General features: G+C 66.2%; 63 protein-coding genes, 1 tRNA gene and 1 pseudogene (1 of these 65 only partly in view). 30 read left to right on the top strand and 35 right to left on the bottom strand.

Annotation, left to right across the window (positions count from 1 at the left end):
* Window positions 1–759 (bottom strand): hypothetical protein (locus tag CRO01_RS14015; RefSeq protein ID WP_097009796.1); only part of this gene is annotated, 759 nt, incomplete at its 3' end.
* Window positions 760–1120: 361 nt separating this feature from the next.
* Here CRO01_RS14015 and CRO01_RS14020 point away from each other — a divergent pair.
* Window positions 1121–1378 (top strand): hypothetical protein, encoded by a 258-nt coding sequence (locus CRO01_RS14020; RefSeq protein ID WP_218839211.1) that lies wholly within the window; start codon window positions 1121–1123, stop codon window positions 1376–1378.
* A 57-nt stretch (window positions 1379–1435) separates the two neighbouring features.
* Here the strand turns inward: CRO01_RS14020 and CRO01_RS14025 are convergent, their stop codons facing one another.
* Window positions 1436–2131: a MogA/MoaB family molybdenum cofactor biosynthesis protein gene (locus CRO01_RS14025; protein WP_097009797.1), complete on the bottom strand. Its 696-nt coding sequence runs from the start codon at window positions 2129–2131 to the stop codon at window positions 1436–1438.
* A gap of 129 nt (window positions 2132–2260) precedes the next feature.
* Between CRO01_RS14025 and CRO01_RS14030 the strand changes: the two genes are divergently transcribed.
* Together CRO01_RS14030 and CRO01_RS14035 are read left to right on the top strand one after the other, a co-directional pair.
* A complete protein-coding gene (locus CRO01_RS14030) occupies window positions 2261–3301 on the top strand; it encodes a zinc-binding dehydrogenase (RefSeq protein WP_097009798.1) in 1041 nt (346 codons plus the stop codon).
* Window positions 3291–3665 carry a hypothetical protein gene (locus CRO01_RS14035; protein WP_097009799.1) on the top strand — a complete coding sequence of 125 codons (375 nt, stop codon included), beginning with the start codon at window positions 3291–3293 and terminating at the stop codon, window positions 3663–3665. Before CRO01_RS14030 ends, CRO01_RS14035 begins: the two co-directional genes overlap by 11 nt.
* 16 nt (window positions 3666–3681) lie before the next feature.
* On the opposite strand, the gene CRO01_RS14040 is transcribed toward CRO01_RS14035, so the two are convergent.
* The 3 genes from CRO01_RS14040 to CRO01_RS14050 form a co-directional block, all read right to left on the bottom strand.
* Window positions 3682–4038 carry a DUF7853 family protein gene (locus CRO01_RS14040; RefSeq protein ID WP_097009800.1) on the bottom strand — a complete coding sequence of 119 codons (357 nt, stop codon included), beginning with the start codon at window positions 4036–4038 and terminating at the stop codon, window positions 3682–3684.
* Window positions 4039–4183: 145 nt separating this feature from the next.
* The gene (locus CRO01_RS14045; RefSeq protein ID WP_097009801.1) at window positions 4184–4744 is read right to left on the bottom strand and encodes an NUDIX hydrolase; all 561 of its coding nucleotides are present in this window, start codon (window positions 4742–4744) and stop codon (window positions 4184–4186) included.
* Between the two features lie 62 nt (window positions 4745–4806).
* Window positions 4807–5052 carry a hypothetical protein gene (locus tag CRO01_RS14050; protein WP_097009802.1) on the bottom strand — a complete coding sequence of 82 codons (246 nt, stop codon included), beginning with the start codon at window positions 5050–5052 and terminating at the stop codon, window positions 4807–4809.
* A gap of 2 nt (window positions 5053–5054) precedes the next feature.
* On the opposite strand from CRO01_RS14050, the gene CRO01_RS14055 reads away from it, so the two are divergent.
* Window positions 5055–5393 carry a hypothetical protein gene (locus tag CRO01_RS14055; protein ID WP_097009803.1) on the top strand — a complete coding sequence of 113 codons (339 nt, stop codon included), beginning with the start codon at window positions 5055–5057 and terminating at the stop codon, window positions 5391–5393.
* A gap of 30 nt (window positions 5394–5423) precedes the next feature.
* Here the strand turns inward: CRO01_RS14055 and CRO01_RS14060 are convergent, their stop codons facing one another.
* Both CRO01_RS14060 and CRO01_RS14065 read right to left on the bottom strand, forming a co-directional pair.
* A complete protein-coding gene (locus CRO01_RS14060; RefSeq protein WP_097009804.1) occupies window positions 5424–5897 on the bottom strand; it encodes a DUF5812 family protein in 474 nt (157 codons plus the stop codon).
* 46 nt (window positions 5898–5943) lie between these two features.
* On the bottom strand, window positions 5944–6504 hold the full coding sequence (locus CRO01_RS14065; RefSeq protein WP_097009805.1) for a hypothetical protein: 561 nt from the start codon (window positions 6502–6504) through the stop codon (window positions 5944–5946).
* Window positions 6505–6641: 137 nt separating this feature from the next.
* On the opposite strand from CRO01_RS14065, the gene CRO01_RS14070 reads away from it, so the two are divergent.
* The 4 genes from CRO01_RS14070 (at window position 6642) to CRO01_RS14085 (ending at window position 10387) form a co-directional block, all read left to right on the top strand.
* The gene (locus CRO01_RS14070) at window positions 6642–7937 is read left to right on the top strand and encodes a glucose-6-phosphate isomerase (RefSeq protein WP_097009806.1); all 1296 of its coding nucleotides are present in this window, start codon (window positions 6642–6644) and stop codon (window positions 7935–7937) included.
* 123 nt (window positions 7938–8060) lie between these two features.
* Window positions 8061–9182 carry a CPBP family intramembrane glutamic endopeptidase gene (locus tag CRO01_RS14075; protein ID WP_097009807.1) on the top strand — a complete coding sequence of 374 codons (1122 nt, stop codon included), beginning with the start codon at window positions 8061–8063 and terminating at the stop codon, window positions 9180–9182.
* A gap of 84 nt (window positions 9183–9266) precedes the next feature.
* Complete coding sequence (locus CRO01_RS14080) at window positions 9267–9491, top strand: hypothetical protein (RefSeq protein WP_097009808.1); 225 nt, start codon at window positions 9267–9269, stop codon at window positions 9489–9491.
* A gap of 86 nt (window positions 9492–9577) precedes the next feature.
* Entirely contained in the window at window positions 9578–10387 is an 810-nt protein-coding gene (locus tag CRO01_RS14085) for a hypothetical protein (RefSeq protein WP_097009809.1), read from the top strand.
* A 20-nt stretch (window positions 10388–10407) separates the two neighbouring features.
* Here CRO01_RS14085 and sufU read toward each other — a convergent pair whose 3' ends face one another.
* Together sufU and CRO01_RS14095 are read right to left on the bottom strand one after the other, a co-directional pair.
* The gene (gene sufU / locus CRO01_RS14090; RefSeq protein WP_097009810.1) at window positions 10408–10848 is read right to left on the bottom strand and encodes a Fe-S cluster assembly sulfur transfer protein SufU; all 441 of its coding nucleotides are present in this window, start codon (window positions 10846–10848) and stop codon (window positions 10408–10410) included.
* 110 nt (window positions 10849–10958) lie between these two features.
* The gene (locus CRO01_RS14095; RefSeq protein WP_097009811.1) at window positions 10959–11939 is read right to left on the bottom strand and encodes a PrsW family intramembrane metalloprotease; all 981 of its coding nucleotides are present in this window, start codon (window positions 11937–11939) and stop codon (window positions 10959–10961) included.
* Between the two features lie 140 nt (window positions 11940–12079).
* On the opposite strand from CRO01_RS14095, the gene CRO01_RS14100 reads away from it, so the two are divergent.
* Window positions 12080–13747, top strand: coding sequence for a long-chain fatty acid--CoA ligase (locus CRO01_RS14100; RefSeq protein ID WP_097009812.1), 1668 nt, complete (start codon window positions 12080–12082; stop codon window positions 13745–13747).
* An 82-nt stretch (window positions 13748–13829) separates the two neighbouring features.
* Here the strand turns inward: CRO01_RS14100 and CRO01_RS14105 are convergent, their stop codons facing one another.
* Entirely contained in the window at window positions 13830–14198 is a 369-nt protein-coding gene (locus tag CRO01_RS14105; protein WP_375097348.1) for a TRAM domain-containing protein, read from the bottom strand.
* Window positions 14199–14388: 190 nt separating this feature from the next.
* Between CRO01_RS14105 and CRO01_RS14110 the strand changes: the two genes are divergently transcribed.
* The gene (locus CRO01_RS14110) at window positions 14389–14655 is read left to right on the top strand and encodes a YgaP family membrane protein (RefSeq protein WP_097009813.1); all 267 of its coding nucleotides are present in this window, start codon (window positions 14389–14391) and stop codon (window positions 14653–14655) included.
* 145 nt (window positions 14656–14800) lie between these two features.
* Here the strand turns inward: CRO01_RS14110 and CRO01_RS14115 are convergent, their stop codons facing one another.
* The 5 genes from CRO01_RS14115 to CRO01_RS14135 form a co-directional block, all read right to left on the bottom strand.
* Window positions 14801–16051, bottom strand: a complete 1251-nt coding sequence (locus tag CRO01_RS14115) for an aminotransferase class V-fold PLP-dependent enzyme (RefSeq protein ID WP_097009814.1) — start codon at window positions 16049–16051, stop codon at window positions 14801–14803.
* A 77-nt stretch (window positions 16052–16128) separates the two neighbouring features.
* On the bottom strand, window positions 16129–16941 hold the full coding sequence (locus tag CRO01_RS14120) for a sensor domain-containing protein (protein ID WP_097009815.1): 813 nt from the start codon (window positions 16939–16941) through the stop codon (window positions 16129–16131).
* A gap of 121 nt (window positions 16942–17062) precedes the next feature.
* A complete protein-coding gene (locus CRO01_RS14125) occupies window positions 17063–17380 on the bottom strand; it encodes a DUF7521 family protein (protein WP_097009816.1) in 318 nt (105 codons plus the stop codon).
* 55 nt (window positions 17381–17435) lie between these two features.
* Window positions 17436–17753 carry a hypothetical protein gene (locus tag CRO01_RS14130; RefSeq protein WP_097009817.1) on the bottom strand — a complete coding sequence of 106 codons (318 nt, stop codon included), beginning with the start codon at window positions 17751–17753 and terminating at the stop codon, window positions 17436–17438.
* 5 nt (window positions 17754–17758) lie between these two features.
* The gene (locus CRO01_RS14135) at window positions 17759–18100 is read right to left on the bottom strand and encodes an ArsR/SmtB family transcription factor (protein WP_097009818.1); all 342 of its coding nucleotides are present in this window, start codon (window positions 18098–18100) and stop codon (window positions 17759–17761) included.
* A gap of 102 nt (window positions 18101–18202) precedes the next feature.
* Between CRO01_RS14135 and CRO01_RS14140 the strand changes: the two genes are divergently transcribed.
* Genes CRO01_RS14140 through CRO01_RS14150 form a run of 3 tightly spaced genes read left to right on the top strand, consistent with a single transcriptional unit; the run spans window position 18203 to window position 20360 of the window.
* A complete protein-coding gene (locus CRO01_RS14140; protein WP_097009819.1) occupies window positions 18203–19159 on the top strand; it encodes an ABC transporter ATP-binding protein in 957 nt (318 codons plus the stop codon).
* Window positions 19156–20052 (top strand): ABC transporter permease subunit, encoded by an 897-nt coding sequence (locus tag CRO01_RS14145; protein WP_097009820.1) that lies wholly within the window; start codon window positions 19156–19158, stop codon window positions 20050–20052. Before CRO01_RS14140 ends, CRO01_RS14145 begins: the two co-directional genes overlap by 4 nt.
* 53 nt (window positions 20053–20105) lie before the next feature.
* Window positions 20106–20360 carry a hypothetical protein gene (locus tag CRO01_RS14150; protein WP_097009821.1) on the top strand — a complete coding sequence of 85 codons (255 nt, stop codon included), beginning with the start codon at window positions 20106–20108 and terminating at the stop codon, window positions 20358–20360.
* Window positions 20361–20367: 7 nt separating this feature from the next.
* Here the strand turns inward: CRO01_RS14150 and CRO01_RS14155 are convergent, their stop codons facing one another.
* On the bottom strand, window positions 20368–20661 hold the full coding sequence (locus tag CRO01_RS14155; RefSeq protein WP_097009822.1) for a DUF424 domain-containing protein: 294 nt from the start codon (window positions 20659–20661) through the stop codon (window positions 20368–20370).
* Window positions 20661–21398, bottom strand: a pseudogene (locus tag CRO01_RS14160) (tetratricopeptide repeat protein); the annotation flags it as partial. The pseudogene CRO01_RS14160 and the gene CRO01_RS14155, both read right to left, overlap by 1 nt.
* A 343-nt stretch (window positions 21399–21741) precedes the next feature.
* On the opposite strand from CRO01_RS14160, the gene thpR reads away from it, so the two are divergent.
* The gene (gene thpR / locus CRO01_RS14165) at window positions 21742–22302 is read left to right on the top strand and encodes an RNA 2',3'-cyclic phosphodiesterase (protein ID WP_097009824.1); all 561 of its coding nucleotides are present in this window, start codon (window positions 21742–21744) and stop codon (window positions 22300–22302) included.
* Window positions 22303–22315: 13 nt separating this feature from the next.
* Here thpR and CRO01_RS14170 read toward each other — a convergent pair whose 3' ends face one another.
* Window positions 22316–22984 carry a DUF6517 family protein gene (locus CRO01_RS14170; protein WP_097009825.1) on the bottom strand — a complete coding sequence of 223 codons (669 nt, stop codon included), beginning with the start codon at window positions 22982–22984 and terminating at the stop codon, window positions 22316–22318.
* A gap of 150 nt (window positions 22985–23134) precedes the next feature.
* Here CRO01_RS14170 and CRO01_RS14175 point away from each other — a divergent pair, with 150 nt between their 5' ends.
* Window positions 23135–24130 carry a radical SAM protein gene (locus tag CRO01_RS14175; RefSeq protein ID WP_097009826.1) on the top strand — a complete coding sequence of 332 codons (996 nt, stop codon included), beginning with the start codon at window positions 23135–23137 and terminating at the stop codon, window positions 24128–24130.
* Window positions 24131–24371: 241 nt separating this feature from the next.
* Here CRO01_RS14175 and CRO01_RS14180 read toward each other — a convergent pair whose 3' ends face one another.
* The 4 genes from CRO01_RS14180 to CRO01_RS14195 form a co-directional block, all read right to left on the bottom strand.
* A complete protein-coding gene (locus CRO01_RS14180; protein ID WP_097009827.1) occupies window positions 24372–24977 on the bottom strand; it encodes a DUF7411 family protein in 606 nt (201 codons plus the stop codon).
* Window position 24978: 1 nt separating this feature from the next.
* Entirely contained in the window at window positions 24979–25329 is a 351-nt protein-coding gene (locus tag CRO01_RS14185) for a DNA-binding protein (protein ID WP_097009828.1), read from the bottom strand.
* Window positions 25330–25467: 138 nt separating this feature from the next.
* Window positions 25468–25923, bottom strand: coding sequence for a 30S ribosomal protein S19e (locus CRO01_RS14190; RefSeq protein ID WP_097009829.1), 456 nt, complete (start codon window positions 25921–25923; stop codon window positions 25468–25470).
* A 77-nt stretch (window positions 25924–26000) separates the two neighbouring features.
* The gene (locus CRO01_RS14195; RefSeq protein WP_097009830.1) at window positions 26001–26978 is read right to left on the bottom strand and encodes an oxidoreductase; all 978 of its coding nucleotides are present in this window, start codon (window positions 26976–26978) and stop codon (window positions 26001–26003) included.
* Window positions 26979–27083: 105 nt separating this feature from the next.
* Between CRO01_RS14195 and thiL the strand changes: the two genes are divergently transcribed.
* On the top strand, window positions 27084–27962 hold the full coding sequence (thiL, locus tag CRO01_RS14200) for a thiamine-phosphate kinase (protein ID WP_097009831.1): 879 nt from the start codon (window positions 27084–27086) through the stop codon (window positions 27960–27962).
* Between the two features lie 14 nt (window positions 27963–27976).
* On the opposite strand, the gene CRO01_RS14205 is transcribed toward thiL, so the two are convergent.
* The 3 genes from CRO01_RS14205 to CRO01_RS14215 all read right to left on the bottom strand — a co-directional run bounded on the left by CRO01_RS14205 (window position 27977) and on the right by CRO01_RS14215 (window position 30044).
* Window positions 27977–28399 carry a hypothetical protein gene (locus CRO01_RS14205; protein WP_097009832.1) on the bottom strand — a complete coding sequence of 141 codons (423 nt, stop codon included), beginning with the start codon at window positions 28397–28399 and terminating at the stop codon, window positions 27977–27979.
* Window positions 28400–28469: 70 nt separating this feature from the next.
* On the bottom strand, window positions 28470–29579 hold the full coding sequence (locus CRO01_RS14210) for a site-2 protease family protein (protein WP_097009833.1): 1110 nt from the start codon (window positions 29577–29579) through the stop codon (window positions 28470–28472).
* A 204-nt stretch (window positions 29580–29783) separates the two neighbouring features.
* Window positions 29784–30044, bottom strand: coding sequence for a DUF7123 family protein (locus CRO01_RS14215; RefSeq protein ID WP_097009932.1), 261 nt, complete (start codon window positions 30042–30044; stop codon window positions 29784–29786).
* Between the two features lie 406 nt (window positions 30045–30450).
* Here CRO01_RS14215 and pyrH point away from each other — a divergent pair, with 406 nt between their 5' ends.
* From pyrH to CRO01_RS14235, 4 genes are all read left to right on the top strand, one after another.
* Complete coding sequence (gene pyrH / locus CRO01_RS14220) at window positions 30451–31176, top strand: UMP kinase (protein ID WP_097009834.1); 726 nt, start codon at window positions 30451–30453, stop codon at window positions 31174–31176.
* Entirely contained in the window at window positions 31173–32867 is a 1695-nt protein-coding gene (gene lysS / locus CRO01_RS14225) for a lysine--tRNA ligase (RefSeq protein ID WP_097009835.1), read from the top strand. Before pyrH ends, lysS begins: the two co-directional genes overlap by 4 nt.
* A gap of 58 nt (window positions 32868–32925) precedes the next feature.
* Window positions 32926–33861: an ArsA family ATPase gene (locus tag CRO01_RS14230; RefSeq protein WP_097009836.1), complete on the top strand. Its 936-nt coding sequence runs from the start codon at window positions 32926–32928 to the stop codon at window positions 33859–33861.
* A 108-nt stretch (window positions 33862–33969) separates the two neighbouring features.
* Entirely contained in the window at window positions 33970–35760 is a 1791-nt protein-coding gene (locus CRO01_RS14235) for a site-2 protease family protein (RefSeq protein ID WP_097009837.1), read from the top strand.
* 37 nt (window positions 35761–35797) lie between these two features.
* On the opposite strand, the gene CRO01_RS14240 is transcribed toward CRO01_RS14235, so the two are convergent.
* From CRO01_RS14240 to CRO01_RS14255, 4 genes are all read right to left on the bottom strand, one after another.
* Window positions 35798–36214 (bottom strand): DUF7124 domain-containing protein, encoded by a 417-nt coding sequence (locus CRO01_RS14240; RefSeq protein ID WP_097009838.1) that lies wholly within the window; start codon window positions 36212–36214, stop codon window positions 35798–35800.
* Window positions 36215–36307: 93 nt separating this feature from the next.
* The gene (locus tag CRO01_RS14245) at window positions 36308–37588 is read right to left on the bottom strand and encodes an inorganic phosphate transporter (RefSeq protein WP_097009839.1); all 1281 of its coding nucleotides are present in this window, start codon (window positions 37586–37588) and stop codon (window positions 36308–36310) included.
* Entirely contained in the window at window positions 37585–38496 is a 912-nt protein-coding gene (locus CRO01_RS14250; RefSeq protein ID WP_097009840.1) for a universal stress protein, read from the bottom strand. The genes CRO01_RS14245 and CRO01_RS14250 overlap by 4 nt, the downstream gene beginning before the upstream one ends.
* Before the next feature lie 65 nt (window positions 38497–38561).
* Window positions 38562–39806, bottom strand: a complete 1245-nt coding sequence (locus tag CRO01_RS14255; RefSeq protein WP_097009841.1) for an NAD(P)/FAD-dependent oxidoreductase — start codon at window positions 39804–39806, stop codon at window positions 38562–38564.
* A gap of 269 nt (window positions 39807–40075) precedes the next feature.
* On the opposite strand from CRO01_RS14255, the gene CRO01_RS14260 reads away from it, so the two are divergent.
* Window positions 40076–40672, top strand: coding sequence for a DUF6149 family protein (locus CRO01_RS14260; protein ID WP_097009842.1), 597 nt, complete (start codon window positions 40076–40078; stop codon window positions 40670–40672).
* 70 nt (window positions 40673–40742) lie between these two features.
* Here the strand turns inward: CRO01_RS14260 and CRO01_RS14265 are convergent, their stop codons facing one another.
* Both CRO01_RS14265 and CRO01_RS14270 read right to left on the bottom strand, forming a co-directional pair.
* Window positions 40743–42179 (bottom strand): sensor histidine kinase, encoded by a 1437-nt coding sequence (locus CRO01_RS14265; protein ID WP_143824965.1) that lies wholly within the window; start codon window positions 42177–42179, stop codon window positions 40743–40745.
* A gap of 109 nt (window positions 42180–42288) precedes the next feature.
* Window positions 42289–43752, bottom strand: a complete 1464-nt coding sequence (locus CRO01_RS14270) for an FAD-dependent oxidoreductase (protein WP_179747501.1) — start codon at window positions 43750–43752, stop codon at window positions 42289–42291.
* Between the two features lie 84 nt (window positions 43753–43836).
* Between CRO01_RS14270 and CRO01_RS14275 the strand changes: the two genes are divergently transcribed.
* The 3 genes from CRO01_RS14275 to CRO01_RS14285 all read left to right on the top strand — a co-directional run bounded on the left by CRO01_RS14275 (window position 43837) and on the right by CRO01_RS14285 (window position 45577).
* Window positions 43837–44712, top strand: a complete 876-nt coding sequence (locus CRO01_RS14275; protein ID WP_097009845.1) for a homoserine kinase — start codon at window positions 43837–43839, stop codon at window positions 44710–44712.
* 129 nt (window positions 44713–44841) lie between these two features.
* Entirely contained in the window at window positions 44842–45210 is a 369-nt protein-coding gene (locus CRO01_RS14280) for a hypothetical protein (RefSeq protein WP_097009846.1), read from the top strand.
* A 61-nt stretch (window positions 45211–45271) separates the two neighbouring features.
* Window positions 45272–45577, top strand: coding sequence for a lycopene cyclase domain-containing protein (locus CRO01_RS14285; protein WP_097009847.1), 306 nt, complete (start codon window positions 45272–45274; stop codon window positions 45575–45577).
* A gap of 6 nt (window positions 45578–45583) precedes the next feature.
* On the opposite strand, the gene CRO01_RS14290 is transcribed toward CRO01_RS14285, so the two are convergent.
* Window positions 45584–45847 (bottom strand): HalOD1 output domain-containing protein, encoded by a 264-nt coding sequence (locus CRO01_RS14290; protein WP_097009848.1) that lies wholly within the window; start codon window positions 45845–45847, stop codon window positions 45584–45586.
* Window positions 45848–45953: 106 nt separating this feature from the next.
* On the bottom strand, window positions 45954–46103 hold the full coding sequence (locus CRO01_RS16725; RefSeq protein ID WP_179747502.1) for a hypothetical protein: 150 nt from the start codon (window positions 46101–46103) through the stop codon (window positions 45954–45956).
* 302 nt (window positions 46104–46405) lie between these two features.
* Here CRO01_RS16725 and CRO01_RS14295 point away from each other — a divergent pair, with 302 nt between their 5' ends.
* Window positions 46406–46903, top strand: coding sequence for a hypothetical protein (locus tag CRO01_RS14295; RefSeq protein ID WP_097009849.1), 498 nt, complete (start codon window positions 46406–46408; stop codon window positions 46901–46903).
* A 124-nt stretch (window positions 46904–47027) separates the two neighbouring features.
* Here the strand turns inward: CRO01_RS14295 and CRO01_RS14300 are convergent.
* Window positions 47028–47102, bottom strand: a tRNA-Val gene (locus tag CRO01_RS14300).
* A 164-nt stretch (window positions 47103–47266) separates the two neighbouring features.
* On the opposite strand from CRO01_RS14300, the gene trpD reads away from it, so the two are divergent.
* From trpD to trpG, 4 genes are read left to right on the top strand one after another with little or no spacing between them, the layout of a single operon-like run.
* A complete protein-coding gene (trpD, locus tag CRO01_RS14305; protein ID WP_097009850.1) occupies window positions 47267–48265 on the top strand; it encodes an anthranilate phosphoribosyltransferase in 999 nt (332 codons plus the stop codon).
* On the top strand, window positions 48262–48999 hold the full coding sequence (locus tag CRO01_RS14310; protein WP_097009851.1) for a phosphoribosylanthranilate isomerase: 738 nt from the start codon (window positions 48262–48264) through the stop codon (window positions 48997–48999). The genes trpD and CRO01_RS14310 overlap by 4 nt, the downstream gene beginning before the upstream one ends.
* Window positions 48996–50687, top strand: a complete 1692-nt coding sequence (gene trpE, locus CRO01_RS14315; RefSeq protein WP_097009852.1) for an anthranilate synthase component I — start codon at window positions 48996–48998, stop codon at window positions 50685–50687. The genes CRO01_RS14310 and trpE overlap by 4 nt, the downstream gene beginning before the upstream one ends.
* Complete coding sequence (trpG, locus tag CRO01_RS14320; protein WP_097009853.1) at window positions 50684–51382, top strand: anthranilate synthase component II; 699 nt, start codon at window positions 50684–50686, stop codon at window positions 51380–51382. Before trpE ends, trpG begins: the two co-directional genes overlap by 4 nt.
* A gap of 173 nt (window positions 51383–51555) precedes the next feature.
* On the opposite strand, the gene CRO01_RS14325 is transcribed toward trpG, so the two are convergent.
* Window positions 51556–51774: a hypothetical protein gene (locus tag CRO01_RS14325; RefSeq protein WP_097009854.1), complete on the bottom strand. Its 219-nt coding sequence runs from the start codon at window positions 51772–51774 to the stop codon at window positions 51556–51558.
* A 412-nt stretch (window positions 51775–52186) separates the two neighbouring features.
* Here CRO01_RS14325 and CRO01_RS14330 point away from each other — a divergent pair, with 412 nt between their 5' ends.
* Window positions 52187–52530, top strand: the start of a protein-coding gene (locus CRO01_RS14330; RefSeq protein WP_097009855.1) for an adenosylcobalamin-dependent ribonucleoside-diphosphate reductase. It continues 2782 nt past the right edge of the window; only the first 344 of its 3126 coding nucleotides appear in the window; its start codon is at window positions 52187–52189; its stop codon lies off the right edge, out of view.

Raw genomic sequence — 52530 nt, forward strand, 5'->3', positions numbered from 1 at the left:
GTCACCGAGACTCTCGGGGGTCCATCGGCTTCCGTTCCACTCGAAGACGGTGGCGTTCCCGCCGCTGACGGTCACGTCGTCGCGGCCGTCGCTGTCGAGCCCGTAGAACGTCACGTCGGCGTCCTCGATGCCGATCGGCTCCCACGTGACGCCGTCGGTCGTCTCGAACGCGCGCCCGTTCGTGTCGATCGCGTGGGCCGAGCGCGGGCCGAACGTCTCGATTGCTGGGAGGGCGGACCCGCTCCCGGGCGTCACGTAGTCCCACGTTCCCTCCTCGCCGTTGGCGAAGCTGTAGTAGATCTTGCCCGAGTCGCCGGCGACGTACACTTCGGCGTCGCCGGCGTCTCCGACCACGGCGACGTCGTTGAAGTTGTTCGTAACGTCCATCGGCGCCGAACGATCCTCTAGGCTGCCCGTCTCGACGTCGTACTCGCCGATCGCGCCGCTGGCGCCGACGAACCAGAGACGCCGGCCGTCGTCGGTCGCGGCCGCGCCGTAGAGGTTGTTCCCGTTGCCGGTGGGGCCGCCGTCGAGCAGCTTGCGCCAGCCCTCGTCTATCCGGCGGAGCACGACGCCGCCGCCGCCCACCGCGTGGGCGCCGCGTGCGGTGTACTGCACGTCGTGGAGGGTGCCGTCGACAGGGGTCTCCGCGACCGTCCACTCCTCGGCGGTCGCTGCTCCCGAGCCCACTGCAACGGTCGTCGCGGCGAGCGATGCGCCGACTGCTTTCAGTACCGAACGTCGCGTGTGCTCTGTCATGGCGCAGTCGAGGCTTCCCGTGCTTGCCATGTAAGGCCCGGCGACGCTTGACGCCGTTTATCACGCTTCAAAACCGTCGAAAACCCGGTCGAACGGCCGAATTTCTACGGCTCCAAAACCGCCGATTTCACGCCGGTTTTGAACGGGTTTCTCCGGGCGTCACAGCCCGCCCCGGTCGTGGTTCGCTCATACGCTCAGTGGTCGACAGTGCGGCCCGCATTCGATCCCGGCTTGAGCGCCCGAAACCGGCGAAACAGCGGCTTTCGGCGAGCACGAACGATCGTAAATCCGCTTAAATCGGGCTGATTCGCCCCCACGATCACGACGGTTCAATACCGTTCCGTCCCGACGTGTGATCGCAATGCTCCAAACCAAGCTCCTCACGCTGGTCGCGGTGACGGTACTGCTCGCGAGCGGCGTCGCGGGCGCGGCGCCCGCCGCCCCCTCCCCGAACGACGGACCGCCGGTCGACGTGCCCGACATCGGTCCGCCGTCGGACCTCCCCGACGTGGTTCCGGACTTCGTCGGTGACATCCACGACTCCGTCACCGAGCACGTCGAGAACGGCGTCGACAAGCTGGGCGAGCGGATCAGCGACCTGACGCCCGGCGAGAGCTAACGCGCGCTGTTTTCGGTTCACTTCCGTTCTTCCCCGTACGACTGCCGCCGAGCAGGCCTATCTGGGATGCTTGTCGGGATCGCCGTCGTGAGCTAGTTCGACGAGATGCGCGGCCTCCTCGGCGACGATGCGGTCGACGCCGAGGCGCGCGATGGACTCGACGCCCGGCAGACAGAACACCGGGACGGTCGTGACGATGCCGGCGGTCGCGCGCGTGGCGACGACTCGCGTGGCGACCTCGTCGTAGGCCAGCAGGCGAAGCAGTTCGCCGAACCCGTCGAGCTCCTTGTCGAACAGCGGCTCGGCCGCCTCGATCGCCACGTCGTCGGGCGTGATGCCGGTGGCGCCTACGGTGACGACGACGTGGACATCCGAGCGGTCGGCCAGTCGGTCGATCGCCGCTTGGACGTTGTCGTACTTTGCCTCGACCAGCTCGCGCGTGACGATCTCGGTCCCGACCGCCTCTAGCTCCTCGACGGCGGCGTCGCCCGGCGGGTCGTCCGAGAGCGACCGCTCCGAGGATATCGTCAGGACGGCCGCGCCGAGATCGTCCGGGTCGGGGGCGGCCGGCACGTCGGCATCGCGGGTCTCCGGACTGTCGGCGTCGCCGCGCTCGCCTTCTTCTGATTCGGGCGACTCGACGTCTTCATCGCCACTGCTCGATGCCGCGTCGTCGGCGTCGTTCGACGCCGATTCGTCATCGTCGTCGGACCGCAGATCCCGTCGGGTGTCGCGCTGCTGGAAGTCGACCATGGGCGGGCTTTCGGACGAGGGTTTGAAACGCTTTCCGGCGTCTCGGAAGTCGGCGTCACCGGCACAGCGAAACCGGCGATGCCCGCCCCCTCGCGTACCGTTTTGACTATGCTTGGTGATGACTCTCGCATGGACGCAGTCAAATTCACCGGCCACGGCGGCACCGATGTCATCGAGTACGGCGAGTTCCCCGACCCCGAAATCGGCGCCGACGACGTGCTCGTCGACGTGAAAGCCGGCGCGCTCAACCACCTCGACGTCTGGACGCGCAAGGGCCTCCCCGGCGTCGATCTGGAGATGCCCCATATCCCGGGCAGCGACGGCGCCGGCGTCGTCGAGGCGGTCGGCGAGCACGTCTCACGATTCGAACCGGGCGACCGCGTCGCACTGGCGTCGGGCCGGTACTGCGGCGAGTGCGAGTACTGCCGCCACGGCGAGGAATCTCAGTGCGTGAACTACCACATCATCGGCGAGCACGTCCGCGGCGTCCACTCCGAACTCGCGGCGATTCCCGAGGAGAACCTCGTCAGCGTTCCCGAGGGCGTCGACTGGGCGACGGCGGCGGCCGCGCCGCTGGTCTTCCAGACCGCGTGGCGCATGCTGATGACTCGCGCTGACATCGAGCCCGGCGAGACGGTGCTCGTACTGGGCGCCAGCGGCGGCGTCGGTCACGCCGCGGTCCAGATCGCCGACTACGCCGGCGCGACGGTGTACGCGACGGGTGGCTCCGACGAGAAGTGCGCGTACGCCGAGGAGATCGGCGCCGAAGCGGCGATCAACTACGAAAAAGACGACTTCGCCGCCGAAATCCGCGATCTCACCGGCAAGCGCGGGGTCGACGTCGTCGTCGACCACGTCGGCGCCGACACGTGGACCGACTCGCTTGCGAGCCTCGCCAAGGGTGGACGGCTGGTCACCTGCGGCGCGACGACCGGTCACGCGCCAGAGACGAACATCAACCGGATCTTCTGGAACCAGCTCAGCGTGCTCGGCTCGACGATGGCGACGCCGGGCGAGATCGACGACGCACTCGAACGGGTTTGGGACGGCACCTTCGAGGTCCGGATCCGCGAGGAGTTGGCGATGAGCGAGACGGTCCGCGCCCACGAACTGCTGGAGAACCGTGAGGGCTTTGGCAAGGTAGTCGTAAGACCCGATAGTGAGCTCTGAGACCGATGGCGCGGGCGACGCCGGATCGTCGAGCGACACCTACACCCACGACCCGGCGGCGTTCGAGGCCAACGGCGAGCGACGCTCCCCGGAACGTTCGAGCGGGCACGGCCCGCGAGAAGCGGACGAGCGGGTCGACGGCGAGTCGCCCGACGGCGTCGTCCACCCCGCCGACGCGGACCGCGAGTTCGACTGGCGAGGCTGGCTGCTCGTCGGCGTCATCTTCTTTGCCTTCGTCATCGCGCCGATCGTCACCTACCTGCGCCCGCCGCAGTTGCCCTACTTCCCGGCGCTGATCGCGTTCCCGCTGCTGCCGGCGCTCGCGCTCGGCATCGTTGCGGTCTGGGCGACGACGCGGCCGTAAAAATTGGTCACTGCGGTCACTGCAGCGCGGCCGGCGGTTCGACGAACGTCTCGTCGAGTCGGCGGCTCAGCGTCACCGCAGTCGCGACTTCGTCCTCGGGCGTCTCAGGTTGCTCGGCGTACTCCGAGAGGGCGCGGCGAAGCCGCCACGCCTCATAGCAGGTGAACGGGCGGTCGGTGCCGGTTGTCGACGTGTCGCCGTACACCGGCCGGTCCTCGAGCTTCTCGATCGCGTTCATCGCCCACCACGGTGGCGACTCGCCGTCCTCGCGGTGGGATTCGACCTGCTGCAGCATGACGTGGTGGACGACCCACTGCTCTTGGCGGCTCATCTCGATCGGGGTCGTATCACGCCGTCGTGCGGTTGTGCTCATGATCTCTCGCGGGGCCGTTCACCTGCCCCTACGTACTGCTTGGTGGTGGTCACGTATAAATCCTTGCCAGATGTTAACACGCCATGCACGAGCGCAAGCGACGCCACTCACGGGGGCAACGAGCGCTAAAAGTGGCGTCGTGGCGCTACTCGAAGTCCCGCCGCATCGCAATCTCGAACCACGGGCACAGGCGCAGTTGCCGGTACCACTCGGGATGCTCGTGGAGGCGCTCGTAGGGGACCCACATCAGCCCGGCGACCTCCTCCTCGTCGGGGTCGAGCGAGGTGTCGTCGAGCGTGACCTTGAGCACCGCACAGACTTCGTGTTCGATGCCGGCGTTTTCGTAGTAGCGGCGGTACTCGAATCGGTCGGTCACGCGCAGGTCGTCGTACTGATCGGGCGTGATGCCGAGCTCCTCTTCGAGACGCTGGCGGGTGGCTTCCTCTTGGCTCTGGCCCTCGACGGGGTGGGAGGCGACGGTGCCGTCCCAGTGGGTGTCCCAGAGGCGCTTGTTGGGGGCGCGCTGTGCCAGCAGAATGTTGCCGTCGCCGTCGAACACCAGCGACGTGAACGCGCGGTGGCGGATGCCGTCGCCCGTGTGGGCGTCCAGTCGGTTGACCAGCCCCTCGGGGTTGTCGTCGGCGTCGACCGCGATCACGTCCTGCTTGGCGTTCTCGTGTGTTTCGTCGGCGTTCTGCGTGCTCATTAGGGCTATAATCTCCGAGGTGGTTGAAACCCCCTTCGGTTCCGCGTAACCCGCCGTCGCCGTCACGCCGTCGGTTCGGGATCGTACCCCTCACCGACGAACAGCGAGAGGCGCCCGGGATCGACCGCGATGTCCAGCGACGGCGTCGAGACGATCTCGCCGTCGAGGCTGAACGCGATCAGTTCACCGCCGAGTGCGTCGATCTCTCGCGTCTCGCCGCGCTCTGTTCTCCCCCATGTCCGGTCGTTCGACGAGCAGCCCAAAAGGCGTCGGGCGTCGTCGATTTTTCCATCGAGCGCGTAAGACACACATGGGCACTGAATCACGGACCGATGCCGCGACGCGGGTCGTCGTCTCCTATCCGGCAGATCTCAGCGACTGGGGCCGTCGGCAGGTCGAGCGTTCGTCGTTCCGGGCGTTTCTCCGGCGCACCCGCGAGACTGCCACCGAGGGCGATCTCTGGGAGGAGTTCGTCGGCGTGGGCTGCTGTGGCGACTCGCTCGACGTTCCCCTGCGGGTCGAACACGTCGAGGGGGGTCCCGCGATCGACGCCGCCACCGAGTTCGACTTCGAAGTGCGCGAGGCGTGTGGCATTCAGGGCAGTTGGCGCGTTCAGAGCGCCGGCGGCCCCTCGGCGGCGAAAAAGTAGGCGGGTGATCGTTCGTCGACGTCGTCCTGTTCAATCAGGCAGGTAGCGCACGTTCAGGACGCCGTCGTCTTCCTCCCGCCGGACCTCGACGCGGACGGCCCCGAGTCTGGCGGCGCGCTCGATTGTCCCCTCGTCGTCGAGCACGTCGGCGGCGGCGTCCTCGGTCGTCTCGGGCGGCACCGACAGCACGTGTACCTCGCCCTCGCCGGCGCGCTCGACGCGCTCTACGTCGCCGACCTCCTGTTCGGCGGCGATCTCCATCGCTTGGGTCGTCGGCGACAGGTCCGTATCGACCAGTTCGATCTCCCGCCGTTCCGCGACCTCGACGACCTCCCACGCGACCTCCATCGGGGGCTGAGGTCGGATCGTCGCCTCCAGAACGTCCTGCTCGGCCACGTCCGGGTTCGATGCCATCGTGTGAACTTGGCCGTCGCTCACGTCTCGAAACACCGCCGAGCCCTCGTCGGCGTGGGTGACGAGGAAGGTTCCGGTCTTCTCGCTCATACCCACTCGTAGGGCGCGGCGCACACTTCGGGCTTTCGAGCCCCGCCTACCGACTGAACCGCTGGACGAGTGCGATCACCAGCGCGCCCAGAATGGGTGCGAGCACGCTCGACAGCGCCGGTAGCCCGTAGAGCACGTCGATCACTGGTGCGAGCGCGCCCGTCGGCTCGGTCTGGAACTCGGTCGGCGCAGAGATGACCAGCGCGAGGTAGATCGACAGCACGTACAGGTATCCAGCCACCCCGAGCGCGGCGTCGCTCCGCCCGGTCGCCGTCCCCCGGCGGTGGTTTCGCGCGGCGTAGACCACCGGTGCGAACAGCGGCACGAGCAGGCCGAGCACGATCACGGGTAACACCCCGCGGCTGATCTTGTTGAGCGCGGAGTGGCCGATCGTCTGCGCGATCCAGACCGGTAGCGCCAGAATCACCGTTATCACCAGCAGCAGGCCGATCAAGGCGCTGACCCACACGTACGACCGGAGCAGCCGCGAATCGCTTTCGCGGCGCGCCCGGCCCAGCGCCCGACGCAGGGCGCTGTAGGATGTCGGTCGGCTGTCCTCGCTCGCGGCGTCGCTGTCGGTGCCGTGGGTGGCGCCGCCGTCGGTCATTCTGCGTCACTTAGGGCGGACCGGGGTTAAACGCCGCGGTGTCCGGCGTTCGACGCCATCAGCGACAGGCAACCCCGCGGTTCAGCAGTCACCCGCCGCCCCGCGGGTTTTTGCCCCGGCGCGCTCAGGTGTCGGGTATGTACGTTGATCTGGGCAACGCGCTGTCGTCAGTAGCATCACCGGGCGTTTCGCGGGAATCGCTGGATCGTCTCGACGAGGACGTAGCAGTAGCCCACGAACGCATCGAACGGGGCCGCGCGAACGCCGAACACGGCTACGCCGCGTTGAACCTGCCCGGGACGGCCGATCCCGACGCGATCAAAGCGACCGTCGAACCGGTGGCGGACGCCGAGGCGCTGGTGATCGTCGGTATCGGCGGATCGGCGCTGGGCGCGGCAACGCTCGCCGACGCACTTGACAGCGAGGTCGACACGTACGTTCTGGATAACGTCGACCCCGAGCACACGACCGCCCTGCTCGACGACCTGCCGCTGTCCGAGACCGCGATCAACGTCGTCTCGCGGTCTGGGACGACCGCCGAGACGCTGGCGAACTTCCTCGTGGTTCGGGAGGCGTTCGAGACCGCGGGCGTCGACTGGACCGAGCGCACGGTTGTGACAACTGGTGAGGCGGGACCGCTGCGGGACTTGGCGCAAAAGCACGACCTGCCCGTGCTGAAGGTACCTGACGGTGTCCCCGGGCGATTTTCGGTCTTGTCGACGGTGGGTCTCGCTGCGGCGGCGATCCGCGGCGACGACCTCGACGCCCTGCTGCAAGGCGGCCGGGACGTGGCCGAGAGCCTCTCCGGATCGCTGTTCGAGGCGCCGGCCTACGCCTACGGTGCGACGACGTACGCGCTCGATACTCGGGGTGCCTCGGTCAACGCGATGATGCCCTACGCCGAGGGATTAGAGACCTACGCGGAGTGGTACGCCCAGTTGTGGGCCGAGAGCTTGGGCAAGGACGGACTGGGCCAGACGCCGGTGCGCGCGCTGGGGGCGACCGACCAGCACTCTCAACTGCAACTCTACCGAGCGGGACCGCGCAACACGATGGCGACGTTCGTCCGCCCGCGCGAGCGCATTGATCGGGCAATTCCGGCGACCGACGTTGACGGGCTGTCGTATCTCGGCGACGCCACACTCGGGGAGCTACTGGACGCCGAATTCGAGGCGACGGAGGCCAGCCTCGCGGCGGCGGGGCGTCCCAACGTCCGGATCGAAATCGAGCGCGTCGACGAGCGCGGGCTGGGCCAACTGCTGTACGGACTCGAAGCGGCCTGCGTGCTGGCGGGTGAACTCCACGGCGTCGACACGTTCGTCCAGCCCGCCGTCGAGTGGGGTAAAAACGCCGCTCGCGGACTGTTGGGCGCCGAGGGTAAGTTCGAGGAAGCCCGCGCAGTCGAGGAGAAGACGCGCTTGCGCGTGGAGTGATACGTCGGCGCCAGTGTCAGCCGGCAATCGGCGTCGGCGACAGCCGGTCGGCATCTGTACGCCCTCAGCACCTCGCCGAACCAGAACGCTGGTTCTTTGGTGGCGACCGCTCTCCATTTCGGTATGAGCCAACGGTACGCTCCCGGCGTCGGCGTCGTGCTGGCCGGGGTCGCACTCGCCGCCTCCCTCCAGCCGTGGCCCGATGCTGGCACGCTGCTGTCGGCCGTCCCCATCGCCGGCGGTGCCGCGAGTCTGACGCCGATCGCGGGAGTGCTGTCGGCCGTCGCGCTCGCCGCCTTTCTCGCCAGTCGGCACGGCGCCCTCGACCGTGCTCGCGGAAACGTCGCCGCGGGCGTCCCGAGCGTCGGCGTCGCGCTGTACGCTGCCGTCGTCGCCGTCGGTGCGCTCGACGCCGGCGACGCGGTTGGTCTGTGGGTCCTCCTCGCCATGGCTGCCGGCGCTGGTGCGGGCCTCGCGGCGCTCGTCGACGGCCTCGAACTCCCCGTCAGCGGCGTCCTCGATCGCCTCCAGTTGACGGTTTCCGGTGCGATTCTGGGGGTCCTTGGACTGCTCGCGCTCTCGCTGTGGAACACGCTGCTCGTGTCGCTTTTTACTGCCGTCGCGGGGTCGCCCGGACCGACGGCGCGTATCCTGATCAGTACGTCTGCGACCGGTCTCGGCGGGGTGACGATCGTCCTCGGCTATCTCAACAGCACCGACCGCGGGCTCGATTTTATCGATGCCGGATGGCTCGACACCCGAGATGTCGTCTACGGCGTCGGGGGGTTCGTTGTCCTGTTGCTCGTGTTGCTGGTCAGTTCCGAACTGATCGAACTGTTCGGGCTCTCCTCGGCCGAACACAGCATCGTCCAGACGGCCCGGGCCAACGACCCTCGGGTTCTCCTGTGGCTGCTCGTCCCCTCGGTGTTGCTGGTCGGTCCCGGCGAGGAACTACTGTACCGGAACGTGATCCAGAAGTCGCTGTACGATTCCTTCTCCCGTACTGGCGCGGTGCTTGTTACGAGCGTCCTGTTCGCGCTTGTGCATTTTCCCGCCTACGCGACCAGCGGCGTCCTCGATGCGATCGGTAGCCTGCTGTTGATCCTCCCGCTGTCGATCGTACTCGGGGTTGTCTTTGCACGCACCGAGAACGTGGTCGTCCCGGCGCTGATCCACGGCGCGTTCAACGCGTTCCAGTACGCCGCCTTGTACGTGGCGCTCACCAGCGGCATCGAACTGGTCTGACTCCCCGCAACTATCCTGAAACGGCCCCGAGCAAAACCCCCACATACGCTTATGCGTCGTACCGTCGACACTCTCACGCGAACCATGCAACAGCCCGGAGTCACGCCCGCTGGCGCCCTCACGGAACTGGAGTCGCCCCGCGCCAAACTGGTGTATCTCTACCTCTCGATGTCGGGGTGGAGTACGGTCTCGGACATCCAGCACGCCCTCGGGTTACAGAAGATCGCTCTCCTCAGCATCCTCGACACGCTCGATCGCAACGAGTTCGTCGAGCGAAGCGGCGACGCCGTCCGCTGCCGACCGACCTAACCGCCGGCGTCGCGTGCTCTCTCGACACGGCGCACGCTATCACGCGTCCCGACTACTTCTTATTTCGCCGTCACGAACGGGAGGTCATGAGAGAGCGGCAGCGGTTCCACGGCGACGCGTCGGTACTGCACCGCAACGCCGTCAGGACGCCGCTGCCCGACGCCGATGCCGAGCGGCTGTTCCACCGGAACATGCTGTCGGTCGCGGAGGGCCGCGAGCGCAAGGCCGAACTGCTGGTCGATCCGGACGTGTCGCTGCTCGACGCCTACGAACGGGAGCTAGAGCGCGTCGCGGAGAGCTTCGAGCGTCGCCTCCGCCAGTTCGCCGGCGAGGGCTACGAGGAAATCGCGCTGGCAACACAGCGCGGCGAGCGCGACGATCGGATCGGCCGGCTCACCTCCTATTACTTCGAGGGGCTCTGGCGCATCCAGCAGCGCACGACGATCTCGGAGATGTTGTTTTTCCCGATCATTCTTCGGTACCCCGACAGCTTCACGATGAACGTCCGCTTTGCCAGTGGCTACGCGACCACTGAGTCGGTGCTCTACGAGTCGCCCGCCCACTCGACCGAACAACTCGACGACGAGCACGCCGAGACGTACTACGAGGAAAGCGCCTACTCACAGCGTAAAGCGGCTGCATACCTCCGGGAGACCGCCCAGATCATCCGCGATGAGTTCCCCGACCCCGACGAGTCCGATGTCGAAGACCGATACGGCGGCATCGTTTCGGCCGGCGGACGCCGCGGATCGACGTTCTCGGCGATGCTCAAACGCGTCGAACCCGATCCCGGTCGCTTCTCGTCGCCCGCCGACGAGACGATGCTCGTGTCGGCCGGCCCGGAGGCCCGGCGGACTGCGGACGAACTGCTCGACGACGACGCCGTGTTCCTCTGAGCGCGAGAACGAAACGGCGACTACTCCTCTGTCGAGGTCTGCTCGTCTTCGGTCGAGGTCTTGTCGAGGTCTTTCTCGCCTTCGTAAATCTCGTAGCCGTCCTGTGCGACCTTCTCGGCGAGCACGGCACATTTGACCCGCATCGGGCTGATGTCGACGCCGAGCATCTCGGTCACGTCGTCCCGGTCCATCTCCATCAGCGTCTCGACGGATTTCCCCTGCAGTTCCGACGAGAGCATGCTCGCGCTGGCTTGGCTGATCGCACAGCCGTCGCCCTGAAACGCGACGCGCTCGATCTCGCCGGCGTCCTCGTCGATCTCGACGTCCATCCGAATCTCGTCGCCACACATCGGGTTCTCGCCGACGTGCGTGTAGGTGGGATCCTCGAGTTCCCCGTAGTTACGAGGGTTCTTGTAGTGGTCGAGAATCTGCTGTCGATACATATCCGAGCCCATTCCCATAGTGGTTCGAGGTAGGCGCGTTCGGCGGAAAAGCGTTCCGACGCCGGCGTTTGGACGCTACACGAGCATTCGAATCCAACCGTGGCCGTGGTGGTAGCTCCGGTCGTCACTCACTCCTGTGCGATGTCCTCGGCGGGTTGGGGACTCTGCTCGTCGCTCGTGCGCTCGTAAGCCGACCGATAGCGAGCGAGTTTTCGGTAAAGCAGGTAGCCAAAGAAGCCGTCGTACACGAGGATGAGGACGAGCAGCCCCGTGAACGGCAAGCCGAGCGCGCTGACGAGCGTGTTGTAGGTCGCGTGGATCAGCGCCGCCGTCAGGATTCCTTTGACGACGATCGGCCCGGCGTCGTCGGGGTTGAACTTCGCCAGCCCGAGGTAGTAGCCCGCGAATCCGGAGTAGATGACGTGGCCCGGACCGACGAACGCGCGCTGGGTGGCGGTTTCGGCAGCCATCTCCAACTGCTGGCCGACGCCGGCGGCGCTCGCTGCGGTCAGGAACTCGCGGGTGATATACAGCGTGTTCTCGATCGTCGCGAAGCCGAGGCCGGCGACGGCGCCGTACACCGCGCCGTCGGTGACGGTTTGGAACGCGTCGCCCCGGTAGGCGTACAGCCGGACCGCCAGCAGTTTGACGATCTCCTCGATCGGCCCGACGACGAGGAAAAAGTACAGCACGATGCCGACGACGGGCACCATCGCAAACGGCACCCGGAGGACCGTGTTGACGACCGCGGCGAAACTGGCGAACAGCACGGCCAGCAGGAACGTCACCGCGAGGGGCCCCAGTGGCTCTTTGACCGTCGGATCGGCCTGCCATAGAAAGGCCGCGAGCGCGAGTGCGGGTACCGCCGACAGCAACGTCAGCAGGCCCAGCGACGGCGTCCGGAAGATGACGTATCCGCTGGCGGCGAGTTGGGTCACGAGCAACAGGAGTGCGAGCCCGATGACGAGGTAGATCGAAACGAGGCGCACCCCGTGATAGATCGCGACGGCGGTGCGATCGAGCAGGCTCCGGGACTCCCATGTGGCGATGTCGTAGAGGTCCTGTTCTCCGTCGGCGCGTTCTTGCAACGGATCTCGTCGGTCTCCCATCAGTACGCGCTCTTTGTGATGGACTACCGTGGTTCTTGTGCCTCCATTCTGCTTCGCCGGTCGCCATCGACCGTTCGGGGAACGTGGCCGATCTCGCTTGCTCACGAAAGATCATTAGTGTTGGCTGTGAACTGGAACCTATGCCCGGAGGAAGCGACCAGACGCTCCGACCGTTCCTGTGGCGTGCCAGTAAACTGTATCCCGACCGCGAGATCGTCTCGCGGACGCACGAGGGCGTCGAACGGTACACGTACGACGAGTACGCCGACCGAGTCGCCGCGCTCGCGTCGGCGCTCGACGACGCCGGCATCGAGGAGGGCGATCGGGTAGGGACCGTCTGCTGGAACCACCACCGTCACTTCGAGGCGTACTTCGCCATCCCCAGCGTCGGCGCCCAGCTGCACACGATCAACCCGCTGTTGCCCGAGCATCACCTCCAGTACATCGTCGAGAACGCGCAGGATCGCGTCCTCCTCGTCGACCCCTCGCTACTGGAGGCGATCGAGGCCGCCTACGACCCCGAGGCGTTCGAGAGCGTCGAGCAGTTCGTCGTGATGGGATCCTCGGTACCGGACACCTCGCTCGAACCGGTCGTCGCCTACGAGGAGTTCGTCGACGGCGACGCCGAATTCGACGAGTACGATTGGCCCGACGTTCCCGAGTCCCAGCCGGCAGGACTGTGTTACACCTCCGGGACCACGGGCGATCCCAAGGGCGTCGAGTACACCCAGCAGATGCTGTGGTCCCACACGATGGCGACGCTGCCACAGGCGGGCCTAGACATCGGCGCCGACGATGTCGTGATGCCGGTGGTCCCGATGTTCCACGTCAACGCGTGGGGGATGCCGTTTTCCTCGACCGCCGCGGGCGCCAAGCACGTCTATCCCGGTCCCTCCCCCGATCCAGCCGATCTCGCACAGCTGATCGAGGAAGAAGGGGTGACCCTTACCGCGGGCGTCCCGACGGTTTGGCTCGGCTTGCTGGAGTATCTCGAAGAGAACGAGGTCGATCTCAGTAGCTTAGAGCAGATCGTCATCGGCGGTAGCGCGGCGCCCGAGTCCGTGATCCGGCGGTTCGACGAGGAGTACGACGTGGACGTGGTCCACGCGTGGGGCATGACCGAGACGGCGCCGATCGGGACGGTCGCCCACCTCAAACCGAAGATGGACGCGTGGGACGCCGAAGACAAGTACGCAAAGCGCGCCAAGCAGGGGCTGCTCGTCCCCGGACTGGAGTTCAAGGTCGTCGACGACGACGGCGAAGAGGTGCCGTGGAACGGCGAGGACTTCGGCGAGTTGTTGATCAAGGGGCCGTGGGTCACCACGGAATACTTCAAACGCCCCGAGGCCACCGAAGCCGAGTTCGACGACGAGGAGTATCTCAGAACTGGCGACGTGGTCACCGTCGACGAGGACGGCTACGTCCACATCGTCGACCGCGCCAAGGACGTCATCAAGAGCGGCGGGGAGTGGATCTCCTCGCTCGAACTCGAAAACGCGCTGATGGGCAACGAACACGTCGCCGAGGCGACCGTGATCGGCGTCCCACACGAGCGCTGGCAGGAGCGGCCGGTCGCGTTCGTCGTCCCCGCCGAAGACGCGGACGAGGACGACCTCGCGGACGGCCTCGCGTCGATGATCGAGGATGAGTACCCGCGCTGGTGGGCGCCCGACGAGTTCGTGTTCATCGACGCCGTGCCAAAGACTGCGACCGGCAAGTTCGACAAGAAGACGCTCCGAGAGGAGTACGCTGACGAATCGCTGGTCGAAGGACAGGCGCCCGACGACGCCGCACCCGAGCAGGACTGAGCAGTCTCCACAGCGGCGTCCCGCGGTGGCCGTGTCAGAATCGTTCGCGGCCGTCGTCACAGGGCCGTTCGCGGTGGCCGTCTCAGAGCCGTTCGAGTAGCTTCGCGCTCGCGGACGTTCCGTCCCGGTTAAACGAGAGCACTTTCGCCCGAAGCATATCGGCCGGTTCGACGTCGTCGGGTACGTCCGTGACGAACACGACGAAGCCCTCGACTTTCACGAGCGCGTCGGTGCGCCCGCTGTGGTGTTCGGTCAACTCCTCGACGCCGACCTCGATCACCTCGCCTTTGTCGACCGGTGGCTCTCGCTCTTGTGCGGCCTCGTGTGCGCGCTTTGAGGCCGCTGCGGTCGATCTGAGCGACCGGACGCGCCAAGCCAGCGCGGCGACGAGCAGCGCCACGACGACGAGTCCGGCGCCGAGCAGGTAGTTCATCTCCACTGGGAGGTTCATGCCAACTGGGTGCAGTTCGGGCACCAAAAATCCGATTGCTTTGGCGTCGGCACCGGCCGATTCGATGCACCGGTTCCGGTACTGGTGCCACTTTTGACCGCTTTTCGTGTGTCTTGGTAGCTATTGACGCAATCGTTAAGCACTCAGCACGCCTCTGTACAGTCGCGCAGCGGCGCGCGGTGACGAACCGATGGAAAAGAACGTCGGCGGATTCGACAGGACGTGGCGGCTGGTCGTCGGCCCGGTATTAGTACTGGCTGCGGTCGCCGCCTTCGGTGGCCTCGTCTCTCTGAGCACACCCGTCGCCGTGATCGCACTGGTCGCGGGCGTCGTATTCCTCGCCACGGGGGTCTTACAGACGTGCTTCCTCAACCGGCTGCTCGGACTCGACACGTACCACGACGCGGGCGAGGAATCGGACGCCTCCGGCGGGATGTCCGAAGAGAGACCGCAGTAACCGTCTTTTGTGACACCTTTCGCGGTCGAAGGCGTCTTGCCGAGATACTTCTACGAGAAGAGCCCCTAGCGTCACCGAAGCGACTGCGTCGCTTCGAGCCCTGCCTCGGCTTCGTCTCGGCAGGACGTCCCTCCGCGAGAGAACTCTACGAGAAGAGTTCTCTCGCGTCGTCGATGGCGTCGACAAGCACGTCGATCTCCTCGCGGGTGTTGTAGACGTAGAAGGATGCCCGCGCGGAGGCGGCGACGCCGAGCTTGTCGTGGAGCGGCTGGGTGCAGTGATCGCCCGCCCGGATCGCCACCGCCGAGTCGTTCATGATCGAGGCCAGATCGTGGGCGTGGACGCTGTCGAGATTAAAGGAGACGAGCCCACCCCGGTCCGGCCCCGGCTCGGGACCGTAGATCTCGATGTCGTCGAACTCCGAGAGCCGGTCGTAGGCGTACTCGGCCAGCTGTTCCTCGTGCGTTCGGATGTTGTCCATACCCAACTCGTCGAGGTAGTCCGCGGCTTCCGCCATCGCAATCCCCTCGGCGATCAGGGGCGTGCCGGCCTCGTACTTCCAGGGCAGTTCGTTCCACGTCGCGTCCTCGTAGGTGACCTTCGTGATCATGTCGCCGCCGTAGAGGAACGGCTCCATGTCTTCGAGGATCTCTTTCTTGCCGTAGAGGCCACCGATGCCGGTGGGACCGGCCATCTTGTGGCCCGAGAAGGCATAGAAGTCGGCGTCGATCGCCTCGACGTCGACCGGGCGCGTCGGGACGGCTTGGGCGCCGTCGACGAAGATGTAGGCGCCGGCGTCGTGGGCCAGTTCCGCGAGGTCGGCGACCGGGTTGACGGTGCCGAGCGTGTTCGAGACGTGGACCGCGCTGACCATCTCGGTGTCCTCGTCGATCAGTTCGGCGGCGTGGTCCATGTCCAGTCGGCCGTCGTCGTCGACGCGGATGTACTCCACGTCGGCGCCGGTGCGCTTGGCGATCTGCTGCCACGTGACCAGCGAGGCGTGGTGTTCCATCTCCGTGAGCACGACCCGGTCGCCGGAGCCGAGTTCGTTCAGGCCCCACGCGTAGGCGACGAGGTTGATGCTCTCGGTCGTGTTTTTCGTGAAGACCATCTCCTCGCGCCCGCCCGAGGCGCCGATGAACTCGGCCATGCGGTCGTGGGCTTCCTCGTAGGCGATCGAGGCCTCCTGACTGAGGTGGTGGATGCCGCGGTGGACGTTGGCGTTGTACCCGCGGTAGTAGTCGCCGAACACGTCGATGACCTGCTCGGGTGTCTGGGTCGTCGCCGCGTTGTCCAGATAGACGACCTGCACGTCGTCGCCGACGCGTCGCTGGAGGATCGGGAAGTCCTCGCGGATGCGCTCGACATCGAGCGCCCCGGACTGTGTCGTTTCCATTGCTAGAACGGTGGGGCCGAAGGCAAAACACTTCTTCGGTCCGGCAGCGATGCCGCCCCGCAACCAGCGCGTCGGCGTCAGTCAGCGCGCTCGTCGCCGCCGTTCCGGCGCCGCAGTTCGGCCAGCACCGACGGCCGCGTCCGTCGGAGCATCAGTTCGGAGTAGCGCGCACAGACCCACGCGATCGCGTTGAACAGGTGCAACACGACCAGCGCGACCGGCACGCCGACCGCCGAGACCACAAGCGCGCCCCACACAGAGCCCGCCAGCGTCGAGATCACCTCGCCGGCCCGAAGCGTCGCCTCGAACGGCATCGTGAGACCGACCGTCCAGCCGTCGTGCTGATAGAGTAAGTCCGGTATCTCGATGTGGACCGGGCGGCCGAAGTGGATCCCGACCTGCTCGTTCTGGTAGTGCAGCGGCGCCAGCAGCAGCGTCAGCGAGAACGAGACGCCGGTGACCAACGCGACGAACGCGCCGATGCCGAGCACGAACTTGCTGAACAGAAAGACGAGTCCTTTCCACGTGCCCGCCGACAGCACCAGCCCCGACAGCCAGTCGACCGGCCCTTCCGCGGGTTCCAGATCGTCGGCCGGAACGTCGGCGTCCAGCAGCGCTTCGGCGAGCGTTCGCTCGACTGCCGCGAGCTGGGTCGAGAGGTACACGACCCCCAACAGGATCGGGATGCCGACCAACAGGATAGCGAGGCTGGCGCCGACCGAGAGCCCGACGACCAGAAACACGAAGTACGCCAGCCCGAGCGGAAACGCGAACGCGAGATACGCTAGATTCGTGTACGTCTGTGCTCGTAGCGGGACGCCGAAGAACCATCGAGCTACCCGTCGGCTTCCGTCGACGACGCCGCCTGCGGTCCGGGTCTGTTCGCTCATCGTCGCTTCCTCCTCGGCCCCGACGTGACGCCACCGCGGGGAACCGTTTCGTGCGTTCGTTTGGGATATTGCATGATAAGTGTTGGTGTGCTAATCTGTTTGGTACTCGTGGGATGCAGCGTCATCCGTCCGCTCCCCCCAGCGAGTGTGCGATCGACGCCAGCCCGAGCAGGTTGCAGGCGGTGATCACAAGCACGATCACGCCGTCGCTGGCCGTCGTCAGCAGGTCGACGCCGTAGGACAGGGCGAACGGAATCGGCGTCACGAACGCGACGCCGATGGCCAGAAACAGCATCGGTCGGCTGCCGTTACGGGCGTACCCGCGGTAGGCTTGCGCCGCGACGAACGCGCCGAGCGCGGCCGCGACCAGTCCCATCACGAAGACACTCCCAGCCCCGTCGAACGCGATGGCGCCGACTGCAGTCCGTAGCTGGGTCATGGCTCTGGCTCCTCTCGCTGCGGTTCGTTCGCCGCTTGCTGGCGTCGTGGTCCTCTCATGGGTCCCCGTAGATCGCGTACAGTATCGCCGTCAGCCCGAGCAGTTCGCCGATCAGCGCGACGCCTCTGACGATCTCCGTAGGCGCCGTCGTCAACGTCGGCAACAGCACCCGCGCGGCCGTCGGGGCGGCGCTGAGCAGCGCGACGCCGACGGCCAGCCACAGCAACGCCGGCGCTCTGGCGGCTCGATACCCGCTCGCAGCCCGGTAGACGATCCAGCACGCCAGTGCGAACGCGATCGCCTGCCCAACCAGCGCGGCCACCGCCACCGGCACCGACCCGCCCGTCGCCGACTGGAGGATGAGCCCCGACATCGAGATCAGAGCTCCTCGTACAACCGGGTGAATCGGTCGGCGGCGTCCTCCTCGGTTCGCTGGACGCTAACGTCGAACTCGCCGTCGTCGAGCTCGACGGCGACGCGTTCGAGCCGGGCTCGGTATATTTTGTAGTGGTTACCGTCCGGATCGAGTTCCTGCTCGGCTTCGACCAGATCGTGCTCGTCGAGCCGGTCGATCCGGCGGTAGACCGTCGGCGGCGAGGCGTCACAGCGCTCGGTGAGCACGTCTGCGGACATGGGTTCTTTGCTCGTCTCGATGAGGATCGCTCGCGCGTACTCGTCGTCGAGCAGCCCGAGCAGTTCCGCGTCCTCATCGTCGGTCATACTACGGTTTGTTTCATTGATTGATATAAAAGCACCAGTAGTTTCCGAGTCGGAAAGTGCCGCCGGGGTATTAACGTGGCTCCGGCATAAGCCGAAGACGAAATGACCGCAATCGAGACTGACGGACTCACCAAGCGATTCGGTGATGTCGTCGCCGTCGACGACGTGAACTTACGCGTCGAAGAGGGCGAAGTGTTTGGCTTTCTCGGCCCCAACGGCGCCGGCAAGTCGACGACGATCAACATGCTGCTCGACTTCGCCCGCCCGACGGCCGGCTCCGCGACGGTGCTTGGCTACGATTCCCAAGACGAAGCCGAACAGATCCACCGCCGCATCGGCGTCCTTCCGGAGGGGTTCGACCTCTACGAGCGCCTCTCGGGACGCAAGCACATCTCCTTCGCCATGAAGACCAAAGGCATCGACGGCAACCCCGACGACATCTTGCGTCGCGTCGGCCTGAGCGATGAGGACGCTCGGCGTCCCGCCGGCGGCTACTCCAAAGGGATGCGCCAGCGCCTCGCCTTCGGGATGGCGCTCGTCGGCGATCCCGACCTCCTGCTCATGGACGAGCCCTCCAGCGGCCTCGACCCGACCGGCATCAACGAACTCCAAGAGCTCGTCCGCGAGGAGACCGAGCGCGGCACGACGGTGTTTTTCTCCAGCCACATCCTCGAACACGTCGAGGCGATCTGCGACCGTGTCGGGATCATGAACCAGGGCGAACTCGTCGCCGTCGGCACGCTCGAAGAGCTCTACGAGCAGATCGGCGGCGACGCGACGCTCGAACTCGATCTCGATGGGGTTCCCCAGCGGGCGCTCGAGGACCTGCCGTCGATCGACGGCGTGACCGGCGCCGAACGCACTGACGAGACTGTCGTCGTCCGCTGTGACGACCCGACGGCGAAAGCCAGAGCGATCAACCGCGTCGAAGCCGCCGGCGCGACCGTCCTCGACATCCGCGTCGAGGATCAGTCGATCGACGAACTGTTCGAGCAACTCACCGGTGCTGGGGAAGCACACGAAGCCGTCGAACAGCCCGCCGAGGAGGTCGTCGCATGAACCTCGCTGTCGTCGCCCAAAAGGACTTCGAGGACGCCGCCCGCTCGAAGATGCTCTGGTCGCTGACGGGACTGCTCGTCGTGCTCATCGGCATCTTCTACGTCGGCGCGTGGTACTTCGCCGACGATCCCGGCGCGGCCCAGCTCGTACAGGGACTTGCCCTGCCGATGCAGGTGATCGTCCCGCTCGTGGCGCTGATCGCCGGCTACATGTCGATCGTCGGCGAGCGCCGGTCGGGGAGCATCAAGGTCCTGCTCGGGCTGCCGCCGACTCGGAGCGACGTGGTGTTCGGGAAGCTCGTCGGCCGCAGCAGCGTCGTTGCGACGGCGATTTTGACGGGGTTTGTCGTCGCCGCGGTCCTGAGCGGCCTGCTGATCGGCGGCGTCCCGCTGGCCGACCTCGCCGGCCTGCTCGTGGGCTCCGTACTGCTCGGACTCGCGTTCGTCGGCATCGCCGTCGGCGTCTCCGCGGCGGTGTCCTCCCGCGGTCGAGCGATGTCGGCAGTCGTCAGCACGTACCTCCTGTTCCTCGGGTTCTGGGACGTGCTGATCGGTGGCGTCTACCGGATTGCCACCGGCGCCTTCCCGCCGTCTCCGATCGTCCCCCAGCAGCCGGTCGAGCCGTGGGCGCTCCTCCTCCAGCGGCTCAACCCGATGGAGGCCTACGGCGTCGTCGCCACCGCGCTGATCGACAGCCGCGTGTTCCCGCTGACGCTGCAGTTCCCGATCGGTATCAACCCGACGCCGAATCCGGAGGTTTCGACGGCCGATCTCGTCGTCGGCGACCTGCCGTTTTACCTTTCGGACTGGTTCGCGGCGGTCGTCCTGCTCGCGTGGTTCGCTGTTCCCGTCGTGCTGGGCTACCTGCGATTCCGCGGCGTCGACCTCGGGTAGCCGCGGCGACCGCGGTCCCGGACCGTTAAGGGCGCTCGGCTCCTGTCTCGGGTATGGTAACGAAGCGGTCGATCGGCGCGAGCCTGCTGTTGCTCGGGCTGGCCTTCGTCGGAATCTTCCACACGATCGCCGCCTTGGCGTTCGACAGCGGGCTGTTCTACATCGGCGTCGTGATCGCGGCGCTGTCGCTGCTGGGGATCGTTCTAGTCAACATTCCGCCCGACGAGTCGTCCGGTGATGCGGACGAGTCCGGCGGTGACGACGCCGACGAGGTGGCCGCAAACGGTCGCGGCTCCGACCGCGAGTAAGAGCGTCTCAGGCGATCCGAAGCATTTGGGCGTGGAGCGTCGATCCCACTTCGAGGACGTTGCCCTCCTCGACGAACCCGTGTTCGATAGCGAGTTCGACCGACTCGGTACCGACGATGTTTGCGACGTTGGCTCGGGCGAGGCTCTCGACGACGGCCTCCTCGTCGACGCGCTCGCCGCCGTAGAACTCCTCGGTGACGGTCAAGGACATCTCGCCGCTCTCGTAGGTTTCGCCGAGCGCGTCCCGGTCACAGACCGCGACCAGCAGCCCCTCGTCGGTCTCGCGCTCGTTGAGAATCACTCTACCAGCTCCTGTTCGGCCTGCTCGCGCAGTTCTTCGGCCTCCTCGACGATCTCTTCGGCCTCCTCGTACTTGCCGAGTTCTTCGAGCGCGCGGGCTTTCTCTTCGAGGATGGTCGCGTTGCGCATCCCCAGCCGGATGGCGTTGTCGAGGCAGTTCAGCGCGTCCTCTGCGAGGCCCCGCTCCAGCAGGAAGAAGCCGCGATTGTACCAGCCCTGCGCGAACCGGTTGTCGATCTCGACGGCGCGCTCGGAGTGCTCTAGGGCCTGCTCGGTGCGGCCCGATTCCCAGAGTGCGTACGCGAGGTTGGTCTCGGCGGTCGCGGCGTGCTCGCTGTCCTCGTCGATCGACAGCGCCTCGCGGTGGGCGCCGATGGCGGCGTCCCACTCTTCGAGTTCGGAGTGAGCGACGCCCTTGTTCACCCACGCCTCTTGTTCGATGTGGGCGTCGTCGGCAAAGCGTGCGGTCCGCTCGAACGTCTCGGTCGCCTGTTCGTAGCGGTTGATGCTCATGTAGTTGAGCCCCACGTCGATCAGCGCGGCGGCGTCGATGGCGTCGTCGGCGATCGACGCTTCGTCGAGCATGTCCGTGACGGCTCGCGAGTCGACGGGGTCGACCTGATCGGGATCGACCTGCAACTCGGGCGGGTCGAGATCGAACTCGTCGTGGGCGTCGCTGAATCCCTGCCCTTCGGAGAACTGGTGTTCTTCGGGGCGCTCATCGTCCGAATCAGTCATGGCCCGCCGTACGTTTGCGCGAGTGTTAAGGCCTGCGTTGGCGGCCGCGTCGCCTCGGCATCGTCGGCGTCGAGGCGCGTCGCCGACGGCGCTATTACCGGCGGATGATGAACAGGCGACGCGGCGTCCGCACCCGAAACGGTCGCGTCGCGCTCGTTGCGGATCGGCGCTTCTGATCCGCTCGGGGCCGCGCTGTGGGGCGCGACCGTATCGAGGCCGTTTCGGGCGTCAGTCAGCGCACGCCGGCGTTCGCCGCGCTCCGGTACTTGAATGTGTAGCCGAGACGCGGCCGACGAAACTGTTCCGGCGTCAACTTTACTCTCCATGACGCCGATCGTTCGATATGGGACGGCGACTGTTCGTCAGCGTCGATCTGCCTGATGAGTTCGCGGACGATATCGCGGCAGTACAGGCGCGATTCGAGGATGCCGACGGCCTCTCGTTTACCGATCCCGAACAGGCCCACGTCACGATGAAGTTTCTCGGTGATGTCGACGAGGACCGCGTCGAAGCCGTCGGCGACGCCGTTGCCGAGGCTGTCGCGGCCGCCGATGTCGAACCGTTTCGCGCCCGGTACGAGGGGCTCGGCGTCTTTCCGTCGCTGGAGTACATTTCGGTCCTGTGGCTCGGCGTCACTGCGGGTAACGACGAGCTGAGCCGGCTTCACGATGCCATCGAAGACCGGACGACAGCACTCGGGTTCGACGCCGAAGGGCACGAGTTCACGCCACACGTCACGCTCGCGCGGATGGAACACGCCGGCGGCAAAGAACTGGTCCAGCGCGGCGTCCGCGAGTGGACGCCGACGGTCGGCGAGGCGACAGTCGACGCTGTCTGTCTCACCGAGAGCGAACTGACGAGCGAGGGGCCTGTCTATTCGACCGTCGAGCGATTCCCGTTCTGACCGTCCAGTCGCCCTAGTGCTCTACGCCGCCGAACAGCGTCTCGATGTTGTCGGCCTCGCCGTCAGTCAACGGCGGGTAGTTCGGGTACGCGCCCACGCAGACGATAAAGTCCTCGCCGTGTGCTACGGGATTCGTGACGTGTAACGTGAGATCGACGGTCTGGCCCGTGCCGGCGAACGTCGCCTCGCCCTCGTACTCGCCGACCGTCGCTTGGCTGCCGAGGATGCTGGTGGTGTACTCGCCGACGCCGGTAACGTCTTCGAGGCCTTCGTAGCTGTCTTGAACCAGCTTTACCAGATCCCGGTGGCTCTTGTCGCCGACGGGGTTGAGCGTCCTGTCGGCGATGTCGATCTCGACCTGCGGCGTCGAGAACGCGATGAACTTTGCTCCGCGGAAGCTATCGAACCCACTGACGTTGACAGAGCGGTCGTACTCTGCCTGCCAGTTCGAGGCCACGACCGTCCGCTCTTGGCCGCCGACCTCGAACGTCCGCTCGATATCGACTTTCTCGACGGTGTTTTCCTCGTACTCCGTGTCGTCGAGCGCGCTCTGTGCGACCGTCGCTTTGTTGGCCGACACTTCCAGAGCGTCGTTGCCCAGAATGAACCCGGTACACCCCGCGAGTGCCCCGCTCAACGCGGTGCCTGTCCCCGCTAGAAACCGCCGGCGGTTTGATGACATACCCGTGGAATGTGGTCGGCGGCTTGTATATGCTGTGGCCGCCGATTCCGGCTCGTTGACGCTTGACATGGCCGGTTCGTGCGAACGCTCCGTCCGGCTCGATGGCTTTCGCACGCTTTTTGCGTCCGCGGGATCAATGACAGGCAACGAATGATCTCGAAGGGCTGCGAGCAGTGCGCCAACGGGGGGAAGATGGTGCTGTTCGTCTACGGCTACTGCGACCAGCGCGACTGCTTTTACTGCCCGCTCGGCGAGAACCGCAAGAACGTCACCGACGTGTACGCCAACGAGCGTAAGGTCGAGTCCGACGAGGACGTCATCGCCGAGGCTGAGCGAATGGACGCGCTGGGTACCTCGATCACCGGCGGCGAGCCACAGGAAGCGCTGGATCGGACCTGCCACTATCTCGAACTACTCAAAGACGAGTACGGCGAGGACCACCACACCCACCTCTACACCGGCATCACTGGCGGGCGCGAGAACATGCGCCGCCTCTCGGAGGCCGGCCTCGACGAGATTCGCTTCCACCCGCCGTTCGAGCAGTGGGGCGATCTCCACGGCACCGAGTGGGAGGACATCCTCTACATCGCCCGCGAAGAAGGCCTCACACCCGCGTTCGAGATTCCTGGCATCCGCGCCGAGGAGGAGTTCCTCGAATTCCTCGACGAGGGCGCCGCCGACTTCTGTAACATCAACGAGTTCGAGATGAGCGACGGCAACTACCGCCGGATGCAAGAGCAGGGTTTCGAACTCAAAGACGGCCACATGAGCGCTGTCGAGGGCTCGCGCGAGGAAATTCTCGACGTGATGGGCGACCACGAGCGCGTCTACTTCTGTACGAGCGTGTTCAAAGACGCCGCCCAGCACCGCCGCCGGCTCAAGCGCATGGCTCGGAATATCCGCCGGGAGTTCGACGACGTTACCGACGACGGCACGCTCGTCTACGGCAAGACGTGGGTCACGGAGCGGCGTCTCGACGAACTCGGCGTCCCCGAGGAGTTCTACACCGTCAAGTCCGACCACGTCGAGCTTGCGTGGTGGCTTCTCGAAGAGATGGTCGAGGACGGCGACGTGTCCGAGGGCGAGATCGTCGAGCAGTACCCGACGGTTGACGGCACGGTTGTCGAGCGGACGCCGCTGGCGTAGCGATGAGCACCGCGAACGACCGTCGGGAGTGAGCGGCTTTTTGGCCCAGATTTTTCGAGGAGTGGTCGGTGTGCGACCCGACGAGAAAAAGGTGGCGTCCGAGCAGTACCCGACGGTTGACGGCACGGTTGTCGAGCGGACGCCGCTGGCGTAGCGACGAGTACCGCGAACGCCCGGCGTTTTTGGCCGAGCTTTTTGCCGTAAGAGGTCGTGCTACGTGCGATCCGAACAGAAAAGGTCGCTATTCGTCCCCGGCCGTCCGCACGTCGGTGACGTACGTCTGCTCGTGATCCGGGAACACGTCGCTGATGGCCGCCTCTCCCTCTTTCTCGGCCAGTAGCGCCCGCAGCTCGGCTTCGTAGTCCGAGCGGGAGATCTCCTCGCTCGGACCGACCGTCACGTCGAACGTCGCGTCGACGAGCCGATCGACGGCGCCGCGGCCAAAGCCAGACAGCGGCGCGATGTAGTCGACGCCGCGACGGTCTTCGAGACTCTGGGCCTGCGCCCGGGACACCGAGGGGACCCGGTCGTCACGGCGAGTGCCGTCGGCGACTGCCTCGAAGTCCATGCCTGCGACGGTTTCGATGGCATGCATGTGGACCGACTGGATGGCGTTGCGGGGATAGCCATCCTCGATTAGCTGTTCGACCGCCTCCTCGGCCACGTCGCCGTCGAGTTCGACGCGCTCGAACTCGTAGTCCAGTCGCTCGGCGGTTGCCTTGGCGTGTTTCCAGTCGTCGGTGACGCCGAAATGCGCCGTCACCAGCGTCACGTCGTAGAATTGGTCGAGGAGCAACGCCGCGAGCGTCGAGTCCTTCCCGCCGCTGTAGAGCAGCCCGAGCCGCATCTCAGCGCCGGCTGATGTTGAAGCTCTGGGAGTCGGGCTTGAGTTCCCGGAGGAGGTCTTTCATCTGGTCTTCGTCGATCTGGCCCTGCACGCGGCCGCTCTGGGCCAGCGCGACCACCTGACGCTCGACCTGCTCGCCGAAGTCGGGCTTGGACATCTTGACCGTGTTGAGCCGCTTGCGGGCGCCGTCGGTGAGGTTCTGCCGGAGGAGCGCCTTCTTCTGGGCGTCGGCCTGCTCTTGGCGGGCTTGCTGGGCCTCTTGAGCGCTTTCGCCGCCCTGTTGTTCTTTGAGCTGTTCCATCTTCTTCTTGCGGATCTCCTCGATCTCATCGTCGTCTGGGCTGGGGCTCATACTACTCGTACGTTGATTCGCTGGCGGGAAAATCATTACGGACGCTACCGTCTCGGCCACGGTCTCACAGCTGCTCGTGACCCACGCACGGCTCCGGACGAGAAATTAAATGGGAGAAAAACGGCGTCGGAATGCGAGTTAGGCGTACTTCTCGAGCTCGGGGCGGTCGAGGTCCTCCATGACCTCCTCGGCCGTCTCGTCGAGCAGGCTTTGGCCGTCGGCGGTGACGCGGCGGCCCTCGCCTTCTGCGGTCTCGATGAGGTCTTCCTCTTCGAGCTGCTGGAGGATGGTGCGGATGATCTTCTTGCTGCCGTCGACGCGCTTGTCGGGCGCGACGCGGTAGCGGTTCGAGCCGTTCTTGGAGCCGCCGTACTGCGTCGAGAGGCGCTCGACGCCGACGGGGCCGTCGACGGCGACTTTGCGGAGCAGGCTGGCCGCGCGAGTCTCCCAGAAATCGTCCTGCTCGGGGGGCAGTTCGGCCTCGACGCCGGTGGCGGCGAACTCGGCCCAGTCGGGTTCCTCGATTCGATCGGCGAGGTCCTCCGCGAGCGCGTCGATGAGCGCTTCCGCGGGAACGTCGTAGAGCGTCGTCATGGACACGTGTTCCCCGCGCCGGCATTTAAGACCATCGTATCCGGCTCGCTCGGACCCCTCGCGGGACCGCTCTGTCGCTACGATGTCGTCGCCGGGCGTTCGAGATCGTAGGTGACGCCGGTCAGCTCCTCGGATGCACCCCACAGCTCGGCAGCCAACTCGCGGTCGTAGGACAGATCGCTGGAGCGCTGGCGCTCGGGGTGGCCGCGCATGTTCATGAAGCCTCCGGGGCCGATGTACTCGCCGCCCTGCACGTCGGCCGCCGTCGCGGCGTACAGCATCGGCAGGGCGCCGTCGTCGGCGCTCTGAGCGAGCAGGCGGTTGGCCGCCCGCTGGAACCAGAGCTTGACTGTCGAACCGGTCATCTCGGCACCGCGGGTCTGTAAGTTCGTGGCGGCGTAGCCGGGGTGACACGCTGTGCTCGCTACGTTCGCGCCGGTGGCGTCTAACCGCCGGTCGAGTTCGTAGGCAAAGAGCACGTTCGCCAACTTGCTCCGGCCGTAGGCTGCCCAGCGGTCGTAGTCGTCCGGCTGGCCGTCGCGCTGTGCGCGCCGCCGCACGCGTTCGACATCGATGTCGCCGCGCTCGTGGAGACCGCTGCTCTGGGTGACAACGCGCGCCTGCCCGTCGGCTTCCCGCAGCGAGTGCAGCAGGTAGCCCGTCAGCGCGAAGTGTCCGAGATGGTTGACGCCGAACTGGCGCTCGATTCCGTCGGTCGTCTCCCGGTAGGGAATTGCCATCACGCCGGCGTTGTTACACAGCACGTCGAGCGCGTCGTGACGGTCCCGAAATTTCTCGGCGAACGCCCGGATCGAGGAACGGTCGCCCAGATCGCACTCGCGCACCGACAGCGAGGCCTCGGGCACCTCGGATTCGATCGCCGCTCTGGCCTCCTCCCCGCGGTCCGTGCTCCGGCAGGCCATCACGACGTGGGCGCCCTTTCGGGCGAACTCGCGGGTCGCCGCCGCGCCGATTCCGCTGTTTGCGCCGGTGACGACGACGGTCCGATCCGAAAGATCGGGCATCTGCGCGGCCGTCCACTTGTCGTTCGGCATCGTCGGTCAGTACGGAGTCCACCGGCTAAACACTGCAGGTTCGTTCACTCCCATCTCGTCTGCCGACCGGGCGGTTTTTGCCACCGTGTGCCGAACGTCGCCGCCATGGACGAGCGCGAGGCGCTGACGATGCTCGCGGCGGACCTTGACGACGCCGGCGACGACGCGGCGATTGTCGACGGGCTGGTCGTCACGACGGATATGCTCCACGAGCGGACGGACTTTCCCGACGGAACGACCCGCTACACTGCGGGCTGGCGAGCCGTCGGCGCATCGCTGTCGGACGTGGCCGCGATGGGTGCCCGAGCGACCGCCGCCGTCGCGGTGTACGCTGCCCCCGAGTTCGACCGCGAGGAACTGCGAGCGTTCGTCGCGGGCGCGAGCGATGTTTGTGACGCCGTCGACGCCGCCTACGTCGGCGGCGATCTGGACGGCCACGACGAGTTCACCGTCGCCACGACCGCGCTCGGCGAGACCGACGATCCGATCCCGCGATCGGGCGCCGAGTCCGGCGACGCGGTCTGTGTCACCGGGACGCTCGGCCGGAGCGCCGCCGCGCTCGAACTGTTCGATGCCGGCGAGCACGAACGCGCGAACGATCTCTTTCGGTTCGAGCCCCGCGTCGCCGCCGGCCGCGCGCTGGCCGCCGACGCCACCGCGATGATGGATTCCAGCGACGGCCTCGCCCGATCGCTCCACCAACTCGCCGAGGCCAGCGCGTGCGGCTTCGAGATCGAGGGTGACGCCGTCCCGATCGACGACGCCGTCGACGAGGTAAGCGATGACGACGCCGAGCGCCGCGAGATGGGCCTGTCCTTCGGCGAGGACTTCGAACTCGTCGTCACGGTTCCCGACGACCGACTCGACGCCGCCGTCGAGCGCTGCCCGACGCCGCTGACCCGGGTGGGGACTGTTGTGGACTCGGGCGTCGAGATCGACGGCGAACCGTTACCGGACCGTGGCTTCACGCACGGCGACGACTGACGCAGCTGTCGGCGTCAGCCCGGGACCGTACGCTGTTCGCGGTAGCTGGCGTACGCGTAGGCCGCGGGGATCACCACGAGAACTGCAGGGGTTGCGAACGCGACCTGCGCGAACGGGTCGGGCGGCGTCACGAGGGCGCCGATGATGAACACGACGACGATACCGACCACCGTGGCGTTCAGCGTCCGGTCGAACCGCGACGGCGGTTCGCTTCGCGGACCGATCCGTTCTCGCAAGAGTAGGTAGATCACGGGAATGATCTGAAAGCCGACGACGCTGGCGATCGCCCAACCGAACGGGTACGTGCTTCCCCTGAGTGCGGCGTCCCGATACACCCAGTACCCGACTGCGAGAATCAGCCCAAGGATCAGCACGATCCAGACGCCGATCAACAACTGCAGTTTTGTTGGCGTGCCGGCGAGAGTGTCGACTGCCATATCAGTCGGTTCTCCGACAGTATTTAAATATCTTCTCACGAAAGAAACGCCGACTGTGTCGTCCGATTTCTTATCCGATCATCTCGATCGGCACCGGCGTGAAACACAGCCCCGCGAGCACGAACGTGACGACGCCGACGGCGAACCGCTTGCGGCCGAGCGACGAGTCGTCGATCGGACGGACGGCGCCGACCAGCGACATGAACAGCGCGATCGCGCCCCAGAGGAACCAGATCCCGACGCTGTTGAGCGACACGTCGCCGACGAAGTGCAGGTAGCCGCCGAGCGCGATCAGCGCGCCGGGGACCGCCGCGGCGAGCGTCTCTTGGTACTCGCCGAACATCGCCCGAGAGACGTGCCCGCCGTCGAGCTGGCCGACCGGGATCATGTTCAGGAACGTGATGAACATGCCGAGCCAGCCGCCGACGACGACTGGATGGTAGTTCGTCTGGTCGGCCTGTCCGGTCAGCGCTGCCAGCGCATCCAGCAGCGGCGGATGGTTGAGCCGGAGTAACACAGCCTCGCCGCTTCTGGCGGCCGGTTCGACCGTCGCTACCGGCTCCAACTGGAGGCCGATGATCGTCACGACGAACGTGGCCGCCAGCCCGGCCAGCGGCCCCGCGACACCGATGTCGAACAGCGCTTTGCGGTCGGGCATCTGGCCTTTCATCTTGATGACCGCGCCCATCGTTCCAAACAGCGTCGGCACCGGGATGAAATACGGCAGCGACGCGCGGACGCCGTGGTACCGGCTCATCACGTAGTGGCCCATCTCGTGGACGCCGAACACGCCCATCACCGCGGCGGCGAATGGCCATGCCCGGAGAACCGCCAGCGGGCCACTCGTCACGTCGATCTGGTACCACGCTGCCCCGACCAGCAGCGTCGAGACGACCGTCGCCAGAAACAGGACGATGTTCGTCCACGGCACGTCGGATACCTCGCCGTCATCGGCCGGTTCGGCGACCAGTACCGTCTCGCCGTACTTGCGTTCGTAGCTGAGTTCGTACCCTTCCTTCTGGAACGCCGGCCAGAGTTCTTCGAGGACGCGCTGGCGCGGTAGCAGCGGCGTCCCGAAGTACTCGATGCGGTCGCCGTCCTCCCGGACTTCGTAGACGTAGAACGTGTCCGCGAACGCCGATGTTGGCGGCCCCTGATCGGTCCACTCCGGTCCGGACATCTACGACACGCTAGTTCGGCCACGGTTAAAGAGTCCACGCACGCGGCCGTTTTGGTCGGTGGCCGGCGTGCGCGTCCGTTCCACTGAGCTCCTCGGTTCTGCGGTCGGAAAATCAGGCGATGCGACACCCTGTGTCGGGGACCTGCTCGTCGGGGCGAGCGTCACAGCGGCGTCGTCGCGTCTTCGTCGTCCCGTTTTCGGCGTTTACGCGGGCTCGACGCGCCACGTCGTCGCGCTCGTGTAGGACCACTTCTCGATCTCGAGGTTCGTACACGACTTGCTCAACTTGACCATGAGGGCGCCGATCTCCTTGGCGGAGAGGCCGACCTCGTCGGCGATGAACTTGCTCTTGAAGTAGAGCTCGCCGTCGGTCGCCTTCTCGGCGAGATACTGCTGGAGGCGCTGTTCTTTGCTCGCGGTCGTGGGCTGCTCGCCGTCCGTGGAGGACTGTGATGTGGCGCTCATGGAAACCACCTGATCGGTCATCCGTCCGGGGATATGTTATAAAGCGAGGATGCTTCGGTCGGTTTCGACTGCATTTATGATTTCCACGGCGAGCGTCAGACATTTTACGCGGTCGGCTGATCTTTCACGACTCGATTAGAACCACGTAGATGTTTTAAAACCGCACGAGAATCGCTAGATCCGATTACCGATCGCCATTACAGCATGCAATGATGACGCTCGCGCTGTGTGGCTAATGCGGATATATTCTCCGCAAAAATGGCGGGGACTGCCCCGAAATCGTGTTGCGCGCGCCGACGGTCCGACGCGACGCATCGCTGTGAATCCTCGGTCGCCAGCAGTTTCCAACGCCGGGAACGGCGAGTTGACAACCCTTAAGACCGCAACCGGGTTACGACGGGGTAGCATGAAGGTCGTCGTTTCTATCGGCGGAAGCGTGCTCGCACCGGATCTGGGGGCCGAACGGATCCGCGAGCACGCGGCCGTCATCGAGCAACTCGTCGAGGACGGCTGCACCGTCGGCGTCGTCGTCGGCGGCGGTAGCGTCGCCCGCGAGTATATCGGCACAGCACGGGAACTGGGCGCTAACGAGATGAACCTCGACGAGATCGGTATCGACGTGACCCGGCTCAACGCCCGGTTGCTGATCTCGGCGCTCGGCGAGACCGCGAACCCCTCGCCCGCGGAAGACTACGAGGAGGCCGGCGCCGCACTCAAGCGCGGCGACGTTTGCGTCATGGGTGGTGTCGCGCCGGCCCAGACGACCGACGCCGTCGGCGCCGCGCTCGCGGAGTACGTCAACGCCGACCTGCTGGTGTACGCCACGAGCGTCCCCGGCGTCTTCAGCGACGACCCCAACGAGACAGACGACGCGACGAAGTACCCCGAACTCTCGGCGACCGAACTCGTCGACGTGATCGCCGGTATCGAGATGAACGCGGGCAGTTCGGCGCCCGTCGACCTGCTGGCCGCGAAAGTGATTCAGCGCTCGGGAATGCGCACGGTCGTGCTCGACGGCACCGAACCCGAGCGCACCCTCGACGCCGTGAAGTACGGCGATCACGACGGCACCGACGTCATCCCGGCCGGCGCCGACGACGAACCGACCTACTGGGCCGACGCCGATCTATGAGCGCCGACGGCGAGGGAGACGGACCCGACCACGGCGTCCCGCCGGAGTACGACCCCTACCTCCTCCGCGAGCGCGAGGACGGCGAGGAACGACACGCCTTCTGGGCCGATCGAGTAGCTGACGAGATAGAATCTCGGAGTCCCGACGACCCCATCGTGATCAAGGGCGGCATCTCTCCCTCCGGCATCCCGCATCTGGGCAACGCCAACGAGATCGTGCTTGGGTACTTCGTCGCCGAAGTGCTCCGCGAGCGCGGTCACGAGGTCCGGCAGGTGTTCACCACCGACGACCGCGACCCGCTCCGCAAGCTCCCGCGCAAGCTCGCGGATCTGGACGGCGAGATCGTCGATCTGGGCGACGTGAACGCCGGCGCGCTCGGCAAGAACCTCGGCCGGCCCTACACCGACATCCCCGACCCCTTCGGGTGTTGTGACTCGTATGGCGCGCACTTCTCGACGCTGATCGGCGGCATCGCCGAGGACCTCGATATCCCGATCGACGTAGTCTCGAACACCGACCTCTACGAACGGGGCGAGCTCGACGACACCGTCGCCGACCTGCTCGGGGACGCCGAGCGTGCCCGCGAGGTACTTTCCGAGTACCAGGACAAGGTCGACGAGGACTACTACCCCTTCAACCCGATCTGCGCCGAGTGTGGCAAGATCACCGAGACCGTGACCGGCGTCGACGCCGACGCCGGCACCGTCTCGTACCGGTGTACGGACATGGAAGCCGGCGACCGAACCATCGAGGGCTGTGGCCACGAGGGCGAGGCCGGCTTCGGCGAGGGGAAACTCCCGTGGCGCTTCGAGTGGGTCGCCCAGTGGGACCAGTTGGGCGTCGACTTCGAGCCGTTCGGCAAGGACCACGCCGAGGGCTCGTGGCCCAGCGGCGTCGACATCGCGTTGAACGTCTTCGACACCGAGCCGCCGGTGCCGATGGTCTACGAGTGGTTCACGCTCGACGGCCAGCCGTTCTCCTCGTCTGAGGGCCACGTCGTGCTGGTGTCGGACGTGCTCGAACTGATCGAGCCCGAAGTGCTCCGGTACTTCTTCGCCACGGACCCCTCGAAGGCACAGGACTTCTCGATCGAACGGCTCGACCAGCTCGTCAACGAGTTCGACCGCCTCGAACGGATCTACTTCGGTGAGATCGACGCCGACGACGCCGAAGCGGCGTTCGCCGAGCGCGTCTATCCGTTCTTAGTCGAGGAGGTCGACGAGGAACGCGTCCGCATCCCCTACTCCTTTGCCGCCGTGCTGGGGATGACCGACGACCCCGATCTGCGCGAGGAGATCGCCCGCCGCGAGGGGCATATCGACGAGGACACGCCCGAGTGGGCGGTCGACGCGGCGCTCGAACGGGTCGAGCGCGCACGCGAGTGGGCGCGCCGCACGGACAACGCCTACAACTACGATCTCAAGCGCGACGAGATTCCGACTGTCGACTTCGACGAGAACGTCGAGGCGGCGCTGGACGAACTCGCCGACTTCGTCGAGCGCCACGACGACCCCGAGGAGATTCAGGGCGAGATCTTCGAGACCGCGCGGCGTCACGACGTGGATGTCGGCGACTTCTTCGCCGCGGGCTACCGGCTCTTCTTCGATCAGGAGGACGGCCCGAAGCTCGGTCCGTTCCTGGCGAAACTCGACGAGGCGTTCGTGCTGGCGCGGCTTCGGCGCGAACGCTGACCGGGATTCCGATTTCCCGAACCCCCTGATTACAGTATTCGGTGACGAACGTACAGCCGTGCCGAGACACGTCTTCTACGGCGGCAAAGGCGGCGTCGGAAAGACGACCTGCGCTGCGGCGACGGCCCTTGGCTACGCCGAGCGCGGCGAGGAGACGCTGGTCGTCTCGACAGATCCGGCCCACTCGCTGGCGGATTCGCTGGAAGCCACCGTCGAGTCCGACCCGCGCGAGGTCCAACCGGGGCTGTGGGCCGCGGAGGTCGACCCCGACGAGCGCGCCGAAAAGTACCGCGGCGCGTTCGAGGAGCTGTTCGACGACCTCTCGACGCTCGGCTTGGGGCTGGGCGAGGACGACATCGACGCGCTGTTAGACGCCGGACTCGCGCCGGGCGGTGACGAGGTCGCCGCGCTGGATCTGCTCACCGAATACGAAGCGGACGACCGCTTCGATCGGGTCGTGTTCGACACGGCGCCGACCGGCCACGCGTTGCGCCTGCTGGAGTTGCCCGACGTGCTATCGAAGGGTGCCGAGACGGCTTCCGGCGTTCGCAAGCGCGTCAAGCGGATGTCCGACTCGGTGCGCAGCACGTTTGTTCCCGGGTACTACTACGCGAGCGGCGGGGACGACGATCGGTTCGACGACATCGCGGCACGGATGGCCCGCGCCGGCGCGGTCGTCAGGGACCCCGATCGCACCGAGTTTCGCGTCGTGACGATCCCCGAGACGATGGCGGTCCACGAGACGCGTCGGCTGGTCGAGCGCCTCGACGACCTTTCGATCCCCGTCACGGCGGTCGTTATCAACAGGGTGCTAGAGGAGATCGACGAGGACTGCGCTCGGTGTCGTTCCCGCCGGGAACGCCAGCAACACGCCGTCGCGGAGATCCGTGCGCGGTTCTCTGACTACGACGTGGTGCAACTGCCCGAACTCGACGCCGAAGCGCGCGGGCACGACACACTGGCAGCCTTGGCGGGACGCCTCGTCGACAACTGATCTCGCGTCTCGGGCGAGCTTCCGGCCGCACGGACGCCTCGGCCGCTGGCAGGTTCCGGAGGTGGCTAAACCAAACGCATTTCAAAGCGCCTCCCCGACCCTACACCAATGGTTTCGCTGGTCTGGATCGCCGCCGGGATCCTCGGCTACTGGGTCCTCCTCCAACTGATCGCCGACCGCGGCTGGCTGCCCGACTACGTCGGGCTGCAGGGCCCGGTCACGACGCTACACACCCAGCGCGGGAAAGCCGTGTTGAACCGGTTGGCCCAGTACAGACGCTTCTGGCGCGCGTGGGCCAACGTCGGCGTCGGCGTCGCGCTCGTCGTGATGATCGGCTCGTTCGTCATGCTGGTCCTCGTCGGCATCACAGCGGTGCTATCGCCCCAGCCGACGGCTGTCAACCAGCCTCGCAACGTGCTGGTGATCCCCGGCGTCAACGACTTCCTCCCGCTGTCTGTCGCCCCCGAGATCATCTTTGGTCTGCTGGTCGCGCTGGTCGTCCACGAGGGCGGCCACGGCCTGCTCTGTCGCGTCGAGGACATCGAAATCTCTTCGATGGGGCTTGCAACGTTCTCGATCATCCCAATCGGCGCCTTCGTCGAGCCAGACGAGGAGAGCCAGCGCGCGGCCAGTCGCGGCCCCAAGACCCGGATGTTCGCGGCCGGCGTCACGAACAACTTCGTGATCACGATTCTCGCCTTCGCCCTGCTGTTCGGTCCGGTCGCGGGCGCGATCAGCGTCGCACCGGGCGCCGCCGTCGGTGGTGCGCTGCCCGGCTCGGGCGCCCAAGCCGCCGACATCGGCGAGGGCGACCGGATCACCGCGCTGAACGGGCAAGCGATCGAGAGCAACGACGACCTCGGCGACGCGCTTGCGAACGTCTCCGAGCGCGAGGTGACAGTCGAGATCGACGGCGAGGACGAGCGGACGGTCGAGCGATCGCTGCTGGTCAACGGCGTCACCGAAACCGGTCCGCTGAACGTCTCGACCGGCGATACGATCACGGCCGTCAACGGAACGCCGCTGTACACCCAGTCGGGACTGGAGTCGGCGCTGGCCGATCGTGAGGTGGCGACGTTCACCGTCGACGACGGCGACGAGCAGTATCAGACGACCGGCCCCGCGGGATCGCTCGCCCGGATCAGCGAGGGCGGACCGCTCGCCGAGAACGGCGCGACGCCCGGCAACAACGTGGTGATCGTCGCAATCGACGGCGAGCGCGTCGTCACGACTGACGACCTCTCCACGGCGGTCGACCGCCACTCGGTCGGCGATACGGTGTCGGTCGCGCTCTACGACGACGGCGAACGAGTGACCCACGAGGTCGAACTTGCCGAGGGATCCGACGGCACGCCGGTCGTCGGCGTCCGGATCGCGCCCGGCGTCTCCGGCGTCACGGTGAGCGACTTCGGCATCCAGCTGTACCCCGCCGGCCAGTATCTGGCCGTTCTCGGCGGTGACGGCGGCGGCGGCCTGCCCGGCGCGCTGGAAGGGCTGGCCGGCACGTTCATCGGCAAGACGCTGCTCGTACTGTTCCTGCCGTTCGCCACGATCTCGCTTGGCGCCGTCTTCCCCTACAACTTCGCGGGGTTCAAAGGCCCGATCGCGAACTTCTACGAGGTCGGCGGCGCGCTCGGGGCGGTCGACGGACTCGGCTTCCTCGTCGCGAACGTGTTGTTCTGGATCGGCTGGATCAACATTCAGGTCGGGTTCTTCAACTGCATCCCGGCGTTCCCGCTCGACGGCGGGCACATCCTGCGGACCAGCACCGAGGCGGTCGTCTCACGGCTGCCGATCGAAGGCTCCTATCAGCTCACCAAGACCGTCACCACGACCGTCGGACTGACGATGCTGTTGAGCTTCTTCGTCGTCCTGTTCGCCCCGCAACTGCTCGCCTGACGGGGCGATCCCTGCTTCGGAAAATAGCCTCTCGCGGTCAGGGCCAGTCGTCGCGCTGTTGCTCGGGTTCGTCGGCGTCGTCTTCGGCGTCGTCTGCCAGCGTCCACTCGGCGGCCTCGGCGGCGTCCTCGATCGGGAGGAACTCCCAGCCGGCGTCGTCGGCGAGTTGCTCGTCTTCCTCGGTCGTGCCAACGTAGACGTGCCGAGGCGTGTCGAACTGCTCGCCGACGCTCTCTAAGCTCTCGGCTTTGCCCCGCGGTCCAGAGAAGAAGTCCTGTCGGATGCGGTTCTTCCGGGTGAAGTTCGTCACGACGTAGGTCGGCTTCTCCGAGACGACGCCGACGTACTTGCTCCACCGGCGCGCGTCGTCGAACACGCGCTCGGGATCGGCCAGTTCCTGTAGCGCAGCAAGGTCAAAGGCGAGCGTCATCTCGCCGTCTCCGCCGCCGTTCATGTCGTACGATCCGCCCGGCGTGTGCAAAACCGCTTCGATATGGGGCTTTGTCGCCTGCGATCACTGCACGCACGTCGGCGTCGTCGAGGTCGATCAGGCGACGCCGAGCACCGCCGACAGCACTCTGTAAAGCCCGAACCCGAGCGCGATCGAACTGACCAGCGTCAGAATCCAGAACAGCACGGTGACGCCGATTTTCCGCCGGGAGACGCCCGCCGACCCGGCCGAGAGCCCGCCGCCGATGACGCCCGAGAGGATGATGTTGTTAAACGAGATCGGAATTCCGAGCGCGATGGCGAGTTGGGCGATGACGAAGCCGGGGACCAGCGCGGCGATCGACCGGCGCACCCCAAGCTGGGCGTACTCGCGGGAGGTGGCCTGCAGGAGCCGCGGCGCGCCCATCCACGCCCCCGCGAGAATACCCATCCCGCCCATGAGCAACAACGCGATTCCCGGGAGTCCCAGCTGTGTCGTAAAGAGGTGTTCCAGCGGACCGGTCGCCAGCCCGACCTGACTGCCGCCGCTGGAGTAGGCGACGACGCTGCCAAGCACGAGCAGGAACGACCGGATCCCCTGTTCGACCGACCGTTCCATCCGACGCCGTAGCGCGAGGAACGCGGCGACGCCGATTGCGATGGTGGCGACCAGCATGCCGAGATCGTAACCCACAGCGATCGACGGCCCGCTCCACGTCCACCGCGCCACGAGCCGCGCCAGCGTCCCCTGATCGGCCGTCGGATCGGGGATCACGCCGATCCGGACGTTGGCGAGGATCGCTCCGACGACGGCAGCCAGCAGCGGGACGCCGACCGTCTCTGGCACGTCGTCGCGCCGCAGCAGCGTCGCGGTGGCGTAGGCGACGCTACCGGACATGAATGGAACGAGCACCCAGAACGTCCCGATCCGCTGGTATGTCGCATACGCCGGGGCACCGCCCAGCGACAGGCCGACGCCGATCATCGCCCCAGTCGTGGCGAACGCCGCCGGGATCGGATACCCCGAGTAGATGCCGATGCCCATGAACGTCGCCGCGGTGAGCAGGCCGGCCGCGGCCGCCAGCGCGCTAAAGTCGACGCCGATGATCAGCCCGGCGCCGACCGTCTCGGAGATACTCCCGCCCTGCGTCACCGCGCCCAGCGCAGCCAGCACCCCGATCAGGAACGCCGCCCGCATCGTCGGGATCGCGTTGGCGCCGATCGCGGGCGCGAACGGCGGCGAGTTGCTGTTGGCGCCCAGCGTCCACGCGGTCACGAGCGATGCGACGATCGCGATCCCGACGAGGAGGGCGACCGAGAACCCGCCGCCCGTCTGGGCCGGCAGCAGGCCCCACGCCAACGGCGGGGTGAGCGTCCCCGCGAACGGTACACCGATCATCGCCAGACGTTGGTGACCAGCCGTCTGATGCGCGACAGTTGTGACTCCCGACTGGCGACGATGACGGGACAGTCAGCCCGCGACCCGACTGCTCGGGGCGTCGTCCCGACGATCTTCCTGGCGAACAGTCCCTTCCGGGTCGCCCCGAGCACGACGAGATCGTGGTCGGCGGCGGCTGACAGGATCCCGGCGACGGGATCGGCCGCTTCGCGGACGGTCGTCGTGACAGGTGCCGTCCCCTCCAGCGCGTCGGCGACGGCGTCGACCGCCTCGGCGGCGTCGGTACGTTCGCGCTCGGTCGCCTCGGCGCCGACCAGCGACAACGCGGTGACCCGGGCATCGTTTGCGGCCGCGATCGCGCCGGCCACCTCGGTAGCCAACTCGGCGTGGACGCCGCCGACCGTCGGCACCAGCACCGACGCAACGCCGTCGGCCGTCGGCCCAACTTTCTCGACGAGCACGTCGCAGTGGGCCCGCCGGACGACCGGGTCGATCGTCGTCCCGAGCACGACATCGGACGCTCGGCGCTCGCTCCGCCAGCCCAGCAGCGCGAGGTCGGCGTCGAGCCGGTCGATCGCGGTCGTGATCGAGCGCGCGATGTCGCTGCCGACGAGTAGCGTGTCGTCGACCGGGACGCCGGCGTCGGCGGCCACGCTGGTCGCGCTGTCGACGATCTCGTCGCGCCCGCCCGCGAACTGCTGTTTGATGCGCTCGTCCGAAAAGAGCAAGAACGGCGACGTGTGGTGCTTGTGGATGACGCTGACGACGTGGACGCGGCCGTCGTTGGCCCGCGCCAGATCGACCGCCGTTCGCGTCAACTGCTCGGCGGTCCCCGGATTCCCGACCGCGACGAGCACGGTGTACTCGTCGGTCGGTGTCAGCGATTCGCCAGCGACTGTCGAGGCCATCCCTAGGTACTAGTTGGCGGGCAGCAGCGAAAAGCGTAGGGTGCGAAAACCGGCGGGGCGTTTGCTTACTGCTCTTGGGCCGGCGCGTCGAGCATGTCGACATCTATCTCGGGTTCGAGCAGCAGTTCCTTCTGGCCGGACACGTCGCGTTCTTCCCGAATGAGCTGTTTGAGCGTGCTCTGGGGCGCCAGATCGCCGATCAGGACGCCGCCGATCACCTTGCCGTCCTTGAACACGACGCGGCGCCACTCCGTGTCGGAGTACTTGCGCTCGACGGAGTCGTCGCCGATCGTCGGGTGGCCAAAGGAGAGGAACGGGAACTCGAAGTGGGTAATCGAGTACGAGGAGACCCAGCGGAACGACTCGACCTCGTCGTCGGCGGCCATGTTCTTCGCGGCGGTCTGGCCCTGCTCTTTGGCCGAGCCCCACGAGCCGTTCTGGGCCTGCTCGCCCAGAATCGTGTCGTAGAACTGCGTGATGTCGCCGGCGGCGTACACGTCCTCTAAGTTGGTCTGCATGTACTCGTCGACGACGACGCCGTCGTCGGTTTCGAGGCCGGTGCCCTGCATGAATTCGACGTTGAAGTTCAGGCCGATCGCCGCGCCGACGAAGTCGCTCTCGTAGCGCTCGCCGTTGGAGTCGATCGTCGCCTCGACGCGGCCGTCGTCGTCGGTGACGAACTCCGCGGCGCCGCTCTGGAAGACCGGCTCGACGCCCTTGTTGCGCAGGCCTTCATGGATGATCTCTGCGCCCTCCTGGCTGAGGGCGTAGCGCCACCAGCTGTCGCCGCGCATCAGATACTTCGCGTCGACGTCTTGGGCGCCACAGATCGCCGCGAGGTCGATGCCCAGCAGGCCGGCGCCGATGACGACGCCGGTGTCTGCCTCGCTGGCGTGTTCCTGAATCCCGCGGGCGTCTTGGAACGTCCAGAAGTGGTGGACGCCCTCGGCGTCGCTGTTCTCGACGGGCAGTTGCGCGGGCGTCCCGCCGGTTGCGACGAGCAGCTTGTCGTACGCGAGCGTCTCGCCCTCGTGGGTGTGGACCTCGTGAGCGTCGACGTCGACGTCGGTGACGTAGGTGTTGAGTTCGAGGTCGATGTCGCGCTCTTCGTACCAGTTCTCCTCGTGAATCGAGATCGGCGCTTCGGGGAGTTTGCCCTTGGCGAACTCCTTGATTAGAATGCGATTATAGAGCGCCTCTCCCTCATCGGTGACGACGGTGATGTCGGCGTCCGGCGACTCCTCCCGGAGCGTTTCCGCCGCGGAACTGCCCGCGATCCCGTCACCGATGATTACGTACGACTCGGTCATGTGCGGTGCCTTCGAAGTCCGGGTTAAAGTGGATTGCTATCTCCGGCGTCTCGCGGGGCTCGCTGGCAGTATTTGTAACTCGTCGTCGAGATTTGTGACGTTCGTCATAAAATCTGCCCGTGCTGACCCTGACAACCGTGACAGATCTCGGCTATCGGCGTCGATTTTCGCCCATTGTGACAGCCCCGTTCGACGCGCCGTTGGGCTTTCAGCCCCAGTCCGTGCCGCCGTAGACACGTTCAAGGACGCCGAGTCCCTACCCAGCGCGTATGAAAATCCATCAGAACCCGCGCCACTGGGCGACCAAGAAGGCCATGACGACGCCCGGGCTGGGCTCGGTCGTCAACTTCGGGCTGGTCAAGCTCCACACGCGGATCTTCATCGGCAAGGCCGACGAGGCCCGCGCCGAGGAGCGCCGCGACCACCTCGATGGCTTTTTCGACGCCACGATGGACACCTACGTCGCCGCGCTCGACGAGGGCTTCTCGGAGGCCGAGGCCCGCGAAATCACCCACATTCAGGCCAACTTCGACTTCTACAACCACGGCTGGACCGAGATGATGGAGTTCCCCAGCGACGAACTCGACGCCCACTACGAGCGCTACGCCGACTTCTTCGAGCGTCACGGCATCTCTATCGACGATCCACTCGGCGAGTTCCGATCCGGTGAGATTCCGGAAGCGCCCTCGACGCCGGAGAAATTAGAGAATCCCGAGCACCCCCACGCAGAGGGCGGGTTCGCCGACGACGTGTACGTCGAAGACGAATCGGGCGAACTCCACGTCGGCGGCGGCCACGAACCCGACGATGTCGACGTGAGCAAGGCTGTTGGCGTCGAAGAAGATGCGGCTGACGGATCCGATTAACGACCTCATCTACCTGAACAACCATGTGAACAGCTGTCCGATATCGACAGTCTCGGCGGTCACTCGGTGGCTACTGGTGGGGCAATACTACCGTGACGAGCGCACCATCTTCACCTTCGTATTCGTACTCGAGGTGCCCGCCGTAGTCTTCGGCAATCCACGTCGCCAGCAGGAGGCCGACGCCGCTTCCGTGGCGTAGCTGCGTGCTGTTCGTCTCACCTTCTTCGACCGTGACGGTCCACTCTTCCGGCGGGATTCCTGGCCCGTTGTCGGCAATCTCGATGCGAGCCTCGTTCTCGGTCGTGTATACCGTCACCTCGACGCGCGGAATATCGCGCTCGGAGTGTTCGATCGCGTTTTCGAGCAACTGTGTGAACAGCGCACCGAGCCGGGCCTCACCCTCCACGACCGGCGATTCGTCGATACTCACCTCGATTTCGGCCTTGGGATGACGCTCCTGCAGTTCTTCACGGGTCGCTTCGAGCAATTCTCCTAGGTCCACGGGGCCTTTCGTGTCCGTCGGCTCCAGCGAGAGGTTCAACAAGTCTTTGGCCGTCTCGCTCTTTCTGAGGAGGTCTGTCGCCGCTGTTTCGATCGCCTCGACGTACTCGCTCGGTGTCTCCTCTACAAGCTCCTCGTCGAGCGTGTCCGCGTATCCCATGATCACAGACAGATCGTTCCGGAGGTTGTGGCGCAACAGCCGGTGGAGTAACCGAAGGAGCTGTTCGCGCTTTTTGAGTTCGGTGATGTCCTGTACCGCGCCGCTGAGACGGACGACCTCGCCGTTCCGGACCGTCGGCGTACCTTTGGCACGGACCCACCGTTGCTCGCCGTCCTCGGTTTGTATTCTCAGCGCCAGATCGAACGGCTCGCCGTCTTCGAGGGCGCGTTCGACGGCATCACTGATCTCCGAACGGTCCTCGGGATGGTAGAAGCCGATCGCATCGTCGAGCGAGGGTGACGCGTCATCCTGAAGCCCGTGGATCACTTTGACTTGATCGGTCCACTGGAGTTCCCAGTCTTTGACATCCAACTCCCAGCCCCCGACATCGGCGAGCCGCTGGGTGTTAGTGAACAGGTTGTTCTGCCGCCGGAGTCGCCGCTCCGATCGCTTGCGATCGGTGATGTCGAGTATGATTCCCTCGAGCGCCACGACATCTCCGCCCTCCACGACCGGTGACCCCCGCTCGAGGACGTGTCTTATTTTGCCGTCTTGCGTCCGGATTCGGTAGGTCACCGAGAACTCGGACTGGTCGTCGACAGCGGTGCGAAGCTTGCGCTCTAGCTCTTCGACATCCTCTGAAACGACGATGTCGCCGTACTCGATTACGCCGGATTCGAACGCCGACGCCGAGTAGCCGGTCGTGGCTTGGACTCGGCCGCCGAGGACCTTCATGTCCCTGTGTGGCTCGGGACGACACCGGTACGCGATTCCCGGAAGATTATCGACGGCCCGTTTCAGATGGGACTCCGACTCCGATGCCGAGGGCGTTTCGTCTTCTGACACTTAACCACCTCCGGGCACGTTGAATATTATTTTTGTCTGATACGCATGATCTTTTCGGCCGCTATCGACTCTGACTGTGCGATGCCACCGAGCGCAGACCGATGCCGCGTTACTTCCTGTCACTCTTGGGTACTGCAGCCAGCGTCGCACAGCGGCGTCCGGCCCGCACCGCGCCGTCGACGGTCCAGTTTGGATACTGAGCTTCGCTTGCCGTACCGGCGTAGAAACATCCCTTGGCGACGGTGTCAGCCAGATCGTGCTCGATTACCGTTTCGCGGGAGCCTATCTCGTAGACGGGGCCGGCGTCGCGCACCCGCGTCACGGTCGACCACTGGATCGTCTGGCGGTCGAAGTCGGGGAACAGGGCTTCGAGACTGTCGCCCCACCGGCGCGCCACCGTGTCATCGTCCTGCTGCCAGCGCTCGTCTCGCTGATCTGCGACCGGTGCGACGGCGTACAGCAGGTGGTCGCCGTCGTACGCAGCGGGATCGACGGCGTTCGTGTGTTCGACGAGGCGTCCGAACGGGGCGTCGTCGGCCACGGTCAGTTCGTACGTATCGAGCAGCGACGCCGAGAGGCCAAAGAGCACCGAGACCAGACTGCGTGTCTCGCCGGTCCACTCGTAGCCGGTCGCGCGCTCCAGCGCTCGCGGCGGCGTCGCAAACACGACGGCGTCGACGTCGACGGCGGTGCGCTCGCCGTCGCGTTCGACGAGCAATCGCTCGACGCGCTGGTCGGATTCCGTTGCGGTGGCGTCGACTGCTTCGACGGTGGCATCCCCGCCATCGGCTTCGGCGTCACCGTCGTTCCAGACGAACCCAGTTTCGTCGCCCTCGCCGTCGGACGCCGCGGGCGCCGCGGCGTCGTCCCCGCCTGTGGTCTCGAGGCCGACGACGCGAGCACCCAGCGAGACGTTCTCCCGGCCGACGCCCGCGATCAGGGCGTCGCCCAGCGTTGCAAACCCGCCTTCGGGGTAGACGATGCTATCGGTGCTCCTGTTGGAGTCGGCGCGGCGTCGCGCCAGATCGCCGAGCAGCCACGCCGCGCTAATCACCTCGGCACGTTCGCCGAACGCGGCGCGCAGGTGCGGCTCGACGACCTGCTCGCGGACCGACGCCGTCGCGTGGTCATCGACAAACGCGAGAGCGGGCACGTCGTCGTACGTTTCCGGGGCGTCGAGGGCATCGGTCGGTGGGCCGACCGGCCCCAGCGAGACGCCGCCGGCCAGCAGGCGCTCGAACAGTTTGTCCTGTAGGCTCAGACGCGGGAACGCGAGTTTCTCGGAAAGCCGCGTGCGGGAATGGGCGACGCCGTCGACGTACTGGCCGCGCCTGATGTCGCGGCTCTTTAGCCGGTCTGCGATGCCCAACTCGTCGGCGAGGTCGGCGACGGCGTCGTCGTCCGCCGATAGCGTTAGAGGAACTCGCCCGACCGGATCCCCGGCCGTCGGCGTCGTCGCCGCGAGTCCGCCGAGCGCGTTGCCAGCCTCGAACACTTGGACCTCGCGGCCGCGCTCGCGTAACTCGCGCGCAGCGACGAGCCCGGCGATGCCGCCACCGACGACCCCGATCATGCCGTTCGGTTGCGCTCGCAGCAGGATGGGTTTTTCCATCGCGGATCCGTGGGTTTTTAGCCGCGGTCCGGCTACGTGTCGGGTATGCTCACAGTGCGAGCCCCCGCGACGAGCGCGAACCTCGGTAGCGGGTTCGACGTGTTCGGGGCCGCACTCGAACGACCCGCCGACGTGGTCCGGGTCGAACGCGCCGAGGAGACCACGATCGAGATGACCGGCGCCGGCAGCGAGTTCATCCCCGAAGATCCCGAGAAAAACACCGCAGGCGCCGTCGCCGAGGCCCTCGATGCCCCCGCCCGAATCAAGATCGACAAGGGCGTCCGGCCGGCCTCCGGTCTTGGATCGTCGGCGGCCAGCGCCGCCGGCGCCGCGCTCGCGCTCAACGAACTGTACGACCGCGGGCTCTCCCGCTCGGAGCTCGTGCCGGTCGCTGCCGAGGGCGAGGCGCTCGTCTCCGGCGAGGCCCACGAGGACAACGTCGCGCCTGCCCTGCTCGGCGGCTTTACCATCGCGGCCGACGAGGGCGTCACCCGCGTCGACGCCTCGATCCCGCTGGTCGTCTGCCTCCCCGATATCGTCGTCTCGACGCGAGATGCCCGCCGCGTCGTCCCCGATACCGCGGCCGTCGAGGACGTGGTCGACACGGTCGGCCGGGCTGCCAGACTCACGACTGGGATGCACCGTAACGATCCCGAAATGGTCGGCAGCGGCATGGAAGATCGGATCGTCACGCCCGCCCGCGCGGAGCTGATCGACGGCTACGACGAGGTCCGCGAAGCCGCCCTTGCGGCCGGTGCGACCGGCGTCACCGTCAGCGGCGCCGGGCCCGGCGTGATCGCGGCCTGCTACGAATCCGACCGCCGCGAGATCGCCGGCGCGATGCTCGACGCGTTCGACGACGCCGGCGTCGAGAGCCGCGCCTACCAGACTCGAATCGGCGACGGCGCGACGATCCACTGATCACCGACTGCGTGTTGCGCTCCTGTGTTTGCCGTCCCTCTCGTTTATCACGGTGAGCGGTATACCGTACCACGACATGAGCGGTTGGCGAGCAGGGCCTCCAGTAATCGACTGCGACGGGGCGTTCCGATGACGACACGGGGAGACGCCTCGCTGGCGCTGGTCGCGTTGCTCGCCTTCGGCATCGCGCTCGTCGAACAGGGCGTCGCCCCTGATCCGGGCGCTCTGGCGGTCGGTGCGCTCGGCACGGTGTTGTTCGAGGCCGTTGCCGGCCGCTTCTACGAACGCGTTCGCCGGCACTGGGAACGCCGCGGCGTTCAGGTGCTCGCGCTGGGGCTGGCAGTCGGGGTTGCCGTCGCGGTCGCGCTGCTCGGCGTCCGTACGCTGACAAGCGCTGCGCTCGGCGCGCTCGGCGCGTATCTCTGCCTGCTGGCGCTGGTCGCGGGCGGCGTCGTGGCGCCGCCACGCGAGTGGTTCGGTAGTGATGACGACCGATGAGAACCTGCTCAGCAGTGGCTCTCAGGATAGCTTCAAGCATCGGGCGCCCTAACTGACGTTCGTGCGACCCGATATCTCCGTGTTCGGCCGATACACGTACCTCCTGACGGAGGTCGTCTGGGGAACCGTCGCGCTGGGACTGCTCGCGCGGGCGGGAGCGCTCCGTCGCGCCGCCGCGACCGTCCTCGCGCTGTACCCCATCGCGTACGTCTGGGACTGGTACACGCTCGAAGTCGGCGTGTTCGACATCAAGCTCCGGACCGGTCGGGAGCTATTTGGTATCCCGGTCGAGGAGCACCTGTTCATGATCGTGGTGCCCTCGCTGGTCGTCGGCATCCACGAGACGCTTCACGATCGCTGGTCCTGATCTCGATCACTGGGGCTCGACGATCACCGATTTCGAGCCCCGAACACGAACGCGGTACGTCCCGATCTCGAACTCCAGCACGAGATGCCGGTCGCTGTCCCGACAGAGTCGCTCGAGCGCGTCCACGTCGACGGCCTCGTACAGCGTCAGGTCCAGTTCGGTCGGTTCGACGGACTCGGCGTCCGCGATCGCTTCGATCACAGCGGTGCTAACGGACGGGTTCTCGATCTCGCGTTCGACGCCGATCTCCCGCCGAGCATTCGTCGCCATAGTTGAGTCGTCAGGATACGTTATTAAATATATTTGTCAGACAAACCTCAACGATCGACTACGTGGCGTCAGACATACATCAGAAAATACTCACGTATTTTGCCGGTCACTCCAGCGGGATGACGGTGCCGTCCTCGTCGATCAGCGCCGGTTGTCGTTCGTGTCGGGCGCGTTTGGCAAGCAGATACGCACCGACCGAACACGCCGCGACGCCGGATGCAAAACCATGTAGCCACGTGCTTGTGTCCTCGTCCATGCTCATCGTTCACCCGGTGGATACGCATACTATATTAATCTATCTCCCACGAATACGCGTAGCTGTCTGCTGCTTGCGATTGCAAGCCCGCTACACCGATCGCGCGCTGTGAGTGTCCCGTGGGTCGGGTTGATCACCTCGGCCGCTGAATCGGTAACCGATTTGGCTGCCAAATCGACCGCAGAAGTGCGTAAGACGACTGCAAAGCAGCGCATCGGTTTGGTTGCGTCTCGCGCAGCCGTAGCTACTGATACTGCAGCAACGCATGCAACGTATTTACCCCACCTCGCGGACATCCAACTGTGCGCCGACGCACATACCTCTCCACGCTTGCGAGCGGAACCGCCCTGACCCTCGCCGGTTGTCTCGGCAGTGACGATACGGACGACTCGGACGATCCCGACGACTCCGACGGCAACGAGACGGATGCCGACGGGGAAAACACCGACGGACAGAACAACGAATCCGACGGCGATGTTGACGATGGTCCCCAGCAACTCGACGAGCCGCTCGACGTCTTAGTTGAAAACGACTACGACGAGGCCTACACCGTCGAAGTTGTAATCACTGACGACTCGGGTGCAACCGTCTTCGAAGACGAGGTCGACCTCGAGAACGACGCCTCACAGCGGTTCGAGGATGTCGTCTCCGAACCCGGCACGTACACCGTCGAGGCGACGAAGGCGGGCGACATCTCTCGGTCGTCCAACTGGGAGGTCGACGCCGATTCCCAAGACGTGTACGTTCACATCGCCGAAAACGGCGAGTACACGGTCGAGGAACGCGACGTCGACGCGTAGCGGTCGCCGTCTACCTATTCACCGCTATTTATCAGCTCGACGCCGTCAGACCGAGAATACTGCCATAGAAGCTCGGCATACTACGGCGGACGCTGTTCGGAAGTAATCGACGTGAAAATCGGAGTGGGTTTGGGCAGATTTGAACTGCCGGCCTCCTCCATGTCAAGGAGGTGTCATAACCAGACTAGACCACAAACCCGGTCTGGCGCTGTCTTGCTGCACTCACGGATACTCCGGGGATACAATTGAAGGTTTCGGATTCGCCCGCCGTACGTGGGTTCGCCGCACGCGGTCTGACGACAGGCTTAAGTCATTGTACGAATTTGTACATTGCAAGACGAAACCGTTCACTGGTGTCTACTCATGAAGGACTACATCGAGCGCGTCACGGAAGGTGAGGATCTAACTCAAGATGAAGCGCGTGCGGCCGCGAGCGCGGTGTTCGAGGGCGCAACCGAGGCCCAGATCGGTGCGCTGCTGTCGGCGCTGCGGGCGAAGGGCGAAACCGAGACCGAGATCGCCGGCTTCGCCGAGGGGATGCGCGACGCCGCGCGGACGATCGATCCCGACCGGCAACCGCTGGTCGACACCTGCGGCACCGGCGGCGACGACTACAACACGATCAACGTCTCGACGACGAGCGCGATCGTCGCCAGCGGCGCCGGCGTACCCGTCGCCAAGCACGGCAACTACTCGGTGTCATCGAACTCCGGCAGCGCGGACGTGCTCGAAGAAGTCGGCGTCAATGTCGAGGCCGAACCGCCCGCTGTCGAGGAAGCCATCGAGGACGACGGCATCGGCTTCATGCTCGCGCCCGTGTTCCACCCCGCGATGAAGGCCGTGATCGGCCCGCGCAAGGAACTCGGCATGCGGACGATCTTCAACGTGCTCGGCCCGCTGACCAACCCCGCGGGCGCCGACGCCCAGATCGTCGGCGTGTACGACCCCGACCTCGTGCCTGTGCTCGCCGAGGCGCTCGCTCGGATGGGCGTCGAGAGCGCGCTCGTGGTCCACGGCTCCGGAATGGACGAGATCGCGGTCCACGACCAGACGCTCGTCGCCGAAGTCCAGAACGGCGACGTCGAGGAGTACGTGCTGACGCCCGCCGATCTCGGGCTCTCGGTCCACGACATCGAGGCCGTCGCCGGCGGCACGCCCGCCGAGAACGCCGAGGACATGCGCGGCATCGTCGAGGGGGAGATCGACGGCGCCAAGCGCGAGATCATTCTGGCCAACGCCGGCGCCGCCATCTACATCGCGGGCGAGGCGGCGTCGCTGGAAGCCGGCGTCGAGGCCGCTCGCGAGGCGATCGACTCGGGCGCCGCGGCCGAGAAGTTGGCCGACCTCCGCGGGGATGTATGAGCCCCGATAGCCGCCCGACGCGTGTGAAAATCTGCGGTTCGACCCACGAGCACGACGTTTCGGCGGCCGTCGACGCCGGCGCCGACGCGGTCGGCGTGATCGCGGACGTGCCGGTCGATACACCCCGCGAGGTCGACGCCGAGCGCGCTCGGGAACTGCTCGCTGCGGTCCCGCCGCTCGTCACCGGCGTGCTCGTGACGATGTCCGAGACGCCCGACGATGCGATCGACCTCGTAGACACCGTCGAACCCGACGCCGTCCAGCTCCACGGCGATCTCTCGCCCGAGGCGGCCGCGACGGTTGCCGACACCGTCTCGGCGTCGACGATCAAGGCGGTCGACGCCGACGAGCCGGAGCGCTGTCTCGCCTACGACGACGCTGTAGACGCCTTACTTGTCGACTCGGTCGACGCCGAGGGCGGCGGCGGCACCGGCGATACCCACGACTGGGAGCGCACGCGCGAGGCCGTCACCGACGCCGAGTCGCCCGTGATCCTCGCCGGCGGGCTGACGCCGGAGAACGTCGCAGAGGCCGTCGAAACCGTCTCACCGTTTGGTGTCGACGTGGCCAGCGGAGTTGAGCGCGAACGTAGTGAGAGCGATGCACGTCAGGGAGTGGAACGGACTGACGAAGTTGAGCGTAGCGAGCGCAACGCTGACGGCCGCAAGGACGCCGACGCGGTGGCCCGCTTCGTGGCGAACGCGACCGGCCGACCGGAGGTGCTCGCCCGATGAGCGCCGACCTGACGCCCGGACGAGAGAAGTTCGGCCAGCACGTCGCGGACGCGACCCGCGGCGACGACGGAACTGACGCGGCCGTCGTCAGAACGACGGTCGATCTCGACATCGAGACGACGCCGCTATCGGCCTACGCCGCGCTGACAGGGCGGACGACCGACTGCCCGCCTGCCGAGTACGCCTTTCTGCTGGAGAGCGCCGGCAAGACGGCGTCCAGCGATCCCGACGGCGCGTTCCGTCCGACGGCGGCCTCGGCCGACCGCCACGCCCGGTTTTCGTTCGTCGGCTACGACCCCGCCGCCGTCGTGACGGTCGACCCCGACGAGACTGATGTCGAGGTGCTCGGCGACGACCGATACGACGACCTGATCGATCCCACCGACGGCGACGCCACCGAAACGCTGCGCTCGGCGCTCCCGGACGCCGAACTCGCGGGCTTCGAGAACGGCGACCGGCGCCAGCTCGACGGCGGCCTCGTCGGCTTTCTGTCCTACGACGCCGTCTACGACCTCTGGCTCGACGAGGTCGGTGTCGATCACCCCGACTCGCGGTTCCCCGACGCCCAGTTCGTGCTCAACACGAAGACGCTCGTGTTCGACGAGGTCGCCGAGACGCTCTCGCTGGTGTTCACGCCGGTCGTCCGCCCCGACGACGATGTCGATGCGATCTACGACGACCTCGTCACCGAGGCCGAGCGCGTCGCAGAGGTGCTCGACGCCGCTGCCGATCCCGAATGTGGCCCGTTCGTGCGCGACCGGGAGGACGCCGGACCGCAAGCGGAGTACGAGGACGCCGTCCGCGCGGCCAAAGAGCACGTGCTCGACGGCGACATCTATCAGGCCGTCGTCTCCCGCAAGCGCGAGCTGTACGGGGATGTCGACCCGCTGGGATTCTACCGAGCGCTCCGAGACGTCAACCCCTCGCCGTACATGTATCTGCTCGGCTACGACGACCTGACCGTCGTCGGCGCCAGCCCCGAGACGCTCGTCTCGGTCGAGGACGAGACGGTCACTGCAAACCCCATCGCGGGCACCTGCTCGCGCGGGGCGAGTCCCGTCGAGGACCGCCGACTCGCCGGCGAGATGCTCGCCGACGGCAAGGAACGGGCCGAGCACACGATGCTCGTCGATCTGGCGCGCAACGACGTGCGCCGGGTCAGCGAATCCGGCTCCGTTCGGGTCGACGAGTTCATGAACGTGCTCAAATACTCGCACGTCCAGCACATCGAGAGCACCGTCACCGGTCGTCTCTCGCCCGACGCCGACGCCTTCGACGCGACGCGGGCGTCGTTCCCCGCGGGGACGCTCTCGGGCGCGCCCAAGATCCGCGCGATGGAGATCATCGACGACCTCGAACGCGAGGCACGCGGCCTCTACGGCGGCGGCGTGGGCTACTTCTCGTGGACCGGCGACGCCGACGTTGCGATCGTCATCCGAACCGCGACGATCGAGCACGGCGCCGACGAGGACCGGATCACAGTGCAGGCCGGTGCCGGACTGGTCGCAGACAGCGATCCGACCGCCGAGTACGAGGAGACCGAGCAGAAGATGGACGGCGTGCTGACCGCGCTCGATCGGATCGAGCGCGACCCGGACGCCGATGGTGAGGCGACGCCGAAGGATGCCGACGACGGAGCGGCGCCGAAGAACGCCGATGCGACGACCGAACCGGAGGTGAGTCGATGAGCGACGCCGGAGGGCAGACGACCGACGACGATGTCGCCGTCGCCGCGGCGTCCGACGGGCTGCGGGTGCTGTTCGTCGACAACTTCGACTCGTTCACGTACAACCTCGTCGAGTATGTCGAGGAGGCGTTGCTTGCCTCCTCTGACCACGCAAACTCTGATGATTCTGAAGACGTGCGCGGGCACACCGAAACCAAGGTCGTCCGCAACACCGCGAGCATCGATGAGATTCGCGCGTTCGATCCCGACGCCGTTATCATCAGCCCCGGACCGGGTCACCCCAAGAACGACCGTGACGTCGGCGTCACGATGGACGTGCTGCGCGATCTCAGTCCCGACGTACCGACGCTCGGCGTCTGTCTGGGTCTCGAAGCCGCCGTCTACGCTTACGGCGGGACGGTCGGACGCGCGCCCGATCCGATCCACGGGAAGGCGTCGTCGATCGACCACGACGAAACGGGCGTGTTCGCGGGGCTCGACCAAGGACTTCGCGGCGGCCGCTATCACTCGCTGGTCGCCACCGAAGTGCCCGAGTGTTTCGAGGTGACCGCGACGGCTGAGCATGGTGACGAGGAGCTCGTGATGGGGATTCGCCACCGCGAGCACCCGATCGAGTGCGTCCAGTTCCACCCCGAGAGCGTACTCACTTCGGCGGGCCACGACATCATCGAGAACTTCCTGTCGACGGTGCAGTAGCTGATCGGCCAACTGGCGAACAGGCGGCGATTACGAGTCTACCGCGGCGTGCCACACACCCGCCTCGACCGCGGCAGGACAACTTGTCAGAACATAGGCCCGCTGGTCGCCGCATCGGTGATAAACGTGTTCCGGCGTCGCGCGGCACAACCGACTTTGTCGTCTTGTAGCGCTCAGAGCACGCCGGCACCCGCCATGCTGGCCACGAACAGCACGGCCGCGGCAGTGCCGGCGAGCAGTAGGAGTTTCCAAGCCAAGTTGAGTAACAATCGCGCGGCGAACACGACGACGATAGCGACCGCGATCACGCCGAGCAACTGCGCGGCGGGATCTGAGGGAAGCGATTGGGCGACGACCGGTCCTGTGCCGAGCACGCCGACGAGACTGTTCATGCGCCGAATATGTCGTCGCCCGCTCATAACTGTTCCCCCGGTCTGACTCGGGGATCTCGCAGACTGGTTCGCTCCGGTAACTGTCGAGTGTGCAGACGCCGATTGACGGTCGGCGTCCCGCCGTCGCTCCGATTTTACTTTCACTGCGGATCGACTAGGCTTAATAACCCGGGACGCTTCCGGTTCGACAAGGCCGGACCCCCACAGTCAGGGGCTTGCCGAACGTACGCACACACGACACCGAGATCCGTCTATGCAACTGAAGTTGTAGTTGTGCAAGCTTGGGCGATTCAGGGTGTTTTATGAGGTTCCATCCAGTAGGCAATGTCCGTCCACAACTACCCCGAACCATGACGCACACAACCCACAAAACCGCACGAGAGTATCGTGACGCGCCCGAGGTGGGCGCCGCATGAGCGACGCCGAACTGACCGCCGACGAGCTGACCCTGCCGATCAAGCGCACCGACGGCGACACGCTGGAAGAACGGCTGACCGGGAACGCCTACGAGAACATCCTGCCGGCCCGGTACCTTCGTAAGGACGCCGACGGCGAACTGATCGAATCCCAAGAGGATCTCTTCGAGCGCGTCGGAAAGAACATCGCGCTCGCGGAAGCCGTCTACGAGGCGCGCAATCAGGACACCGAGATCACGGTCACGCCCGACCAGCTCAAGCCCGACCATCCCCGCCGCGACGAACTCGCCGCGGAGGTCTTCGGCAAGGGCACTACCGCGGACGACGACGCCGAGGCGAC

This window comes from Natronoarchaeum philippinense (assembly GCF_900215575.1).
Classification (GTDB): domain Archaea; phylum Halobacteriota; class Halobacteria; order Halobacteriales; family Natronoarchaeaceae; genus Natronoarchaeum; species Natronoarchaeum philippinense.

What these genes read in the sequence shown, in the direction of transcription:
- CRO01_RS14020 (WP_218839211.1), top strand. Translation starts at nt 1,121, where the DNA reads ATGCTCCAAACCAAGCTCCTCACGCTGGTCGCGGTGACGGTACTGCTC.
- CRO01_RS14025 (WP_097009797.1), bottom strand. Translation starts at nt 2,131, where the DNA reads ATGGTCGACTTCCAGCAGCGCGACACCCGACGGGATCTGCGGTCCGAC.
- CRO01_RS14030 (WP_097009798.1), top strand. Translation starts at nt 2,261, where the DNA reads ATGGACGCAGTCAAATTCACCGGCCACGGCGGCACCGATGTCATCGAG.
- CRO01_RS14040 (WP_097009800.1), bottom strand. Translation starts at nt 4,038, where the DNA reads ATGAGCACAACCGCACGACGGCGTGATACGACCCCGATCGAGATGAGC.
- CRO01_RS14045 (WP_097009801.1), bottom strand. Translation starts at nt 4,744, where the DNA reads ATGAGCACGCAGAACGCCGACGAAACACACGAGAACGCCAAGCAGGAC.
- CRO01_RS14055 (WP_097009803.1), top strand. Translation starts at nt 5,055, where the DNA reads ATGGGCACTGAATCACGGACCGATGCCGCGACGCGGGTCGTCGTCTCC.
- CRO01_RS14060 (WP_097009804.1), bottom strand. Translation starts at nt 5,897, where the DNA reads ATGAGCGAGAAGACCGGAACCTTCCTCGTCACCCACGCCGACGAGGGC.
- CRO01_RS14065 (WP_097009805.1), bottom strand. Translation starts at nt 6,504, where the DNA reads ATGACCGACGGCGGCGCCACCCACGGCACCGACAGCGACGCCGCGAGC.
- CRO01_RS14070 (WP_097009806.1), top strand. Translation starts at nt 6,642, where the DNA reads ATGTACGTTGATCTGGGCAACGCGCTGTCGTCAGTAGCATCACCGGGC.
- CRO01_RS14075 (WP_097009807.1), top strand. Translation starts at nt 8,061, where the DNA reads ATGAGCCAACGGTACGCTCCCGGCGTCGGCGTCGTGCTGGCCGGGGTC.
- CRO01_RS14080 (WP_097009808.1), top strand. Translation starts at nt 9,267, where the DNA reads ATGCAACAGCCCGGAGTCACGCCCGCTGGCGCCCTCACGGAACTGGAG.
- CRO01_RS14085 (WP_097009809.1), top strand. Translation starts at nt 9,578, where the DNA reads ATGAGAGAGCGGCAGCGGTTCCACGGCGACGCGTCGGTACTGCACCGC.
- sufU (WP_097009810.1), bottom strand. Translation starts at nt 10,848, where the DNA reads ATGGGAATGGGCTCGGATATGTATCGACAGCAGATTCTCGACCACTAC.
- CRO01_RS14095 (WP_097009811.1), bottom strand. Translation starts at nt 11,939, where the DNA reads ATGGGAGACCGACGAGATCCGTTGCAAGAACGCGCCGACGGAGAACAG.
- CRO01_RS14100 (WP_097009812.1), top strand. Translation starts at nt 12,080, where the DNA reads ATGCCCGGAGGAAGCGACCAGACGCTCCGACCGTTCCTGTGGCGTGCC.
- CRO01_RS14105 (WP_375097348.1), bottom strand. Translation starts at nt 14,198, where the DNA reads ATGAACCTCCCAGTGGAGATGAACTACCTGCTCGGCGCCGGACTCGTC.
- CRO01_RS14110 (WP_097009813.1), top strand. Translation starts at nt 14,389, where the DNA reads ATGGAAAAGAACGTCGGCGGATTCGACAGGACGTGGCGGCTGGTCGTC.
- CRO01_RS14115 (WP_097009814.1), bottom strand. Translation starts at nt 16,051, where the DNA reads ATGGAAACGACACAGTCCGGGGCGCTCGATGTCGAGCGCATCCGCGAG.
- CRO01_RS14120 (WP_097009815.1), bottom strand. Translation starts at nt 16,941, where the DNA reads ATGAGCGAACAGACCCGGACCGCAGGCGGCGTCGTCGACGGAAGCCGA.
- CRO01_RS14125 (WP_097009816.1), bottom strand. Translation starts at nt 17,380, where the DNA reads ATGACCCAGCTACGGACTGCAGTCGGCGCCATCGCGTTCGACGGGGCT.
- CRO01_RS14130 (WP_097009817.1), bottom strand. Translation starts at nt 17,753, where the DNA reads ATGTCGGGGCTCATCCTCCAGTCGGCGACGGGCGGGTCGGTGCCGGTG.
- CRO01_RS14135 (WP_097009818.1), bottom strand. Translation starts at nt 18,100, where the DNA reads ATGACCGACGATGAGGACGCGGAACTGCTCGGGCTGCTCGACGACGAG.
- CRO01_RS14140 (WP_097009819.1), top strand. Translation starts at nt 18,203, where the DNA reads ATGACCGCAATCGAGACTGACGGACTCACCAAGCGATTCGGTGATGTC.
- CRO01_RS14145 (WP_097009820.1), top strand. Translation starts at nt 19,156, where the DNA reads ATGAACCTCGCTGTCGTCGCCCAAAAGGACTTCGAGGACGCCGCCCGC.
- CRO01_RS14150 (WP_097009821.1), top strand. Translation starts at nt 20,106, where the DNA reads ATGGTAACGAAGCGGTCGATCGGCGCGAGCCTGCTGTTGCTCGGGCTG.
- thpR (WP_097009824.1), top strand. Translation starts at nt 21,742, where the DNA reads ATGGGACGGCGACTGTTCGTCAGCGTCGATCTGCCTGATGAGTTCGCG.
- CRO01_RS14170 (WP_097009825.1), bottom strand. Translation starts at nt 22,984, where the DNA reads ATGTCATCAAACCGCCGGCGGTTTCTAGCGGGGACAGGCACCGCGTTG.
- CRO01_RS14175 (WP_097009826.1), top strand. Translation starts at nt 23,135, where the DNA reads ATGATCTCGAAGGGCTGCGAGCAGTGCGCCAACGGGGGGAAGATGGTG.
- CRO01_RS14180 (WP_097009827.1), bottom strand. Translation starts at nt 24,977, where the DNA reads ATGCGGCTCGGGCTGCTCTACAGCGGCGGGAAGGACTCGACGCTCGCG.
- CRO01_RS14185 (WP_097009828.1), bottom strand. Translation starts at nt 25,329, where the DNA reads ATGAGCCCCAGCCCAGACGACGATGAGATCGAGGAGATCCGCAAGAAG.
- CRO01_RS14190 (WP_097009829.1), bottom strand. Translation starts at nt 25,923, where the DNA reads ATGACGACGCTCTACGACGTTCCCGCGGAAGCGCTCATCGACGCGCTC.
- CRO01_RS14195 (WP_097009830.1), bottom strand. Translation starts at nt 26,978, where the DNA reads ATGCCGAACGACAAGTGGACGGCCGCGCAGATGCCCGATCTTTCGGAT.
- thiL (WP_097009831.1), top strand. Translation starts at nt 27,084, where the DNA reads ATGGACGAGCGCGAGGCGCTGACGATGCTCGCGGCGGACCTTGACGAC.
- CRO01_RS14205 (WP_097009832.1), bottom strand. Translation starts at nt 28,399, where the DNA reads ATGGCAGTCGACACTCTCGCCGGCACGCCAACAAAACTGCAGTTGTTG.
- CRO01_RS14210 (WP_097009833.1), bottom strand. Translation starts at nt 29,579, where the DNA reads ATGTCCGGACCGGAGTGGACCGATCAGGGGCCGCCAACATCGGCGTTC.
- CRO01_RS14215 (WP_097009932.1), bottom strand. Translation starts at nt 30,044, where the DNA reads ATGAGCGCCACATCACAGTCCTCCACGGACGGCGAGCAGCCCACGACC.
- pyrH (WP_097009834.1), top strand. Translation starts at nt 30,451, where the DNA reads ATGAAGGTCGTCGTTTCTATCGGCGGAAGCGTGCTCGCACCGGATCTG.
- lysS (WP_097009835.1), top strand. Translation starts at nt 31,173, where the DNA reads ATGAGCGCCGACGGCGAGGGAGACGGACCCGACCACGGCGTCCCGCCG.
- CRO01_RS14235 (WP_097009837.1), top strand. Translation starts at nt 33,970, where the DNA reads ATGGTTTCGCTGGTCTGGATCGCCGCCGGGATCCTCGGCTACTGGGTC.
- CRO01_RS14240 (WP_097009838.1), bottom strand. Translation starts at nt 36,214, where the DNA reads ATGAACGGCGGCGGAGACGGCGAGATGACGCTCGCCTTTGACCTTGCT.
- CRO01_RS14245 (WP_097009839.1), bottom strand. Translation starts at nt 37,588, where the DNA reads ATGATCGGTGTACCGTTCGCGGGGACGCTCACCCCGCCGTTGGCGTGG.
- CRO01_RS14250 (WP_097009840.1), bottom strand. Translation starts at nt 38,496, where the DNA reads ATGGCCTCGACAGTCGCTGGCGAATCGCTGACACCGACCGACGAGTAC.
- CRO01_RS14255 (WP_097009841.1), bottom strand. Translation starts at nt 39,806, where the DNA reads ATGACCGAGTCGTACGTAATCATCGGTGACGGGATCGCGGGCAGTTCC.
- CRO01_RS14260 (WP_097009842.1), top strand. Translation starts at nt 40,076, where the DNA reads ATGAAAATCCATCAGAACCCGCGCCACTGGGCGACCAAGAAGGCCATG.
- CRO01_RS14270 (WP_179747501.1), bottom strand. Translation starts at nt 43,752, where the DNA reads ATGATCGGGGTCGTCGGTGGCGGCATCGCCGGGCTCGTCGCTGCGCGC.
- CRO01_RS14275 (WP_097009845.1), top strand. Translation starts at nt 43,837, where the DNA reads ATGCTCACAGTGCGAGCCCCCGCGACGAGCGCGAACCTCGGTAGCGGG.
- CRO01_RS14280 (WP_097009846.1), top strand. Translation starts at nt 44,842, where the DNA reads ATGACGACACGGGGAGACGCCTCGCTGGCGCTGGTCGCGTTGCTCGCC.
- CRO01_RS14290 (WP_097009848.1), bottom strand. Translation starts at nt 45,847, where the DNA reads ATGGCGACGAATGCTCGGCGGGAGATCGGCGTCGAACGCGAGATCGAG.
- CRO01_RS16725 (WP_179747502.1), bottom strand. Translation starts at nt 46,103, where the DNA reads ATGGACGAGGACACAAGCACGTGGCTACATGGTTTTGCATCCGGCGTC.
- trpD (WP_097009850.1), top strand. Translation starts at nt 47,267, where the DNA reads ATGAAGGACTACATCGAGCGCGTCACGGAAGGTGAGGATCTAACTCAA.
- CRO01_RS14310 (WP_097009851.1), top strand. Translation starts at nt 48,262, where the DNA reads ATGAGCCCCGATAGCCGCCCGACGCGTGTGAAAATCTGCGGTTCGACC.
- trpE (WP_097009852.1), top strand. Translation starts at nt 48,996, where the DNA reads ATGAGCGCCGACCTGACGCCCGGACGAGAGAAGTTCGGCCAGCACGTC.
- trpG (WP_097009853.1), top strand. Translation starts at nt 50,684, where the DNA reads ATGAGCGACGCCGGAGGGCAGACGACCGACGACGATGTCGCCGTCGCC.
- CRO01_RS14325 (WP_097009854.1), bottom strand. Translation starts at nt 51,774, where the DNA reads ATGAACAGTCTCGTCGGCGTGCTCGGCACAGGACCGGTCGTCGCCCAA.